The sequence below is a fragment of the Pseudoalteromonas sp. 0303 genome (assembly GCF_013349995.1).
Lineage (GTDB): Bacteria > Pseudomonadota > Gammaproteobacteria > Enterobacterales > Alteromonadaceae > Pseudoalteromonas.
Genome location: NZ_JABVXF010000003.1, coordinates 71,787 through 129,457, shown reverse-complemented (window position 1 = coordinate 129,457; position 57,671 = coordinate 71,787). Strand labels below are relative to the sequence as shown.

Annotated in this window: 50 protein-coding genes and 4 tRNA genes (1 of these 54 only partly in view); 23 read left to right on the top strand and 31 right to left on the bottom strand. The window is 41.8% G+C overall.

Translation table 11 applies throughout. From position 1 onward, the window contains the following. Positions 1-1,915: the 5' portion of a phytase gene (locus tag HUS62_RS03770; protein WP_175078579.1), read on the bottom strand. The gene continues 14 nt to the left of window position 1, outside the view; only the first 1,915 of its 1,929 coding nucleotides appear in the window; it begins with the start codon at positions 1,913-1,915; the stop codon falls past the left edge of the window. A gap of 57 nt (positions 1,916-1,972) precedes the next feature. Continuing rightward, on the bottom strand, positions 1,973-4,273 hold the full coding sequence (locus tag HUS62_RS03765) for a TonB-dependent siderophore receptor (protein WP_175078578.1): 2,301 nt from the start codon (positions 4,271-4,273) through the stop codon (positions 1,973-1,975). Positions 4,274-4,557: 284 nt separating this feature from the next. Between HUS62_RS03765 and HUS62_RS03760 the strand changes: the two genes are divergently transcribed. Both HUS62_RS03760 and HUS62_RS03755 read left to right on the top strand, forming a co-directional pair. Beyond that, positions 4,558-5,475 (top strand): sensor domain-containing diguanylate cyclase, encoded by a 918-nt coding sequence (locus tag HUS62_RS03760; protein WP_175078577.1) that lies wholly within the window; start codon positions 4,558-4,560, stop codon positions 5,473-5,475. Then, positions 5,459-6,457 (top strand): AraC family transcriptional regulator ligand-binding domain-containing protein, encoded by a 999-nt coding sequence (locus HUS62_RS03755; RefSeq protein WP_175078576.1) that lies wholly within the window; start codon positions 5,459-5,461, stop codon positions 6,455-6,457. Before HUS62_RS03760 ends, HUS62_RS03755 begins: the two co-directional genes overlap by 17 nt. 36 nt (positions 6,458-6,493) lie before the next feature. On the opposite strand, the gene HUS62_RS03750 is transcribed toward HUS62_RS03755, so the two are convergent. Then, a complete protein-coding gene (locus tag HUS62_RS03750) occupies positions 6,494-6,856 on the bottom strand; it encodes a hypothetical protein (RefSeq protein WP_175078575.1) in 363 nt (120 codons plus the stop codon). A gap of 425 nt (positions 6,857-7,281) precedes the next feature. Here HUS62_RS03750 and HUS62_RS03745 point away from each other — a divergent pair, with 425 nt between their 5' ends. Then, complete coding sequence (locus HUS62_RS03745; protein WP_054560666.1) at positions 7,282-8,634, top strand: magnesium transporter; 1,353 nt, start codon at positions 7,282-7,284, stop codon at positions 8,632-8,634. Here the strand turns inward: HUS62_RS03745 and HUS62_RS03740 are convergent. After that, positions 8,631-9,530 (bottom strand): LysR family transcriptional regulator, encoded by a 900-nt coding sequence (locus tag HUS62_RS03740; RefSeq protein WP_175078574.1) that lies wholly within the window; start codon positions 9,528-9,530, stop codon positions 8,631-8,633. The genes HUS62_RS03745 and HUS62_RS03740 overlap by 4 nt on opposite strands. A gap of 107 nt (positions 9,531-9,637) precedes the next feature. On the opposite strand from HUS62_RS03740, the gene HUS62_RS03735 reads away from it, so the two are divergent. The 3 genes from HUS62_RS03735 (at position 9,638) to HUS62_RS03725 (ending at position 13,086) form a co-directional block, all read left to right on the top strand. After that, positions 9,638-11,281: an amidohydrolase family protein gene (locus HUS62_RS03735; RefSeq protein ID WP_175078573.1), complete on the top strand. Its 1,644-nt coding sequence runs from the start codon at positions 9,638-9,640 to the stop codon at positions 11,279-11,281. Positions 11,282-11,375: 94 nt separating this feature from the next. Continuing rightward, complete coding sequence (locus tag HUS62_RS03730; protein ID WP_175078572.1) at positions 11,376-12,113, top strand: hypothetical protein; 738 nt, start codon at positions 11,376-11,378, stop codon at positions 12,111-12,113. Between the two features lie 67 nt (positions 12,114-12,180). Next, a complete protein-coding gene (locus HUS62_RS03725; protein ID WP_175078571.1) occupies positions 12,181-13,086 on the top strand; it encodes a lipopolysaccharide assembly protein LapB in 906 nt (301 codons plus the stop codon). On the opposite strand, the gene HUS62_RS03720 is transcribed toward HUS62_RS03725, so the two are convergent. From HUS62_RS03720 to HUS62_RS03700, 5 genes are all read right to left on the bottom strand, one after another. After that, on the bottom strand, positions 13,083-13,631 hold the full coding sequence (locus HUS62_RS03720) for a hypothetical protein (protein WP_175078570.1): 549 nt from the start codon (positions 13,629-13,631) through the stop codon (positions 13,083-13,085). The genes HUS62_RS03725 and HUS62_RS03720 overlap by 4 nt on opposite strands. A gap of 136 nt (positions 13,632-13,767) precedes the next feature. Continuing rightward, a complete protein-coding gene (locus tag HUS62_RS03715; protein WP_175078569.1) occupies positions 13,768-16,287 on the bottom strand; it encodes a TonB-dependent siderophore receptor in 2,520 nt (839 codons plus the stop codon). 137 nt (positions 16,288-16,424) lie between these two features. After that, the gene (locus HUS62_RS03710; RefSeq protein ID WP_282658440.1) at positions 16,425-17,405 is read right to left on the bottom strand and encodes a GGDEF domain-containing protein; all 981 of its coding nucleotides are present in this window, start codon (positions 17,403-17,405) and stop codon (positions 16,425-16,427) included. Between the two features lie 158 nt (positions 17,406-17,563). Further along, positions 17,564-17,941: a DP-EP family protein gene (locus tag HUS62_RS03705; protein ID WP_175078568.1), complete on the bottom strand. Its 378-nt coding sequence runs from the start codon at positions 17,939-17,941 to the stop codon at positions 17,564-17,566. Positions 17,942-17,956: 15 nt separating this feature from the next. Continuing rightward, entirely contained in the window at positions 17,957-21,199 is a 3,243-nt protein-coding gene (locus tag HUS62_RS03700; protein WP_175078567.1) for a winged helix-turn-helix domain-containing protein, read from the bottom strand. 402 nt (positions 21,200-21,601) lie between these two features. Between HUS62_RS03700 and HUS62_RS03695 the strand changes: the two genes are divergently transcribed. Both HUS62_RS03695 and HUS62_RS03690 read left to right on the top strand, forming a co-directional pair. Beyond that, complete coding sequence (locus tag HUS62_RS03695) at positions 21,602-22,030, top strand: hypothetical protein (RefSeq protein ID WP_175078566.1); 429 nt, start codon at positions 21,602-21,604, stop codon at positions 22,028-22,030. Continuing rightward, positions 22,027-22,218, top strand: coding sequence for a helix-turn-helix transcriptional regulator (locus HUS62_RS03690; RefSeq protein WP_175078565.1), 192 nt, complete (start codon positions 22,027-22,029; stop codon positions 22,216-22,218). The genes HUS62_RS03695 and HUS62_RS03690 overlap by 4 nt, the downstream gene beginning before the upstream one ends. A 60-nt stretch (positions 22,219-22,278) precedes the next feature. Here the strand turns inward: HUS62_RS03690 and HUS62_RS03685 are convergent, their stop codons facing one another. Next, a complete protein-coding gene (locus HUS62_RS03685) occupies positions 22,279-23,469 on the bottom strand; it encodes an MFS transporter (RefSeq protein WP_175078564.1) in 1,191 nt (396 codons plus the stop codon). A 267-nt stretch (positions 23,470-23,736) separates the two neighbouring features. On the opposite strand from HUS62_RS03685, the gene HUS62_RS03680 reads away from it, so the two are divergent. Together HUS62_RS03680 and HUS62_RS03675 are read left to right on the top strand one after the other, a co-directional pair. Then, entirely contained in the window at positions 23,737-24,588 is an 852-nt protein-coding gene (locus HUS62_RS03680; protein ID WP_175078563.1) for a universal stress protein, read from the top strand. 104 nt (positions 24,589-24,692) lie between these two features. After that, entirely contained in the window at positions 24,693-26,825 is a 2,133-nt protein-coding gene (locus HUS62_RS03675) for a TonB-dependent receptor (protein WP_175078562.1), read from the top strand. Between the two features lie 365 nt (positions 26,826-27,190). Here HUS62_RS03675 and HUS62_RS03670 read toward each other — a convergent pair whose 3' ends face one another. After that, positions 27,191-27,337 carry a DUF2986 domain-containing protein gene (locus tag HUS62_RS03670; protein WP_064971746.1) on the bottom strand — a complete coding sequence of 49 codons (147 nt, stop codon included), beginning with the start codon at positions 27,335-27,337 and terminating at the stop codon, positions 27,191-27,193. A gap of 155 nt (positions 27,338-27,492) precedes the next feature. Between HUS62_RS03670 and HUS62_RS03665 the strand changes: the two genes are divergently transcribed. Continuing rightward, entirely contained in the window at positions 27,493-28,983 is a 1,491-nt protein-coding gene (locus HUS62_RS03665) for a dipeptidase (protein WP_175078561.1), read from the top strand. Between the two features lie 65 nt (positions 28,984-29,048). Here the strand turns inward: HUS62_RS03665 and HUS62_RS03660 are convergent, their stop codons facing one another. From HUS62_RS03660 to HUS62_RS03640, 5 genes are all read right to left on the bottom strand, one after another. Then, entirely contained in the window at positions 29,049-29,840 is a 792-nt protein-coding gene (locus HUS62_RS03660; protein WP_175078560.1) for a putative porin, read from the bottom strand. 126 nt (positions 29,841-29,966) lie between these two features. Next, positions 29,967-30,395, bottom strand: a complete 429-nt coding sequence (locus tag HUS62_RS03655; RefSeq protein WP_062565084.1) for an OsmC family protein — start codon at positions 30,393-30,395, stop codon at positions 29,967-29,969. Between the two features lie 89 nt (positions 30,396-30,484). After that, complete coding sequence (locus tag HUS62_RS03650) at positions 30,485-30,637, bottom strand: DUF2256 domain-containing protein (protein WP_082389187.1); 153 nt, start codon at positions 30,635-30,637, stop codon at positions 30,485-30,487. Beyond that, positions 30,627-32,123, bottom strand: coding sequence for a cryptochrome/deoxyribodipyrimidine photo-lyase family protein (locus HUS62_RS03645; protein WP_175078559.1), 1,497 nt, complete (start codon positions 32,121-32,123; stop codon positions 30,627-30,629). The genes HUS62_RS03650 and HUS62_RS03645 overlap by 11 nt, the downstream gene beginning before the upstream one ends. A 281-nt stretch (positions 32,124-32,404) precedes the next feature. Further along, complete coding sequence (locus HUS62_RS03640) at positions 32,405-33,004, bottom strand: FMN-dependent NADH-azoreductase (RefSeq protein ID WP_175078558.1); 600 nt, start codon at positions 33,002-33,004, stop codon at positions 32,405-32,407. Positions 33,005-33,191: 187 nt separating this feature from the next. On the opposite strand from HUS62_RS03640, the gene HUS62_RS03635 reads away from it, so the two are divergent. Then, the gene (locus HUS62_RS03635) at positions 33,192-35,114 is read left to right on the top strand and encodes a S9 family peptidase (RefSeq protein WP_175078557.1); all 1,923 of its coding nucleotides are present in this window, start codon (positions 33,192-33,194) and stop codon (positions 35,112-35,114) included. A 33-nt stretch (positions 35,115-35,147) separates the two neighbouring features. On the opposite strand, the gene HUS62_RS03630 is transcribed toward HUS62_RS03635, so the two are convergent. Both HUS62_RS03630 and yghU read right to left on the bottom strand, forming a co-directional pair. Then, a complete protein-coding gene (locus HUS62_RS03630) occupies positions 35,148-36,446 on the bottom strand; it encodes an MFS transporter (protein WP_175078556.1) in 1,299 nt (432 codons plus the stop codon). Positions 36,447-36,481: 35 nt separating this feature from the next. Further along, on the bottom strand, positions 36,482-37,321 hold the full coding sequence (gene yghU, locus HUS62_RS03625; RefSeq protein WP_175078555.1) for a glutathione-dependent disulfide-bond oxidoreductase: 840 nt from the start codon (positions 37,319-37,321) through the stop codon (positions 36,482-36,484). A gap of 111 nt (positions 37,322-37,432) precedes the next feature. Between yghU and HUS62_RS03620 the strand changes: the two genes are divergently transcribed. Further along, entirely contained in the window at positions 37,433-37,807 is a 375-nt protein-coding gene (locus HUS62_RS03620; protein ID WP_175078554.1) for an STAS/SEC14 domain-containing protein, read from the top strand. An 8-nt stretch (positions 37,808-37,815) separates the two neighbouring features. Next, the gene (locus HUS62_RS03615; RefSeq protein WP_282658441.1) at positions 37,816-38,835 is read left to right on the top strand and encodes an endonuclease/exonuclease/phosphatase family protein; all 1,020 of its coding nucleotides are present in this window, start codon (positions 37,816-37,818) and stop codon (positions 38,833-38,835) included. A 25-nt stretch (positions 38,836-38,860) separates the two neighbouring features. Here HUS62_RS03615 and HUS62_RS03610 read toward each other — a convergent pair whose 3' ends face one another. After that, complete coding sequence (locus HUS62_RS03610; protein ID WP_175078553.1) at positions 38,861-39,451, bottom strand: rhomboid family intramembrane serine protease; 591 nt, start codon at positions 39,449-39,451, stop codon at positions 38,861-38,863. 112 nt (positions 39,452-39,563) lie between these two features. Further along, positions 39,564-40,250 (bottom strand): type 1 glutamine amidotransferase domain-containing protein, encoded by a 687-nt coding sequence (locus tag HUS62_RS03605; protein WP_062565094.1) that lies wholly within the window; start codon positions 40,248-40,250, stop codon positions 39,564-39,566. Positions 40,251-40,384: 134 nt separating this feature from the next. On the opposite strand from HUS62_RS03605, the gene HUS62_RS03600 reads away from it, so the two are divergent. Further along, positions 40,385-41,296 (top strand): LysR family transcriptional regulator, encoded by a 912-nt coding sequence (locus HUS62_RS03600; protein ID WP_175078552.1) that lies wholly within the window; start codon positions 40,385-40,387, stop codon positions 41,294-41,296. Here the strand turns inward: HUS62_RS03600 and HUS62_RS03595 are convergent. From HUS62_RS03595 to HUS62_RS03570, 6 genes are all read right to left on the bottom strand, one after another. Next, the gene (locus tag HUS62_RS03595; RefSeq protein WP_175078551.1) at positions 41,293-42,030 is read right to left on the bottom strand and encodes a dienelactone hydrolase family protein; all 738 of its coding nucleotides are present in this window, start codon (positions 42,028-42,030) and stop codon (positions 41,293-41,295) included. The two genes, HUS62_RS03600 and HUS62_RS03595, sit on opposite strands and share 4 nt — an antisense overlap. Positions 42,031-42,118: 88 nt before the next feature. Beyond that, positions 42,119-43,348, bottom strand: a complete 1,230-nt coding sequence (locus HUS62_RS03590; RefSeq protein WP_175078550.1) for a glycerophosphodiester phosphodiesterase family protein — start codon at positions 43,346-43,348, stop codon at positions 42,119-42,121. Positions 43,349-43,383: 35 nt separating this feature from the next. Next, complete coding sequence (locus HUS62_RS03585) at positions 43,384-44,241, bottom strand: carboxylate/amino acid/amine transporter (protein WP_054561959.1); 858 nt, start codon at positions 44,239-44,241, stop codon at positions 43,384-43,386. 98 nt (positions 44,242-44,339) lie between these two features. Next, positions 44,340-45,767, bottom strand: coding sequence for an amidohydrolase family protein (locus HUS62_RS03580; protein WP_175078549.1), 1,428 nt, complete (start codon positions 45,765-45,767; stop codon positions 44,340-44,342). Between the two features lie 146 nt (positions 45,768-45,913). Then, on the bottom strand, positions 45,914-48,052 hold the full coding sequence (locus HUS62_RS03575) for a M3 family metallopeptidase (protein WP_175078548.1): 2,139 nt from the start codon (positions 48,050-48,052) through the stop codon (positions 45,914-45,916). Positions 48,053-48,268: 216 nt separating this feature from the next. Continuing rightward, positions 48,269-48,478, bottom strand: coding sequence for a hypothetical protein (locus HUS62_RS03570; RefSeq protein WP_054561957.1), 210 nt, complete (start codon positions 48,476-48,478; stop codon positions 48,269-48,271). A 197-nt stretch (positions 48,479-48,675) separates the two neighbouring features. On the opposite strand from HUS62_RS03570, the gene HUS62_RS03565 reads away from it, so the two are divergent. Then, on the top strand, positions 48,676-49,548 hold the full coding sequence (locus tag HUS62_RS03565; protein WP_058585510.1) for a mechanosensitive ion channel family protein: 873 nt from the start codon (positions 48,676-48,678) through the stop codon (positions 49,546-49,548). A 53-nt stretch (positions 49,549-49,601) separates the two neighbouring features. Here the strand turns inward: HUS62_RS03565 and HUS62_RS03560 are convergent, their stop codons facing one another. Beyond that, a complete protein-coding gene (locus HUS62_RS03560) occupies positions 49,602-50,201 on the bottom strand; it encodes a Yip1 family protein (RefSeq protein ID WP_058586311.1) in 600 nt (199 codons plus the stop codon). Between the two features lie 230 nt (positions 50,202-50,431). Between HUS62_RS03560 and miaE the strand changes: the two genes are divergently transcribed. Beyond that, positions 50,432-51,190 carry a tRNA isopentenyl-2-thiomethyl-A-37 hydroxylase MiaE gene (gene miaE, locus HUS62_RS03555; protein ID WP_058586359.1) on the top strand — a complete coding sequence of 253 codons (759 nt, stop codon included), beginning with the start codon at positions 50,432-50,434 and terminating at the stop codon, positions 51,188-51,190. Positions 51,191-51,323: 133 nt separating this feature from the next. Here the strand turns inward: miaE and HUS62_RS03550 are convergent, their stop codons facing one another. From HUS62_RS03550 to HUS62_RS03540, 3 genes are read right to left on the bottom strand one after another with little or no spacing between them, the layout of a single operon-like run. After that, on the bottom strand, positions 51,324-52,121 hold the full coding sequence (locus tag HUS62_RS03550) for a transporter substrate-binding domain-containing protein (RefSeq protein WP_175078547.1): 798 nt from the start codon (positions 52,119-52,121) through the stop codon (positions 51,324-51,326). A gap of 50 nt (positions 52,122-52,171) precedes the next feature. Continuing rightward, the gene (locus tag HUS62_RS03545; protein ID WP_175078546.1) at positions 52,172-52,906 is read right to left on the bottom strand and encodes a UDP-2,3-diacylglucosamine diphosphatase; all 735 of its coding nucleotides are present in this window, start codon (positions 52,904-52,906) and stop codon (positions 52,172-52,174) included. A gap of 54 nt (positions 52,907-52,960) precedes the next feature. Next, positions 52,961-53,452: a peptidylprolyl isomerase gene (locus tag HUS62_RS03540; protein WP_175078545.1), complete on the bottom strand. Its 492-nt coding sequence runs from the start codon at positions 53,450-53,452 to the stop codon at positions 52,961-52,963. 177 nt (positions 53,453-53,629) lie between these two features. On the opposite strand from HUS62_RS03540, the gene cysS reads away from it, so the two are divergent. Next, the gene (gene cysS, locus HUS62_RS03535) at positions 53,630-55,009 is read left to right on the top strand and encodes a cysteine--tRNA ligase (RefSeq protein WP_175078544.1); all 1,380 of its coding nucleotides are present in this window, start codon (positions 53,630-53,632) and stop codon (positions 55,007-55,009) included. A gap of 136 nt (positions 55,010-55,145) precedes the next feature. Continuing rightward, positions 55,146-56,030: a DMT family transporter gene (locus HUS62_RS03530; protein ID WP_175078543.1), complete on the top strand. Its 885-nt coding sequence runs from the start codon at positions 55,146-55,148 to the stop codon at positions 56,028-56,030. A gap of 51 nt (positions 56,031-56,081) precedes the next feature. Here HUS62_RS03530 and folD read toward each other — a convergent pair whose 3' ends face one another. After that, complete coding sequence (gene folD / locus HUS62_RS03525; RefSeq protein ID WP_054553151.1) at positions 56,082-56,936, bottom strand: bifunctional methylenetetrahydrofolate dehydrogenase/methenyltetrahydrofolate cyclohydrolase FolD; 855 nt, start codon at positions 56,934-56,936, stop codon at positions 56,082-56,084. Between the two features lie 341 nt (positions 56,937-57,277). Between folD and HUS62_RS03520 the strand changes: the two genes are divergently transcribed. The 4 genes from HUS62_RS03520 to HUS62_RS03505 all read left to right on the top strand — a co-directional run bounded on the left by HUS62_RS03520 (position 57,278) and on the right by HUS62_RS03505 (position 57,670). Beyond that, positions 57,278-57,354: transfer RNA gene (locus tag HUS62_RS03520), tRNA-Pro, on the top strand. 50 nt (positions 57,355-57,404) lie between these two features. Continuing rightward, positions 57,405-57,481: transfer RNA gene (locus HUS62_RS03515), tRNA-Arg, on the top strand. Between the two features lie 23 nt (positions 57,482-57,504). Continuing rightward, positions 57,505-57,580 (top strand) — tRNA-His (locus HUS62_RS03510). A gap of 16 nt (positions 57,581-57,596) precedes the next feature. Next, positions 57,597-57,670, top strand: a tRNA-Pro gene (locus HUS62_RS03505). Position 57,671: the final 1 nt, after the last annotated feature.

Genomic DNA, 57,671 nt, shown 5'->3' with positions numbered 1-57,671 from the left:
TTTTTACTTCGCGCCAGTCAATAATCTTAAAGTTTTGCGGTGCCTGTGGCATACGGTTGTAACCATCTTGCACAATTAGCACCCCTTCAGGGTAGCCCGGTAACGCAGCCGGTGTTACCGTTAGGCCATCAGTTTCTGATACGCCATCTATTGCTAACTCTAGGTTATTGCTGATTGCAAATTTACCCGCAAACTCTAGGCTAGGGGTATTGCCATCAATAATTTTATAAAGCACATAGCTGTAATCACCTTGGCTAGAAACCACTAAATAGCGGGCATCTTTTGCGTGGTAAATTTCCATGCCTTCTACATCATCAACCAACATATCGTTCACGGTTTGCAGCATTACAGGTTTATTTCCTGCTGTTGGCTCAGCGCCAATAAACCAAATACCTTCGTCTTCTTCACCTAAAAATAGCTGTGCGGTTTTATCATCTGCACTGCAACCTTCAGGTTGGCTTGGAACACTAAATTCGCGCACTAGTTGTGCTGATACGCTCTCATTATTACCAGTTAGTTTGTATTGCTGAAATAGGCCTGATTTGTCATTCATAAACACATAGTTGCCTGTGTTTGATGAGTACATACACATACCGTAAATTTCTTTTAGAGTCGTTGGCAGCTCAGCAAGATGTTGCACCTGATTGTGAGTATCGACGCTATAAACACTGATGCTGTTGTGAGTACGGTTACTACCTGCAATCCAGGTATTTGTTGCGTTGCTGATACTGGCATGTTGGCGCACATCAACATTATTTAAACGGCCTGTTTCTAGCGCTTGTAGCTCTTTGCCTGCAAGGTCATACACCATTAAACCACGGCGTTTATCGGTACCTAAGATCAGGCTTTTTGCTGCATTTTTAGGGTTTACCCAAATAGCAGGGTCATCGGCGGCATCACCAAAAGCACGTACTGCATCGGTTTGCGCTTGTGCATTGATGTAAGTAACAGCGGCTGTTTTAGCGCTATTATGTTGTTTAGCCTGCCCATCTATTTGACCTTTTACATAATGACCTGATTCATCATCGTATAACACGATATCAGCTTGCTTATTGTTAAAGCGCACTGCGGCAGATTCAATCGCCAGTTCACCAGCAAATTGCCAGCTGCTAAAACGTTTAGTACTCTTTTCGTAGCGATGTAATTGGTTATCTTCAGAGGTGGTGAACCATAAGCTACCATCATCTGTTGTGCTTAAACCGCCAACTTCAGGCGCTAAGCTGCCAAATGGCGACATCAAAGCCACGGGTTTTTTATCGGCGCGCGATTCAGCATCTGCGTTAATTTGCCAAATGCCTAGCTCGCCTTCACTTAAATAAAGAGTTTTACTGTTATCATCAACCGCACAGCCTGATGTTTCACTTACGCCAGCAAACTCACGTAATTCAAGGTTTAATGCGCGTTTGTTTGCCATATCAAACACCAGTGTTTCGCGGATAAGACCACGAGCGTCTGCCACAAATGCCGAAACTGCTTGAGTTGTCGGGTTAGCAAATAAACACACCGCCTCAGGTTTTGCTTTTGGTGGGCTGATACGGCTAATTTCAGTTAGCTGCCATTTAGCTGCTTTTTGTAAGCTAAAAATCACCGCTTGGTCAGCTTCGTTGTCGATGCTAGCAACAAGATAGCTGTTTTTGTTGATCGCCTTAACAGATAACGCTTCGAAATTACCTTTTTGTAATCCGTGCTGTTTACCTGTGGCATCAATAAGTTGCAGGCCTTGGCTTTGTGAGCTCAATAGCCAAGCGTCATCAGCAAGGGCTGCCGCTTGTGAGCCTTGCATATTTTCAGTTGTGCCAAAAGCTGTTAATTTGTTTTTACTTGGTGCCTCGGTTGCCGTTGTTTGGCTACACGCAGCTAGGGTGCTTAGCATTACTGCACTGGCAACAAGATTAAGTGGTTTTTTAAAATTCATGGGATCCCCAAATATACTACAAGGCAGCAATGCGCTGCCTTAATAACTTTTTGTGTATTAAAATGCGTAGCGCAGCATTAACTGAATAACAGGGCCTGCTTCTTCAGACTCCAGTTCATACTCGTCAAAGTCGCGGTTGATTTGGTCATCAACCGTGTCGAACTTGTTAAAGGTTTCGTCTTTACTTGCATCTAATAGGTTTGAGCCCACTAAACGAAGCGTGACGTCTTGCCAGCGTTTTTCTACGAATAGTTCAAGGTCTGCGCCGTAGTGTGTGGTTACTTCTTCACCCACGATACGGCCATAAGCATCACCTTGTTTACGGTAAGTTGCACCGAACGAAGCGCCTAAATCAGGTAGGTCTTGAATAAAACCAACGTTAAACACGTAGTCAGATTGGTCGTTGAATTTACGGCTACCGAAAGTGTCATCTACTTCTGAATCAAGCCATGAGTAGTTAAAGAATACCCCTGTGTTTGGCATGCTAATAGCGCTTAGCGGCGTTGATAAATCAAGCTCGATACCTTTTACGTTGCCATCACCGGTGTTACGCGGTTGCAAAATGTAAGTACCATCACCTTCTGAACCTTGTTGGCCTGTATTGGCTATTTCGATAAGGTCAGTGACATCGCGATAGAACACATTGATACCTACGACGCCGCTTTTACCTAAGCGATACTCATAACCTAAGTCCATACCCCACGATGATTCTGGTTGTAGGTCTGGGTTTCCTAAAAAGTCGTTATCGCCTAACTCTTTTTCAAGTAGAGCTGGGGTGATGTAATCAAAATCAGGACGACGTAAGCTGCGAGCAACCGATGCACTGACACGGCCGTTTTCAGAGACGTTGTAGCGTAAATGTGCCGATGGTAAGAAGAAGTCATAATCGTTTTTAGCGCTTACACCTTCTGCTTTGTCAGTAATGGTTGAGTCGGTTGTTTCGTAGCGCACACCTAACTCCCACGAGAAGTCTTGGTCTTCGTGCTTAACTAATGCAAATACATCTAGGCGGTCTTCTTCGAGTTTATTGACGCCACCAGCGGCTGCTTCAAACTCGTTGTTAAAGCCTGCCAGTGACAGTGGTGTTTTGCTGAACTGATCCCAGCTGGTAAAGCTTTGTTCGCTTTCACCTTCGGCTTGATAAACCGCAGTATCGCGTTCTTTACCTTGGACAAAGGCACCGAATTGAATCGTTTTGCTCTCGCCTGCAAATAAGCTATGTTGCCATTGTAATGACCATTCTTTGTCATCAAGGTCTACGGTTTCTTCTTCTTCCTCAAAAACCATAGGTAGCTCAGAGGTATCGATTTCTACTTCTTGCTCGTAAACAGACTCTTCAAAGCTTGCAAAACCAAGTTTGAATTTACTGGTGCCACCAAAAATGGGTAACTCATAACCCGAGTTGATGTTGTAGTTGGTTTGATCGATGAAAGACACATTGGCGTTGTCGGTCTCAAGGTTACCGCCTTCAACAATTGAGTTATTGATTGCTGTTGGATCGTCATATTCAAATGAACGCTCATCTTCAGTACGGTCGGTATCAACCCAAATTGCGCTGATATCGAACTTGCTGCCGTCATCAAAAGCTATTTCGTAGCTGGCGTTTAGCGAGGTGTCGTCACCGTCGCGAATATCTGATTGATCTTCGCGGTTATCGAATTCTTCGGTTTTGTAATTAGCGTTATTCTCTGGGCTGTCGCCATAGCGTAGGCTTGATTTTTGTTTTGGGTTATAACGACCTTGTAAGTTCGCACCAAGTAGTAAACGGCCGCCAGCAAACTCAGTGCCGTAAACACCTGCAAAGCTTTCTTTTAATTCGCCATCGTCATAACGCAGGCCACCCGCACGAAGGTAACCACCATCTAGGCTGTAACCGTCACGCAATACAATGTTTAGCGTACCGGCAATGGCATCGGCAGAGCGGTTTGCACTTGAAGCACGAATAATTTCTACACGCTCAATTAGCTCGGCAGGAATACGGTCAACAAAGAATGAGCGGTCAGCACCTGCACCAGGTACTTCTTCACCGTTGATAAGCACCTTTGTGTAAGCTGGGCTTAAGCCACGCATACGGGCGCCATCAGACTCTAAAACATCTGATAAAAACGTCACACTCGGTACACGTTTTAATGCATCACCGGCAGTCAGCGGTTCAAAACGTTGAAAGTACTCTTGTGAGTATTCAAGCGTCGGTGCCAGCTCTTGTGAGCGGTTGCGATAACCAATTTCGCCATATACAACAAGCTCTTCAGAGACTTTTACTTTTTTCTCTTCGCTGTTTTGTTCGTCTTGTGCGTAAGCGGCAAATTGGCATAAGGCGAGGGCGCTTACTAACGCCTTCGTTTTAAATTGTTTCATGGGTTTGCTCCTGGTTGTCCTTGGTTTGATGAGCAAAGTACGCAGCTTAAATGACGCAAATGTGACAGAAAATCGCTAACAGCCAGTAAAAACAAGTGATTAGATGGTTTTAAAAGTACTTTTGAGCTGCAATAACCCCATCTCGTTAAGGTAAATACAGTGCTTAAGGGGTTTAACAAGGTTTGACTGTCGTTTTGCTGTCACATCATTGAGCTAATATGACCCTGCTGCTTTAAACGCTAACGAGTTAGCATGGCAGCGTGAATTATTGTTAGGTACTGAGAATGCGATATAACCCTTTTACTCATCATCGACTTTTAACCAATGCAGTTATTGCTCTGTTTGTAATTGCGTTTTTGCTAAGCGCACAAGCAGGAGAATTAAAGCCTCTTGCTGATATCGCGTGGTTAGATATTTTAGGTGAGGGTGGCATTGTGCTAATGACCCTTACTTGGATAGCTGCGCTGCTTATTTCGAGGCCGCCCGGCAAAGTCACCAGCTTTTTAGTGCTTGGGCTTGGGCTTTTTATGTTTTCAGCTTCCCTTGATTTATTTGATGAGTGGTTACATCAACCAACCAACACGTGGCTTACTTGGATTGAATCATTGCCTGCGCCGATTGGCATGATTTTCACAAGCCTTGGGCTGTATCAATGGCACCAAGAGCAATACGTACTGAATAGGCAGTTAAAGCGCCGTGAAGCACAGCATCGTGAGCATGAGTTAGTGTGCTCAATAACAGGGCTGTATAAGGCTGATTATTTACAAGCAGTGCTAAAAGAGCAGTTAAGTGAGCCACAGCCTCTTCAACTAGCCGCCATTGATATTCGCGGTTTTGCTGATTTTAACGCTGAATTTGGTTTTATCGAAGGCGACCGCTTACTGGGTGAAGTTAGCGAGCTTTTATTGATGAATTGCCGCCTTAGCGATGTGGTGTGTCGCTATGCAGGAGACTGCTTTATGGTGCTAATGCCAAATACCAGCGCAGTACAAGCAAAAGAGCTGGTGGCGCAAATTACCTCGGCGCTGAGCCATTGTGCATTTAAGGTCGAAGGTGCAAAACACGCAAAGTTTCAAGATGTAACAGCGGCCTTAGTAGGCAGTATACAAGGCGATACACCACAAAGTTTAAGCTCGCGTTTACACGCTAAGTTACAACAACAAAAACAACAAAGAGTCAGCCATTGTGAAGCCGTATCTTAATCAAGATGACAAATACCTCACCGCACAGGGCCTGATCACCACGCTGGTGGAGCTGGCCTTAAGTCGCGGCATTGCATTGCATAAGTTACTCAGAGGCACTGGGGTGTTTGAGCAAGACTTAATGAGTGTGCAGCATCAGTTTAGTATTTCACAGCAAGTGCGTTTATTGACGCAGTTTAAGCAGTTGATGAAGTCCGCCGACAGCGGTTTTTTATTAGGCAGTCAACTGGCAAACGATACCTCTGTTGCCGCCCAAGGCGTGTTACATGCAGCGCACATTGGCCAAGCTTTAAAGCAGTTACACAATTTGCGCATGCAGCTAGCCCCTTTGTTATTTAGTTATAGTTATGTGCACAACGAGCAGTATTACATTGTGCTGCAAAATGCTGTGGGCTTGGATGATGAAATAAGCCAGTACGTAATGGAAATTTACAGCGCCGCGTTTTACCAAGTTCTAAAAAAGGTGGCGGGTGAGCGAGTCCCTTGTCAGTTTGAGTTTGCCTATAAACGCGCCAGACATAGCCAAGAATACGAGCAGTATTTGGGCCTTAAAGTCGCTTTTGAAAAGCCTATAACCCGTTGGGTATTGAATAAAAACGCGCTTAGGCTCACTAACCCCGCGTTTAGTAGTTTTAGGTTCTCACAAATTAACTCGCAACTAGCGGCATTAAATTCTGCAAATAGCACCTTTGTTGAAGCCGTGAGCCGATTAATTTATCAAACTCCGGCGTTAAATTTAGATCAAGTAGCCAGCCAATTTGCCATGAGCCCTGCAACCTTCAAGCGTAAATTAAAAGCTCATGGCGTACGTTTTTCTACCTTGTATGATGAGCAAAGTAAGCGCAAAGCGATTTACCTACTTGCCATACGGGAACAATGCAATGAGCAAGTCGCCATGCGCTTATCATTTTATGATATTGCTAATTTCAGACGAGCATTTAAACGCTGGACCGGGCTTACGCCAAGTCAATTGAAGGGGTAAGAAAGCCCGCTCTTATCGCTAAGAGCGAGCGTGCAGTTAAAGGGTTTCTAAAAATGCGATGAGTGCATTTTTTTCATCCTTACTGAGCTCTAACTTATGCAGTAACTCAGTTGTCTGTGGGTAGTTTGGATCATCTTTAAATTTTTTTCTCGGTTTTGGCCTTGCTCCACCTGCGTTGTAGAAGTTGACTATCCCTAGCAAACTTTGAAAGCCACCATGGTGCATCCAAGGCATACTTTGTTGTAACGCTAAAAGAGAAGGGGCTCTAAACTTGCCAATATCAGCGGAGTCTTGGGTGGCATCAAAACGGCCTAAATCTTGAAGTTTTCTACCATAAAAATGTAGCCCCGTAACATGGGATTCATTGTCGCTGAGTAAAGCACCTTCATGACAAGTCATACACCTCGCCTTGGTTCTAAATAAATGTAAGCCTTCAAGTTGTTGATCGTCTAAAAGTGCAACAGCTTCACTAGGACGCGTTTGCGCTTTATCGATAAAACGCGTGAAAAGTGATTCAAGAACATCAAACGTACGTTCAAAAGCAACAAGCGATAGAGCTAATAGCTCTTTATTAAGCGCTTCTTTGCCAAAGGCATTGAGTATTGGTTTTTATCATTGTAATACGAATGGTAATAGATCTTAATTGCGTTTAAGTGTGCTTTTTTATGCAATTGTGATTCTCTAGCTTGAAACAGTGATTTAAAAACGATGTTTTACAGCTGGGGGATAATTGTTTGGTTTCAAAAAATATACCTTTTCAGAGCAGTTATTTTTCCTGAGCTGCGTTAGACTATTGTTATTGATGTAATTAACCGAGGTCTCAAATGATTGAGTATCCTGTTGACCAACTTCCCCAGTTAATTGATGACTTGCTTCAGTGTGACACCACAACACGCAAAAATAAGTTACTTGCTGATGCTAAAGAAAAGCTTTCTACAGAACATCTATCGTTATTGTTTGAAGCATTACCTAAAGAACAGCGTTTAGAGATTTGGCAATTACTCGATGAAGATACGCAACATGAAATCTTCATTAACTTAGGTGGCGATAGCTGTCGTTGGTTATTGCAAAGTCTAGAAGAAGCCGAAGGCTTTAAGCTACTTGACGAAGTAAGCGTAGAAGAGTTACTTGAACTTGAAGAAATTATTCCTGAGCGCTTTGTTGATTATGCACGCAGACAACTCGATGAAGTTCAAACAAAACAGTATGACCTTGCACAGCAATATAATCCAGAGCAGTTAGGTCACTGGCTCGATTTTGATGCGCTAAAAGTGTCAGAAAAACTCACCGTGGCAGGCGCGCGTAAAATTTTTCAAAAAGGTTTACCGCAATATACCGAGGTGATTTATTTAGTCAGTCGTAAGGGCACTCTCATTGGTGAAGTGGCTATCAACGCTTTATTTAAAGCTAATGATAACGACAGCCTGCTGGATTACGCGAACCTTGATGTATCGGCTTTACATGCTGATGACGACTTATACGAAGCAGCTGAAGTGGTTATTCACAGTGAGCAAATGGCGATGCCAGTTGTTAATGCCGACAACAAACTATTAGGCCGGTTATCAGTGTCATCAGCTTATGAATTACGCCAAGAAGTCACCGACGAAGCCGCTGCAAAAGCCGGTGGTCTACGTGAAGACGAGGATCTGTTCTCAAGCGTCACTAAATCGGCAAAAAACCGCGGTATTTGGCTTGGTATTAACCTAGCAACGGCGTTTTTGGCCTCTTGGTTTATCGGTTTGTTTGGTGCAACTATCGAGCAAGTGGTTGCGCTGGCGGTATTAATGCCGGTTGTCGCTTCTATGGGCGGTATTGCAGGTAGTCAGACGTTAACGGTAATTGTGCGCGGTTTAGCGCTTGGTCAGGTTACCGACTCCAACCGTAGAGCACTGCTGAAAAAAGAGCTAAGAGTAGGGGCGTTAAATGGTTGTGTTTGGGCCTTTGTGATTGGTGTACTCACTTATTTTTGGTTCAACGATGGCATGTTAAGTTTAACCATCACTATCGCTATTTTACTTAACTTGGTTGCTGCTTCGTTATCAGGGGTAGTGATCCCATCGATTTTAGATAAGCTTAAAATCGATCCAGCCCTTTCAGGGTCTGTGATCCTGACCACAGTCACCGACATCGTTGGTTTTGTTACCTTCCTAGGTTTAGGTAGTTTACTCCTTCTTTAAGGGATCGGATGCTGGCTAAAGTAGAGTTTAGCCAGCTCAACAAATGATTTCACCCGATTTGACAGCGCATACCTATGCGGATAAACCGCAGCAATCGTTAATGGATTTAGGGTGTGCTGTGCTAACACCTCGACTAATTCGCCTGATTTTATAAACGGGGCTACTGAATAACGAGGGGCTTGAATGATCCCATCACCCGCTGCCGCTGCTTCATTTAAAAATCGGCCATTATTAGAAGTCATTGCCCAGTTAAACTTGCGGCAAACATGCTGACCATCTAGCAAAAAAATCCATTGGTCATGACGAATATGATGACTGAAAAACAGTAATCTATGTTCAGATAAAGCCGCAATATCTGTTGGCGTACCATGTATTTTTAAGTAGGCAGGACTGGCCCATAAAGATAATGATGAATGGCAAACCGTCTGCGCTATGTGGCTGGCATCAGGTAATGAAGGAGCAACTCTAAATGCCAGATCAATTTGGCTATCAAATAAATCAACGGGCGTATTAGACAATACAATATCTAATTTAACATCGGGAAAAGCATGCTGATATTGGCTGATCAAAGGTGTTAAATATTGGCAACCAAATTCAATACTGGCGGAAATAGCCAGCTTGCCGCTAGGCGCTTGACTAAGCCCGCTTATCTCTTCATCAACTTCATTAAATTTATTCAGTAAAGGCTTCATTTGCAGAACATAGTTTTGTCCTGCATCAGTTAAGCAAACTTTACGGGTGTTTCGCTTTAGCAGCAAGCAGCCTAAGTTTTGCTCTAACTGTTTAACATGGCGGCTTACCATGGTGGTAGACAGCTGCATCTGCTTAGCAGCCCGCGTAAAGCTTTTATATTCAGCGACTAAGCATAAGGCTCTAACGGCTTCTAGTTTGTTCATTGTTATTATTTTTAAACTATAAGTTCATACACTATAAACTTTTGTGAGATATAAAACCAAGTCATTCAGGTGTAAGTTGGGAGTTAAAACAAGAATAAGAGGTGATTATGAAATCGGGCATTAACACATTACTTGCCAGCATTGCATTGGGTTTATCGTCGTCGGTGATGGCTCAAACCATTGCATTACAAAATGTGAACCTAATCGACGTGGAAACCTTGTCGGTTAATAAAGCACAAACCATCATCATAGAAGATGACAAAATCAAACATATTGTTCCTTCAAGATCTCGTCGCTTTGCCGATGGTGTCATTAAAATCGATTTAGCAGGTAAGTATGTAATACCCGGTTTAATAGATACTCATGTGCACCATGCTACTTCGCCTGATGATTCAGATAATGATGAAATCACGCGCACTCGCTTGCGTCAGCTTTTACAGGGAGGTGTGACAAGTGTACGTGATATGGGTGGTGATACCCGTGCTTTGAGTTCACTTAAAAGACGAGCCGATAACGATATTATTCAATCACCGGATATTTATTATTCTGTGATTATTGGTGGTAAAGCGTTCTTTTCGGACCCCCGTACAGTCGCCTCTGCAAAAGGTGAAATCCCCGGTGCTGTGGACTGGATGCGTGCCGTTGATGAACACAGTGACTTTGATGCCATTATGCTACGTAGCAAAGGGTTGGGGGCAACCGGCATCAAAATTTATGCAAATGTGCCAGGAACAGTGGTAGCAAAGCTATCTCAAGCTGCTAAAAAACATGACCTCAAGGTGTGGTCGCATGCTTTTATTGGCCCAGCAACACCGCTTGAAGCGGTTAATGGTGGGGTTGAAACAATTTCACATGCTGCCGATTTTGCCGCGCAAGTAATTGAAAATTTCTATGATATGCGCCGTAAAAATGTTGCCTTAACAGAGCAGCAAAAAAGCGATGCAAAGCAACTAGAAGCTTATCAATCACTTATAAAACAGATGAAAAATAAGGGCACAATTCTAGACTCAACCTTAACGGTATTTGATAAAACCAAAGCCTCTCGTGGTGAAAAAGGGTTATTGCTCAATGAGTGGGGCGGGCTGTTTACGCAATTGGCTCATCAAGCCGGTGTAACTATTGCTGCAGGTACCGATGTGACCAGTGATAGGTTTAATACAGTGATGCCTATGGTACACCATGAAATGCAATTATTAGTTGAACGGGCAGGTTTAACACCTTTAGAAGCTTTACAGGCTGCAACCATTAATGGTGCAAAAGTGATTGGCATTGAGAAGCAAACTGGTTCAATAAAGGCAGGTAAAACGGCGAATCTTGTGGTACTTAACAGTGACCCAAGTATTGAAATCACCAACAGCCAAAATATTGTTCATGTAATTAAAAATGGTCAGTTTATCCATTTGGGTGATAATGAAAAATTACCGTTTGTGATGGCGCGTGAAGCGGCTGGGTTATTATTTTTATCGGGGCAATTAGGCAACTTGCCAACCACCATGGCGTTGGCTGGCAATGACATCAGCACCCAAATGACGCAGGCAATGAGAAACATTGGCTTTGTTTTGCAAGATCACAATTTAGATTTTAACGATATTGTTAAATGCACTCTTATGTTGGCAGATATAAAAGACTGGCCTTTAGCCAATAAAGCCTACACGCCATTTTTTACTAAGTTACCCGCCAGAAGTGCTTTTGCAGCCAGTGGCTTGGCACTTGGCGCAAAGGTTGAAGTGGAGTGTATCGCTGCGTTGTAGCTAAAATTTTAAGCGAACATAAAATAAACACTTTTATTTACCTAATACACAGTTATTATGAATTGTGACTCAGTCAAACTAAAAGGACATTAATATGGTATTAGGTAAAAAAGCAGCACTCGCAGCTTTATCGGTAGTTTCAGTGTTTAGCGCATCAGCAGCACAAACCGCTTCGGGTGAACAAACTAAACTGAGTGAAGATCCCACCAAGGTCGTTACTCAGTTTGGTGCAAGTTATTCAGATGAATTAAGGATCACCGGTTCGCTGAGTTTGGGAGCAGTTAAAAAGCTTAATGCCAGTGTGAGTGCCAATGGCGATGAATGGCGTGTTGGTGGCTCGTGGCTATTTGATATTGGCATTGTTAATTTTAACTTTGGTAAGCAAAGTTATGATCAAGGAGCTGAGCGTACAACCTATAGTGTTGGCACCTTTATGCCACTGAGTTACTTTGATATTGCGCCCTATGGTTGGCAAATTTTCGCTATGGGTGGTTATAGCCATGTTGATGGTGAAATTGCGTGTTTAGCAGGGCAAGGTGCGTGTTTAACAACAGAAATACCTGGCCCTGAAGGTTGGGTGCTTATTCCAAACAGTAGTGATGGTGGTTACTTAGGCGCATTTGCGTTAAAGCCATTATCCGAAAAATGGACATTAATGACTGCAGCAGCGTATTCAGTAGGTTCTAACGATTATTCAGGGTATTTCGCAGCCATTGGTGCAAGTTATCAATTTGATAAACAACAAAGTTTCAAGCTTTTTGCTGCAACAGAAGACAGTGATTATGGCTCAGATCAAAACTTAGTGCTGGGTTACACTTATCAATTTAATTAAAAATTACTGTTATAAGCTGTTAAATTTTGTTAGTTTTCTGAGGGAGTTATCGCTGAGAAAATAGAGCATGAAGAAAAAGTTAGCCTTGTTATTGTTAGGATTATCGAGCCTTAATGCCAATGCCTCTGAAAACTTTAGTGATCATGAGATGTTTTGTGAGCAACAATCACAAATTAGTTGCTTAGATTACATTAATCAACAGCTAGCAAGCAGTGAGCTTGGCTCTGCGCGTTGGTATGAGATTAAATCTTATCAGTTTGATTATTTCTACGACAAAATGGAATATCAAATCTTGAAAGATAGCACTGAGCCTTTCATTACCAGTGAAGAGTTACCTGTTGTATTTCAGGTGCAAGTTTACTTTTATTACGCCAAATCAATGCATTATTTAGGCGACTTTGAAACTGGTCGTAAATATGCCACAAAAGCATTTGAAAAACTGCAAGCAATCTTCGACTCCTTTGGTAACCCTATGCGTATGGTTGAATTGGCTAATCTACAATACGTGTTTGGCAACAAAGAAACGGCATTGCAAATTCTTGATAGGGCTGAGCGACGCTTTGGCAAAAGCAAAGATCCCATTTTCCACTTTGAACTGGCTTCGAATAAAGCAAATGTTTATCACTCATTAGGTGATATAGACGGTGCACTTGCAAGCCGAAAAAGCGCCGCTGATTGGATTTTAAAAACCAACCATAACCGCAAAATCTCTGTTGCTTTAGGTAATTTAGCGCGTACCCACCAACTTCTGGCAAATTATGAGCAAGCCGATGGAGTTTATGTACAGTCTCTTAAGTACATGGATACAGATTCAGATCGACATGTGATTGCTATTTATAAGTTACGTCTTGCTGAAATCAATTGGCAAGCAGGAAAGCAAGATCAAGCATTAAAATGGTTTAAGCAAGTGCATAAAGAAGACATTCGTCAATCACATGCGAAACTTTATGCACATCTTGGTAACGTACTTTAGATAGCGTAAAAACACCCTGGTTTTTCGTCTTCACCCGGCGCTAAAATTTGTAAATGGGTTGACTCACCTTGTTCCATCAAAGGCTTCATAGTTTTATCAAACTGCTTAGCGGCATGTTCAATTAACTTTGCTTGCTGTTCCAGTGCTTTAAAATCGGCATCATGAGCAGCCATAAGTTTATTAAGCTCTTTAGCAAGTTTATCTTGTTCTTTTAACAAGCTTTTATTAATTCGCAAGTGGTTCTCGTCTTCAATAACTGCTTCTTCGGTGATTGCTTCTATTTGCTCAGAGTACTCAGAAACTTGTAGCTCTATGTCATTAATTGGTTGCTCAAGTGCTTCTAGTTTTACTTGCTCACGCTCAAGCTCTAGGTATGCTGCAATTTGCTCGTTATTGAGGGGACTTTCGCTTACTTTTTTACAGTCTTTAAAAGTGATAACACGATAATCACCTTGGTTGTTTGTTGTACTGGCATTTGAGAGGCCAATACAGGCTGTAGTGGCTGTGATTAAGAGTGCACTTACGCTAATACGTACTAAATTCATAATGATGTCCTAATGGGTTATGTTATTTAGTTAGTCGTCGCAAGTGTGAAAAAGGTTGTTTAAAGCGAATTATTTTAATCGAGGGTTTTGGCTATAAAAGAGGTTGCGGTGCTAGCCTAAGCCAGCACCGACTTTTTTAGAAGCTATAAGTGATGTTACCGTAAATAAAACGGCCATCTAAGCTGTATGGCGCAAAGCCACTATAAGGGAAAATTTGGTTGAAATCGCTGTAACCAATATTACTTACAGTATCTTGAGGGTACTGATCGAATAGGTTATTGGCGCCTAATGCAAACTTCCACTGCTCATCAGGGCGGTAAGCCACTTCTAAGTCAGCAATCCATTTAGCATCAAGTACTTCATCACCATCTTCACTGCTTGCAGTATCAACTACTTCACCATAACGAGTTGCTCGTAATGTTGTTTGGAAGTTTTCATAATCCCATGTTGCAGATAGGTTCCATTTATCGGCTGGAGTACCTTTTTCAAAGCGTGTGATTTCGCGACGAGAGAAATACTCGTAGCTATCGCCAAGCGCCTCTAATTCAGGTGGATTTTCTTTAACGTGTGTTACTTCAGTGTCGTTAAAGTTAACCGCTGCACTTAAGCGTAAATCACCATAGTTTTCTAAGCCTAGTGAGTAGGTCGCAACAATATCAACACCTTGCGTACGTGAATCAATGGCATTAGTAAAGTAACGTACGCGCTGCGTATTTACTTCGCCCGCTTCGGCTAAAATCGCTTCAACTTCTGAGCCACTTAAGTTTTCAGACAAAACGATACGGTCGTCAATTTCAATGCGATACGCATCTAGGGTTAAGCTAAAACCGCCTTGCGTAAAGATGAAACCCGCTGTCATATTTACTGATTCTTCAGCTTCAAGTTCACGTGCACCTAAAGCTTGCGCTGCTGGCTCATCAACTGGGAATAAGCCCACTTCATTTGGCACACCATTTTCAAAGACAGTGCTTACTGATTTATATGAAGTTTGGGCAAGTGATGGCGCTCTAAAACCTGTGCTAATTGCACCACGTAGCGACAGCGACTCGTTAATGCTGTAGCGTGAAGCAAGTTTAGAGGTAAAAGTACTACCAAAATCACTGTAATCTTCAAAACGACCTGCTAATACAAGGTTCCAATCTGTCGTTAGATAAGTATCAAACTCTGCAAACACCGCAATGTTATGACGGCTTTTATCTGTTGCACTTTCTGGTGAGAAACCAGGTAGCACTTGCGCGCCACCGGCAGCAACAGGGTTACCATCGTCATCTAATACAGTGAGGTAAGAGGCTGTTTCACCTGCTTTTATTTGGTAGTTTTCGTGACGATACTCAGCACCAATCGTAACAAACACATCATCAGGTAAACCTAAATCTAGTGTATTGCTGGCATCCATATTCACTAGGTATTGTTCATAGACAAGCGAGCCATCATCAAATTCTGTTGGGCTGCTAACACCCATCGAGGTATTTAAGCTGTTGCTTACGCCAATACCAAAGTCATTGCGACCATAATTGGTGCTTACATCCCAAGCCCAATCATTAGTTTCGCCATTTAAGCCAATCGCAAATGAGTAGTCATCTACATCGGTATCAATTTGCGGTAAGAAACCGTCAGGATACACTTCAGTTAAGTTACGTGAATCGTTGGCACGACGATAAAAACCACCTGAGTTACCTTTACGGTTTGAGTAACTTGCAAATGAGTAAAGCGACAGCGAGTTATCAAACTCATAACCTAGGTTATAAAAAAGCGCGAAGTCTTCGATATCGGCTTTACCAAAGCGGTGGTTATAGCGGTCAAAGTCAAATTCACGTGAATCTAAATCGCCATTCTCATCACGGCTATATTGCTCACGTGCATCAAAGCCAGAGCGGTTTGTTGGCTCGTTATTACGTGACTCAATCGACACATTAATAAAGCCATTATCGCCTAGTGCAAAGCCCGCATTAGCACTTGCTGTGCGCGTAATGCCGTCGTTTACTTCACGGTCGCTGCCAGTTTCAAAGCTTAAGTTGCCTTCGCTATCCGTTGTGGTGTTTAGTAGCTGAGGAGAGCCTGCCATTTGTGTGTCGTATTCACCGTATGTGTAGCTCACGCTACCGCCTTCATCGGCATCTTTTAATACAATATTGATCACACCGGCAATCGCGTCAGAACCGTATTGAGCTGCAGCGCCATCACGTAGAATTTCAACACGCTTAATCGCAGAAGTCGGAATATTATTTAAATCTACTGCCGTTGAACCACGGCCAACAGTACCATTTAAGTTTAATAATGCACCGGCATGGCGGCGTTTACCATTAATCAGAACTAATGTGTGATCAGGAGCAAGGCCACGTAAAACAGCTGGTTTTGCGTGGTCAGTACCATCAGCAATGGTGGCACTTGGATAGTTAAAGCTTGGTAACTGTGATGCTAATACTTGGCTCATATCAAGCTGACCTGTGCTTGATAAATCGCGGCTTGTTAATAAATCGACAGGCACGGTACTTTCAGAAATACTACGAAGGCTTCGGCGAGTACCAGTAACAGAAATAACTTCAACATCTTGAGCGGTGTTGTCAGTTGTTTGCTCAGCAGCGATTGCAGTCACTGATGTAGCGAGTGTACTTGCAATTGCGAGTTGCAAAGGTACTTTTTTAAAAATTGTCATTGTTGGATCCCATCTAACGTTGATTTCGCTTCGCAGTTTATCAATAAAAAAGGAACAAACAAATAACATAAAAGTATACTATATGATTATCTAAACAAGCTATTTAGCTCACCGCATTTACATTATATTAACTTTTATTATGCGCTAATACTGATTTTATTTCTGCCCTCTGTTTTTGCTCGGTATAATGCAGTATCTGCTGCGCAAATTAATGCCTCTGAAGTACGATATTGATTATTAAACTCGCAAGCAATTCCTTGGCTTACACTTATTCTAAAATCACTCGGTAGACCTATATCAGTAAATGGCATGTTATTTACTTTTATTTGAATATGTTTAGCAATGGCGGCGGCCGTGTCTTTTTGGCAGCGAGGTAATATAATGGCAAACTCTTCACCGCCATAACGGGCTGCTAAACAATCGCGAGAAGGGAGTGAATCTGCGATTATACTTGCTACTTTTTGTAAGCATTTATCGCCTTTTACATGACCAAATCGGTCGTTGAATAATTTAAAGTAATCAATGTCGATTAATATAGTGCTAATGGCTTGGTTGGTTTGTACGCTTTCTTGCCAATGCTCTTTTAATGACTCTTCAAGGGTTAATCTATTTGCAAGGCCGGTTAAATGGTCAGTGGTAGCCTGTTTAATTAAACGATTGTATTGCTCTTTGTGTGATGATAAATCGTGTAATACACAAATAAATAAATTTTCTGCAACGGCAATGTTTTTTGGCAGGCTCGATATACATAAATCTGCCTCAAGGGTTTTACTGTCGGCACGGTTTATTTTAACTTCGTTTGGCCCAAGACTTATCGGCGAGTCTTTATGGTCTAACCAACTTAGTAGGGTATACATGTATTTATCACGGTCGGTGTCGTGTAGGTAATGTAAAATGTTTTGCCCGATTAACTCTTCTTGGTTGTCACCTAAAAGCTGAGCCGCCATCGGGTTTGCAAATTCGAACGTGCCTTGACCATTAATGATAAACACTCCCTCAGGAATGTTCTGAAACATTTGGGCAATCAGCGCAAGTTGCTCTGAATTGATAGACTGCGCAAGTGCGCTTTTCGCTTCTGATTTAGCAGTGCTTGGTTGTTCATTTTTATTAGTAGACACGTTCGTTTCCTTTTTGCCGATGCAAACGATTTTGGTGTCTATAAAGTTACTTAAAAAAGTGCAAATTAACCTTCTGGTAATCTTCTGATTTTAAGTTGTTGTTTTTGAACTTAAAAAGACTCCTTGGTGGAGCCTTGTGTTGGTGTTATTTCTAGATTTTATACTTCTTCTTTATTTTCAAACTGTGGATCTTCGCTTTGATATTCCTCACCATTGCAGCTAACCGTGAAGATCATACATGCTGTACCGCTGTTTTCATCGGTATCTGAAATATTGATTACCATACCAGCGTTTGTAACCTCGTAACTGAAATCTTTAGCACAGTCACCCTCATGATTACTAAAAGTAGCGGCAGAAAATAAGAACCCTCTTTTTTGAGTTTCTTCATTTAGGGTGTAAATCCCAAGACTATTTCTTTCTGTAACAACCCCACCTCCAGATACTTGTTGACCATCTTGGAAGTATGTAAATACGGCTTTTTTGTTGCTATCTAATTCAATATTCACTGTGAAATTGTATACTTTACCTTCACTCATGTTTTTTCCTTTACTTTATAGTTGAAAATTAATTATTCCCAGTTCTCTTACCGGAACAATGGTCGCTTCTATTTCGTGTGATTTATTTAGGCAGGTATATGCCTGAATTAATGGGTAAGTAAATTTTATACTTTTAGTTTTTTTACTTATTTTATTTAGAGTGGTTGCTGCGTCTTCACATAAAGAATTTTTTTCTTGTTGTGATTTAGCTAAACGAGCTTTAATTAACAAGATTCTTGTATGAAGTCGTGCATTGTCTATATCCAGTGCGCTGGATAACATGTTATTTTCATCCAGGCTTTTTAAAAGATCTAAAGCCCTTTTAATATTATTTCTATTAATGAAATATTCTATCAAGCTAATTTTTGTACCAATAACTTGTCTATTCGATGACTTGTTGGTACCTAAAAACTCTATTATTTCACTAACTCTATTATCTATATTTGGGTTATCAGAGAGAGAGAGTTGATAAGCTAGAAACTGATAGTATGTTCTTTCAATAGTTTTATTTTGAACATCTTGCAATCTCGCTTTGTTAATTGTTTCTGTTGCTTGCTTTGCTTTTTCGTAAGATTTTGATTTATCAGGGAAGTAACTTAATAAGTAGCTTTGCTGGATATGTTTATATGCTAACGATGTTAATACACTAGCATCGGCCGGATACTTAGTTAACATTTTATTTGTTTCATTTTCTGCATGTTCAAAAATCTTGAGAGCTTCATTGAAATGCCCTAAGTTTTCTTCAGTACTTGCAATCCAACTGATGGTATCTGTCTTATCGCGTAATAGATTTTTGTTATTAGGTTTTAGCTTAAGGGCTTGGTTTTTAAGTTTTAAAGATTCAGTAAAGTTCTTTTTTGCGAGCGCGTAATTAAACTGCTTTAAGTACAATGAACCTAACGAGTTATAAGAATAAGATAACTCCATAATTGAGTTAAAATCGTTGGGTGCTAATTTGTACATTTGTTTGCTGTGCTCTTGGTAGCGTTTTATCCAAGGTTCGGCACCTGTATAGTCACTGTTATCAAAGTTTAATTGCCCAAGCCAAAATGCATTGGCCCCTGCAAGCATTAAAACATCAAGGTTGTTGGGTTGAATTTTTAGTAAAGATTCTAGGCGCGTTCGCGCATTTTCAAAGGCGGTGAAGGCTTCGTCGGTTTTGCCGCGAGAGTATGCGACTTCGCCCATGGCCTCTAAGGTTTGAGCGTATTGAAAACGGTTATTAAACTGGGCTTGTTTATCGCTAAAGTCAAACAACGAGGCTGCTTCTTCGTCTTGATTGGTAAAATACTCAAGGGCTTTGTTGCTAATACCATCCAGTAAATCCATGCGCTTAACGCTTCTGAGTTTATCGGCAAACTCACCGACCATAAAACCCAATAAACTCTCGGCCTCTTGGCGTTTTTGTTTTGCTATTTGTTCGGCGTGATAGCTGCGCACGCTCATAAATGTGGCAATAAAGGTTAAGCACACAAGTGTTGCAGCCGTTATTTGTAACATGCGTTTTTTACGTTTCGCTTTATTGTTAGAAGCTTTAATTAACGCTTGGTCGTCGCTCGATAAGCTAAACATAGGGTTTTTAACTAGGCTTTGTGCTTCTTGTAGCGGTTTACCTTGGGCTAATAAAAAGTCGCTGTGTTTATGTTCAAGCAGCCAGCGCTCGGTGGCTAGTTGCACACGGCTTTGAATTGCTAAGCTTTGTTGGTGTTCTTGCACCCAATCTATGGCGCGTTGCCAATGGCGCAGCAGCGCTTCGTGGGCAAGGCTAAAGCAGGCTTGCTCATTTTTAAGGTGCGACACAAACAAACGGCTGTCGACCATAGCCTGAACAAGCTTGGTCGCAGCAGGGCTGGTTAATTCGCTCCAATGTGCTGCACGGCTGGTGAGCGTTTCGCCATCTGGGTTTAAGGTGATCAGTTTAGAAAGGACTGCGGCAAGTTCAGTTTGTTGGTCTTTGGGTAATTGGCAAAATACCTGTTCGGCTTTTTGGCCGATGGCTCCTTCGATGGTGCCAAGCGCTTGGTATTCAGAAAACAATAATATGTTGTCTGGGCTGCGCTGCAAGTAAAGCTGCTGCAAGGTGTATTGCAGCATCGGCAATGCATCTGGGTTATTGGCAGTATCGTTACAAAGTTGTTCATCAAGCGGTGTGTGATGCTCTGGGTGATGTTGCCAACTTAAGCCTGCTGCAAGTGCTGGCAAACGGATCATTTGCTTAAGCTCAGAGCGAGTTGGCGCTAATAAGTCAAAATGTGCGCCATTGGCTTTGCCCGACATTAAACTTGGTTGACTCACTACTTGCGGGTAAAAGTCATTACGACAGGCACTAAAAATGATCATGCAGCCACTTGTTGCTAAGCGCTCAATAAGTGCTAAAAGCTGGTTGCGCTCGTCATCGCTAAATAGCGGCGATGACAATAGCACTTCGAGCCTGTCGATAAATAAAAATAAATAGGGCGTATTGCGCTCTGCATTTAGCGCTGCAAGTGCTGCTTTACAGCGGGAAATAACCTGTTCTGGGTCTTTTAATAACAATTCAGCCAACGCATCGGCGCTTATATCGCTAAGTACAGGTGCGTCGTTTATTTCTAAATCGAGCAAGGTTGAGGCTAAATCAAGCAGTAAGCGCTCTTTGCTGACATCGGCAAAGTCGAGTTGGCAGTAACTGTGTACTCTAATGCCATCGTAGCCATTACTCGACATTAAAGCGGGCAATACACCTGCGTTAACTAACGACGATTTACCTGAACCACTGGCGCCTAAAATTAAGCAAAATGCGCGACCAAACTCTATTTGAGCCGATACCCGCTGTAGCAAAGTGGCAATTTGTTTGTTACGACCAAAAAATACATCGGCTTGCTCTGGTGCAAACGCACTTAAGCCAACAAAGGGCGAATCACCTTGCCAACTGGTTTGGCTGGCTTTTTGTTCTTCGTTGAGTGGAAAGTTGATTTCGGCAATAACCCGATAACCACGTTTACGAATGGTTTCTATGTAATGCGGATCACTTGCTTTATCGTCAAAGGCTTTACGTAATTGGGTGATCACTTTATGTAGAGGGTTGTCACCCAGCGCTACATTTGGCCAGCAATGGCTGATAATTTCTTGACTTGTTAGTAGCTCACCTTGTTTTTCGCAAAGCAGCAGTAATACATCCATCGCTTTAGGTTCAAGATGCTTTGTTTGTTCACCGCGCCTGATTGAATTAGTGGCCGGGGTAACTTGCCATTCGCCAACGAAAAACAGTTCCGTATTCATAGTGTTATCTTCATTGTTATTGTTAGAAACGCAGTCCGATTGGACCGATTTTTTATAAGATCATACCAACTTGCAATAATACTTAATCATTTTGAGGGATTAAACCTGTCGCTAACTGCGTTAAAAATTTCTCATTTAGAGCAACTAAACAACAAAATTTTTGCCTTGTTATCAACGAGGTTTTATTGCCTCAAAATAGCTCACTTAATTAAGCAAATTGGTATTACGGAACACTTTGATTAATACAATATTATGAGATTAACAGCAAGCGCCTTGCCTTTTTTGAGATTAAAAAAATCATATTGATGTCGTGTATACAAAACTTTTTGTAAAGTTTGTTTGACTTTTTGTGTTGCTAGGTTAACATTTAGTCAAGTTCACTTTACTTTTAAGGTGAGAATAATGAATCAAACAGGATTAACCTTTAAACAACGTAATAAGCAGAACACGCTAAACCTCGCTAAATGGACATCTGCATGGGTTATTACTTTAGCAATTGCCTCATTTGGGCCGCATTTTTTATGGCAAGAGCAGGCTATTTTTAGTGTTGTAGCAATCTTAATTAATGTAGTCGTTGGCATCATGATGATTTTATCGAATAAACGACAACTACAAGGAATGGATGAGCTTCAGCAGCGTATGCACCTTAATGCAATGGCCATTACCTCGGGTGCAAGCTTGGTATTTGGTTTAGCTTATTCGGTGGTGCAATCAAGCGGTTTAATTAGCTTTAAAGAAGATATTTCACACCTCGTGCTCTTTATGGGCTTAACCTATTTAGTGAGTCTTTTAATGATGAATAAGCAGTTAAACGACGAGGGCGAAGAATGAAAAACCACTTGAAAGTGCTTCGTGCTGAGCATAACTACACCCAAGCGAAACTCGCAGAGCTTTTGGATGTGTCTAGGCAAACTATTAATGCGATTGAAAAAGGTAAATTTGACCCAAGTTTGCCATTAGCATTTAAAGCCGCGCGTTTATTTAACCTGAGTATCGAAGAGATATTTCAGGATGAGTAAGTCTGATAGCCTTCAGTCTTCAGCCTTCAGCGATCAGACTGAGAGCTGAGAGCTGAGAGCTTAAGGCTTACAGCTTTGTCTTTTCATCTGCATCGCACTTAACGACCACATTAAAAAACCACCTAAGAATAGTGCCGCAGAAACATAGCCTGTTTGACTAGGGAGTGCGCCTTCGGCAATAGCCATACCGCCAAGCCAAGGGCCAATCGCATTGGCTGTATTAAACGCACACTGTACTAGCGCACCAATCATGGCATGCCCTTGTGGTGATACATCCATTAATAACGATTGGATCACGGTACCTAAACCAACACTAAAACCAATAAAGAAAATCACCGCGTATAACAGCCAAATATTATGGCTTGCGCTTACATAACTGGCTGCAAAAACTACAGCACCAATTAGCGCAGCCCCTGTGGTTTTCAGTGGTGAGTGGTCGGCGGCTTTACCTAATACATAGTTACCTAAAGTACAGCCAATACCAAACATGATCATAGCAATAGAGATAGTGTAAGCAGGGGTATGGGTGACTTCTAAAATCGTGTCGGCAATGTAAGTGTAAACACAAAATACACCACCAAAACCAATAATGATGATACCTAGAATGGTCCATACGAGCTTGTTCTTTAATACACTTAACTCATCGAGAATCGATGTTGGCGCGGTATTTTTTACGTTAGGTACGTATTTCACAATCAATACCAAGGCAATTAACGCAAGTACAGCGGTACCTGCCAAACAATAACGCCAGCTAAAGTTTTGCCCCACTAGGGTGACCATGGGCACACCAACAATAGTGGCAATGGTTAAACCCATAAATACTTTTGACATAAAGCTTGCGCGTTTATCGGCAGGGGCAATGTCGGCTGCCAATAAAATAGCAGCGGCAAAGTAGGCACCGTGTGGTAAACCACTTAAAAATCGAAATAAAATAAGTTGCTCAAGCGAGTTTGCAAAAGCACTTAAGCCATTGAATAAAAACATCATAGTGACAAACATCAACAGTGCATTGCGCTTACGCATGTTGGCGGTTGTGATCATAAATAGCGGTGCACCGACGACTACGCCTATCGCGTAAGCACTAATGGCATAACCACTTTGCGCTGGCGTAGACGAAAATGTTTCGCTGATCAGGGGCAACATTGGCATCATAGAAAATTCTGATAGGCCTAAAATGAATGTGCCTAAAGCCAATACTATCAGAATGGTAAACGTGCTTGCGTTGCCTTGGGAGTTGGCTACGTTAGTCATGTAATTCCTTTAAAATAAATTTAAAAACAAAATAGATTTTTGATAATTGAAAATGCCAGTAACAAATACTTTGTTCTGGAGTAGAGATGTGTGCCCAGAGCTATTGTAATACAAATTAATGGGGTTGATACAGTACTTTTTGGAACGTTCTATATTTGTTTGCTATAAGAAAATAACCTGAACTTCTTAAGTCTTTGCTGTTCAAAATAAACACAGAGAAAAAGCCAACTATACTTGGTTAATTAAATTGGTTTGAAGGAGAGTGTAATGAAAAAGATATTTGCTTGTATCGACGGTTCATGCATGACCGATGCGGTGACAGAAGCGGCTATTTGGATTTCTAAGCGCTCCAGCCATCCAATTAATTTTCTGCATGCATTAGAGCCACCTTTGCCGCAGGGCAGTGATGATTTAACCGCAATTATTGGTTTAGGTTCGCAAACCTCATTGTTAGATCAATTGGCAAAACTTGAGCAAGAACGCAACAAAGTGGCGTCACAGCATGGTCAATTATTGCTAGATGAAGCAATGAAAAAAGCCGAGCATGCAGGCCTAACCGAGATTGAGCAACAGCAGCTTTCAATGAGTCTTGTTGATGCCTTACTTGAACATGAAGACAATGCCCGTGTGATGATTATTGGTCGCTCTGGTAAAGGCCATTACGATGATTTTAAAGTACTGGGCTCACATATTGAAACGCTGATCCGTCAGGTGCATACCCCGGTTGCGATTGTGCCGCCGCAATTTCATGAGCCTACAAATTTTATGCTGGCTTATGATGGCAGTGAAAGTACCGACAAAGCGATTACACAAATTATCAATGGCGGGATTTTATCCGGCTTAGATTGCCACTTGGTGATGGTTGATAAACAAGACGGTCACTGCCAAGACAAACTTGATACTGCCTCAGCAAGGCTGGCAGAAAATGGCTTTAATGTGAGAGCGCGCATGCTCGATGGCGATGTTTACCAAGCGCTGTGGCGATATAAAAGTGACCACGCCGTTGACTTAATGGTGATGGGCGCATTTGGTCACTCTAAATGGCGACAATTCTTTTTAGGCAGCACGACCTTAAAAATGCTTGAAGATAGCCGTATTCCTTTAGTGGTGTTGCGCTAAGTTATTTACCTGTGACAGGGTGCGACAATATGTCACGTGTTCAGACTAATTAATGAGTTTTATAATCAGCGTCATTAATTATTTGCTTTGATTTTAAAAGAGTTATGAACACGCAATCTTCTCGCCCTGGTTTTTTATTTTCTAAAATTGCTGCAGCACTTAGCTGTGTATTAAGTATTTCGGCCTTTGCTGATGATTCTATTGAAGTGATAGAAGTACAAGGTCATGCCCAAAATAACCATCAATTAGTTGGCTCTGCAGACGCGTTACTGAAAGATTTAGGTGTTGATTTTTCAGCGGCCGGAGGGGTGTCTAACTTGCCGGTGATGAACGGCATGATGGGCGATAGAGTTAAAGTTTTAGTTGATGGTGCTGATGTTACAGCAGCGTGTGCTAACCAAATGAATCCGCCACTCTCATATGTGTCGGCAAACCAAATTGCCTCTTACAGTGTCGTTGCTGGTGTATCACCGGTAAGCAGTGGCGGTGATAATATTGCCGGCGTTATTAGGGTAAATACGATTGCCCCTGAATTTAGTGATTCAGACTCAGTGAACTGGCACGCAGGCTATGTGACAGCAGCATACAAAAGCGTTAACGACAGCCAAGCATACGCGCTAGGTGCTAGCCTTGCGAGCAAACAGTTTAGCTTGTCTTACCAAGGCAGCTTTGAAGATGCGAACAGCTATGATGATGGGCATGGTGAGCGTGTACTTGATACCTTATATCGAGTGCAAAATCATGCGTTAACGGGCGCTGTTCGTGATGAGAAACAACAGCTTGTAGTTAAACTGACGCATCAAAAAATTCCTTACCAAGGCTTTCCTAATCAATACATGGATATGACCGATAACACCAGCTATGGTTTCGTTGCTCAGTATCAACGTGAGCTTGAAAATGGTGATTTGCAGGTGCAAGTGAATGCGCATGATGTAAAACACGAAATGGGTTTTTTCAGTAATGAGAAAACCGGCATGATGCCAATGAATACCGATGCACAAGATTACAGTTACCAAGTTCATTGGCGCACTGATTTATCAAAACAGTCATCATTAATGCTAGGGCAAGAATATTACGGTTATCGAATTGATGATTGGTGGCCGGCGGTTGCAGGGTCAATGATGATGGGCCCAAATGAATACGTAAACATTAACGATGGCAAACGTGACCGCCTTGCGGCATTTGCTGAGTACCAAAACCAAGTAAACCAAGCATGGTGGGTGTCGGCAGGTGTTCGAGTTGAGCAAGTCACCACAGATGCTGGCGAAGTGCAGGCTTATAACGAAGGTGGCATGAGCGGCATGGCTAATATGGGCTCAATGATGGATATGTCAAAAACCGACGCCCAAGCTGCGATGGAATTTAACCAATTAGACCGTAAACGTGACGACACTTTAGTTGATATCAGCTTGCTTGCTCGCTATCAATTATCGAATAACGATGAGCTGCAATTTGGTTTAGCTCGTAAAAACCGCGCACCTAATTTATATGAGCGTTACAGCTGGGGTGTAGGTACGATGGCAACCACCATGATTGGTTGGTTTGGTGATGGTAATGGTTATATTGGTAACCCAGATTTAGAAGCCGAAACAGCTCACACATTGAGCTCTAGCTACACCAAATTAGCCAAAGACGACAGCTGGCAAGTAACGGCAAATGTTTGGTACACGCAAGTAAATGATTATATTGATGCTGAAGTGACTAAGAGCTTTAATCGCACCGACATGGCGCATACCAAGCGTAATATCCTTACCTTTACGAATTTAGATGCCACTCTTTACGGTGCAAAACTGGCGGGCTTGGTAGAGCTTTACAACACAAAGCAAGCAGGAAAGTGGCAGTTAAAAGGCTCACTAACCAGTACACATGGCGAACGTGATGATAACAATGAAGACTTATATCAAATTATGCCACTGCATACTGAGCTGAGCCTAGAGCACGAATACAAAGGCTGGCAAAACGCACTGAGCTGGCAATGGGTTGATAGTAAAACCCATGTTGATGAGCGCCGTTTAGAAAACCAAACCGACAGCTATCAGCTATTGGCTATCTCAAGTCAGAAAACGTGGCAAAATTTAACCTTTAAGTTGGCAATTACTAACTTACTTGATGAATACTACCAACAGCCACTTGGCGGTGTAAGCATTGCTAATTACAAGCAAGATATGAGCAATGGATTTGAGCAACTTGCCGGACAAGGCCGCTCGTATAATGCCAGTGTGAGTTATAGGTTTTAGAGAAAGCTATCAGCTTTCAGATTAAAAACCAGAGTTTCTAGTTACGAGAGTAAAGTTAGCGAGTCAGGTCACGTGCTTGATACAAATGTGAAATAAGCTGTCGTAGGCGTGAAATTTATTTCGCGCGTAAATATCATCACAAAGAGCACTGAATGAGAAGAAAATGAGGAGGTAATAATACTCTTTTGTTTTCCTCTAGAGCGCAGCGCCTCTTAATCCTCTTTGTGTAAATATATGTCTTTTCGTGTTGCGCGATGTAAAATCGCGCCTACAATCTGACTGACCGCTGACCGCTGACCGCTGACCGCTGACCGCTGACCGCTGACCGCTGACCGCTGACCGCTGACCGCTGACCGCTAGGTATTTTAACTTTCCTGCTCAGCTTCTTGCTGTGCTAATTTTTCGCGTTCTGCTTTTGAGATGTAGGCCGGTTTATTGCTTTTATGCAATTTTGCATTGGCGCGCTTATCTTTTTGCTTAAGTTTAGTGAAGATCTTTTTTCTGCGGTTCATGAGTCTAACAAACGAATTAATAGGGTGAGTGGCTATTGTACCTTGTTGGTATTTTTAAGCGATCTATTTTGCTTGAATTAGAGATGTTATGTCGGCGTTATAAGCGTTACAATCAAGGCGACTTTCTAAAACCTTCTTAAACTCTGGAGCTTATCTTGAAACATTCATTACTTGCTGCATTTTTATTAAGTGCTTTCTCTAGTCAGGCTGCTGTGTCTGAGCAAAGTGAAAAGCTGGCTAACTACGCGGTAGAGCAATATCAACAAGCGCAAATTCATACCTTAGAGAATTTAGTTTCGTATCCAACGGTAAATAAAGAAGGTCTAGCGACTCCTGATAACCCAGATTTCATTGGCTTTAAGTCGTTCTTAAAAATGAAAGCGGCGCAGTTTGGTTTTGATTATCAAGATTTAGGCTACACAGTGTTAATTGGCATGGGTAACCAAGCTGACAAAGTAACCATAGTAACCCATGGTGATGTGCAACCAGCCGATGCCAGTAAATGGCAGCAAAGTCCATTTGAAATGGATAAAACCTCTGAGCCAGGAAAGCTAATTGCACGTGGTACAGAAGATGATAAAGGTGCAATTGCGACTGCACTGCATGCAATGAAGGCGATTAAAGACAAGGGTATTACTTTAAATAACCGAATTGAATTAATGGTTTACCTTGCTGAAGAGTCTGACTGGGCACCACTCGAAGAGTTCATGAAAACCTATCAGCAACCAAAATACGCAGTCACTATTGATGCTTCATACCCTGTGGTTGTTGCAGAAAAAGGCTGGAGCTTAATTGCCCCGACTTTCTCAGCGACCTCTGCACAAACAGGCTTATATGTTAGTGACTTAAAAGGCGGCGTCTTTGTTAGCCAAATCCCTGAAGATGCCAGCGTGTTAGTGCATAACGCTGATGCGGCGACAGTGGCTAAATTACACGACAATGTTGCTCAGCTTAAAAACGTCAAAGTGGCGATGACAGAGCAAGACAATGGCTTGTTAGTCCAAGTGAAGGGGATTTCAGCGCATTCATCTGAGCCAGAAGCGGGTGAAAATGCCATTGCGCACCTTGCAGAAATCTTTAAAGGTATTGATCTTGAGAACAATAGTGATGGTCAAGCAATTGAGTTTATCAATCAGCTAATTGGTCTTGATTTATACGGCGCGCAATTCGGTGAAATTGGTTACAAGCATGACTTTATGGGCCCGATGACGGTTTCGCCAACCTTATTAAGCCGCGATGGTAACGAGATTAAATTGTCAATTAATATGCGTCGTCCGGTAGGTAAACAAGAAGCGGTGCTTAAGCAGCAAATTAATGAAGCGCTTAGCGCTTGGCAAACCACTAATGGTGTTACGTTAAAAGACACTAAAGTGATTATTGGTACGCCAATGCTGTTAGATGGTGCGCCTCATGCAGAGGCGTTACTCGATATCTTTAAGCACTTTACTGGCGATAAAGACGCGGGCTTTGTGTCAATTGGTGGTGGCACAAATGCTAAGCTATTTGATAATGCGGTGTCATTCGGTCCATCAATGCCAGGTAAAAAGTACACAGGCCACTCAGAGCATGAGTTTATTACTGAAGAGCAGTTAGCACTGAACTTAAAAATGTACACTGCAATGATGATGAAGTTGGGTAATATGTAATTCTATAAACTGAAAACGCCGCTTTATAGCGGCGTTTTTGTTTAAAGCTGTTGGCTCATATCAGTTTAAAACTGGGCAACAAACTTAAGGTTATAAAGTTCAGCAGAGCCGCTTTCAGTGTAATTAGCGGTTAAATAGTATTTATCATTAATAAAGTACTTGCCTTGTAAAACGAGTTCAGAATCATCCAACCCTGCACCTATGGCATAGTGATCGCCGAAGTAGTAGCTGATCATGGCATTGCTTGCTGAATCATAAAGGCTGTCTTGGTGGCCAACATCGACAGTAATGTAATGGCTACCACTTAAATGATTAAAGTATCTGGCAGAGACATTCCAAACGTCGAGTTCATCATCTGTTTCTGCACTAAAACCAAGGTAATCCTTATCGTTGATTTGGAGGTTATACTGCGCTTTTAAGCGGAAATAATCATCACCATATTCACGCGCATCCCTATTTACAGAGACCTTTAAGGTATCGGCAAATAAATAGCCTATTCCTAAGGTATAGTCATCAGTATCATCAACATCGTAAATTTCACCTGTAACAAACCAGTTTTTATAAAATCCTTCACCAAACATACCGAGATAATCAGTGTAATCGCTATTAAAGTAATTCACTCGAATGTTGGAATCTGTATCTAGGTAGCCATAATCATCAAGTACCCCAGAGCTCTGCTGCTCCTCAAAGTAGTAATGACTCACTAATTGGTAACCATTAAAACTATATCTGTGATTCTCTATATGCGTATAGTCGATACTATTGAACCATTGTTTACTCATCTGTTGTTCTGTTGCGATAGAGCTGCTTGAATAAGCAAGTGCTGCCAGAGCAATAGGGGCAAGTTGTTTAAACATACATATCCTTGTTGTATTTGGTTTTATTTCATAAAGATAATACAACAAGCAGCTACTTACATTGTAATAAAGTGTTGTGGGTCTGTTAGTTTGTGAAAAGGCCAAGCAGTGCTTGGCCTACAGAGATTAATTAAGTGTTGTGGTGAGTGATATTTCGGCATTCATCAGTTTAGAAATAGGGCAGCCTTGCTTGGTTTGCTCACAAAGTTGCTCAAACTTTTCGCTCGAAATTTCTTTTATCTTTGCACTAACATCAAGTGCAATGTGGCTCACTTCGAAGCCGTCATCAACCTCATCAAGGCTCACTGTTGCTTTGGTCGTTATGTCGTCAGCGACAAAGCCAGCTTCAGTTAGTGCAAGCGATAGCGCCATGCTAAAACAGCTACTGTGTGCCGCTGCAACAAGTTCTTCAGGGTTAGTACCTGGCTTATCTTCAAAGCGAGTGTTAAAGCCAAATGGCTGTTTCTCAAGCGCGCCACTTTGACTAGAAATATAGCCTTTGCCAGATTTAATATCACCAGACCAACTCGTATGTGCAGATTTTTTAATCGTCATCGTCATCTCCTTTGTAAATTTTTTCGACAACCGTGAAAGGCTTTCAGGGTTTTGTGCCGAAAACTGTGAGTTAACGATATAAGTGCAACTTAAACGCCAATATTTCTTTTTGCTTCACGCTTGCAACGTTCAGAGCAGTACTTTACATGCTGCCAGTCGCGTTGCCATTTTTTACGCCACATAAATGGCCTGTCGCAAACGGGGCAGGTTTTACTAGGTAGATTAAGCTTTTTATGAGCCATGTCGTTGTCTTTTATGGCTTATCACATGCTTATTCAGTACGGCTTTTGTGCCACGCTTTACATCATCACGTTCTCGAAATGACCATAATCGCTCACGTGCTTGTTTGGCTGCATGTTCAATATCTACCATAGGCTCAGGGTAGTCTTCGCCGAGTTTAAAGTTATTAAATAAGGCCTCCATTGGCGGCTGTTGCCATGGCTGGTGGAGATCTTCTATGGGTAAGTTTTTAAGCTCAGGGCACCATGTTTTAATAAATATGCCATCTGGGTCTTTGTCTTCAGATTGCTTTATTGGGTTATACAAACGAATCGTGTTGGTTCCTGTGACAGATGCTTGCATTTGGATTTGTGGGTAGTGAATACCAGGCTCAAAATCTAAAAAATAACGCGATAAAATAAAGCTGACTGATTGCCAATGAATGTTCATATGATGAGTCATAAAGCTGACTAACATAGCGCGCATTCGAAAATTAATGTAACCCGTTGCTGCTAGGCAGCGCATGCACGCATCAATAATGGGAATACCTGTTTGACCTTGCTCAAAGCGCTTTAGGTGCTCAGCAACATGTTCATCATCGCGATAAGGGTAGTGCTTGTAGCCCGCATTTTGCGGTGCAAACTCCATGCTGCATTGATTTTCGAATTTTTGCATAAAATGGCAATGCCAGTGAAGCCTAGATTCAAAAGCATGTAATGAGCGACGCCAGCTTAAAGGCTGCTTCGCTAAATAGTATTTTAGAGTTTGATAAACTTGTCTGAGGCTCAGGTTGCCAAAGGCTAAGTAAGGCGAAAGCCTAGAGCATGAATCTCTACTTTTGGAAGGGCTCGAGATGCCACTTTGGTAGTTCTTTGCACGTTCTTCTACAAAGCTCTGTAGGCAAGCTCTGGCTGCATGAGGGCCACCATATTGAAACTGCGGGTCGTGCTTTAGAAAATCATCAGCACAGGTTGCTGCTTGGTAATTATTAGGCAGAACTGCATTAAATGCTTGCCAATTTGGCGTTACAAGACGTTGGTTCATCACACCATGCCAATGTTTTTGCCAATCAAACTGTTTTGGCCGCGCTCGTTTTACACCTCCAAGTGGTGTTTCATACCAAGGAATTAGTTTGCTGTTTAGCCAGCGTTTGACCTGTTTATCTCGCTCAAAGGTATTGTAAAGACCTATTTCTTCATGACTATAAACCCCTGCGATATCAAAATTTTCACTAAGGGTTTCTAACAAGGTAATCATTTCTTGATTATAAATGGCGATTTCAGCGTTATATTTTTCGAGCTGTTGGTTGATGTCTTTAAGTGACTGAGCAACAAAACGCCAGTGCCTAAAGCTGTAATGAGGGTCTTCGAGTAATAGGGGCTCAAAGTTGTAAATAAGTAAGCAAGGCAGCTCTGATGCAATTGCACTGGCAAGTGGCTGATGATCAGATAGTCGTAGGTCACGTTTAAACCAAACAAGATTTACTTTTTGTTTTTTTGAGCCTGCCATAAACGTGGAGTTGAAAATTGCTTTGGTGGTTATACGTAGCAAGTCACAACTTAGATTAATTACTAAAGCAATCCACAAAGTTTCCACATTTGTAGCATATTGCCCACACACTTTTGGATGGTATTCAGATCAACTGGGAGAAGAAGATAAAGAAGCGACTCTAGCCTCTGTGCAAGAAAAGTTTGGTTTATCTGAAGGTGATTCGCTGTTATCGGTCACAGCGTAAATCACAAAGCGGTCATGATGACCGCTTTTTTATATCTAGCTTTATTAATCACATATTAAAGTGACGCGGTGAAAGCCTTTATTTCGTTTTGTGCTGCTTCTAAGCTTTGCTCTGCACCTGGCATTGCAAGGCCTTCAGCGTAAATAAAGTTAACATCTGTCATACCCACAAAACCAAGTACATCTTTTAAGTATTTAGTTTGTGTATCCATGTCGGTGCCTTGATATACACCACCACGCGCAGCAAGTACAACTACTTTTTTGTCTTTAATTAAACCTACAGCGCCTTGCTCTGTGTATTTAAATGTAATACCAGCACGAGCAATACGATCAATCCAAGCTTTGAATGTTGATGGAATACCAAAGTTATACATTGGCATACCAATAACAATCAGTTCGTTATCGTTAAGTTCAGCAATTAAATCGTCAGAAATTGCAGCAAGTAGCTTTTGCTCATCGCTACGTTCGTTTGCATCAGTCATCCAAGCAGCCATTTCTGTCTGCGTTAAGTGAGCAATCGCATTGTCGCTTAAATCGCGAGTTGTTACTGAAATTTGTTGGTTGTTAGCAAGCTGCTCAACAAATAGTTGGCTAAGCTTGGTTGAATTACCTTGTTCACCATTTAAAGATGAATTTAACACAAGTACTTTTTTCATCATGTCACCTAAGAAAACTGAAGTTGTGCAGCTATTATAATTAGCAAAAAATAAATTAATAATGCTATTAATCGAGTGTTATGTTCGCTTTAAACGAATATGATAGGTACCTAGATTTGCCTGCTGGTCTTCCTTTTTAATTTAATGTTATTATTGTAGGAACAATAAAAATGAAATGGACTTTATTATGAAGTACTTACTGCTTACTCTTTTTGCAATGCTGAGCTTAATGCCCCGTGCTGCTGAAAACACGAAACTCCCTATTGAATCATTTGCCTCTTTACGCGCTTTTAGCCAAGTAAAATTTTCGCCTAGTGGTGAACATATATCGTTTATTCGAAATGTGAATGGTGAGTTGGTTTTAATGGTTTATAACCGTAAAACTAAAGAAGCTGATTCTATTATTCGTTCAGATAATCACACTATTTTCTTCGATTGGTATGAATGGGCAAATGATGAGGTACTACTTTTAGGTGCCCGCTATATTCAACGCCAATTTGGCGGCCCTAAATATTCATCAACTCGCATGTATGCCTATAATATTAAAGATAAAGGCAAGGCAAAATTAGCCAATGAGCCAAACTATAATCGTGATGAACGCCAACCGCAATTTGGTGATCAGGTCATCAGCTTTTTACCCGATAAAAAAGACAAGATCTTAGTGCAAGGTGATTTTGATGTTGCCAATGCCCCTGGCGTGTATGAACTTGATTTAAATACACTTCGTAAGAAAAAAATTCAGCGCTCACGCAGTAAAGTTATTGATTGGACAGCAGACCGCCAAGGTAATGTGCGTATTGCCCTTAAAATGGATGAAGACGAATTTGAATATATTCTTTATGACGAAGATCGAGATAACCGTAAAACGTTATTCAAATATAAAGCATTTAGCCCTGATGTAGTGACTGTTTTGGGCTTCGATAAAGACCCTAATATTCTTTATTTCAAAGCACTTAAAGATGGCTATGATGCACTTTATAAAATGAACCTAACGACCATGAATAAAGAGTTAGTGTTTAGCGATGATAACTATGACTTCGACGGTCATATTTTTTATTCTTCACTTACTGGTGAAGTAGCAGGGTTTACACACTCTCAATTAGATGAAGGTATACGTTACTGGAATGAAGATTTAAATAAGCTCTACACAGGTTTGCGCGCTGTTTTACCAAAAGATAAATTTGATATTGATATAATTGATACCAGTAAAGACCAACGCCAATATGTGCTTTATTTAACAAGCGACGATAGCCCTGGAACTTACATGTTAGGGAACCGTGATACAAGTGAGCTAACTGTATTTGCAACCGCATTCCCAGATGTGAATGAAACTGTTTACAGCGGTAAAAAGAAAATTAGTTATAAAGCTCGTGATGGGTTAACTATTGAAGGGTATTTAACTTTACCTGTGGGCTACAAAGAAGGTGATAAGTTACCAACTATTGTGTTCCCTCATGGCGGGCCAATGGCTCGTGATTACGCTGGTTTTGACTATTGGACTGCGTTACTTGCTTATAATGGTTATGCAGTACTACAACCAAACTTTCGTGGTTCAAGTGGCTATGGCCATGAATTTGAGATGGCTGCAGTTCAAGGTTTTGGTAAAGAAATGCAAGATGACTTGCAAGATGCGGCGAATTGGCTTGTTGAAGAAGGTATCGCTAATAAAGATAAAATCTGTATAGGCGGGGCAAGTTATGGTGGCTATGCTGCATTAATGGCAGTGGTTAAACACCCTGAAACATTCAAATGTGCAGCAAGCTTTGCTGGCGTTACTGATCTTGAGCGTATTGTTAGTAAAGCGCGTTATTTCACTAATAAAGAAATTGTGCGTAAGCAATTTGGAACTGATGGCGATAAACTAGAAAAAGTGTCGCCTGTTAATTTTGCAAAGCAAATTAATCGTCCGGTGCTATTGGTTCATGGCTCTGATGATAATGTAGTGCCTGTTTATCATAGTCGTGAAATGGATGATGAACTTAAAGACGAAGGTAAAGATGTTACTTACATTGAGCTAGAAGATGGCGACCATTACTTATCGCACCAGCCGTATAGAATTAAAACGCTGAAAGCGTTTTTAGAGTTTTTCGATAAGAACTTGAAAAATTAGCAAAGAAAAAGGCGACCTAGGTCGCCTTTTTAATTAAGCTTCTTTTAAAAACCACGCACTAATTGCACCAAGTAAGCCTAAGATACTGTAGAAAAAAATTAACTCAGCAGTCGTTAAGTAGGTATTTAGTAAGCCGACGCTACCTAGCAGTAATAATATAACTCCGATCACCGTATTACTAACAGAGACATAGTCAGTGCGCTTGTTTCCTTCAGCCATATCAACAAGGTAGGTTTTACGACCAAGGCGAACCCCTTGATGAGCTACGGTGAGTAAAAAATAACAGAGCGGTAATAGCCAAAACTCATTGAGCGTTTGTGGGCTCAGATAAGCAACTAAATAAACGGCGAAACCGTTGAGGGTGACGAGCAGTGCAGCAAACACTAATACCTTGCGGCTCGATAAGTCACTTAGTCGACCCCAGATAGGCGCAGATACTAAGCTGGCAAGCCCCGAAAGCGCCATAAATGTAGCAAGCAGAGAAAAGTCGAAAGCCTGTTCACTGGCAAGAACGATATAAAACGGGGCGCTCAAAGCAGAACATAGCAACAACGCACGAGTGATAATAAAGTGAGCAAATTGCTTATCTTGGTAAAGCAGTTTTAATTTTGACAAAGCATGCAAAAAGCCGTTTTCAGCGCCCTCGGTTGCGCCCTTGTATTCTTGAATGCGGCTATAACTGAGCGCTGCAAACAGCCACATTAAAGCAGCCAGCATTAAAGCAACATACACCCCATTTTCATAGCCAAGGCTTTGTAGATACCATAAACCAAGACCAAAGGTGAGCGTTGCAAATCCGGCAAAACTCGCAGCAAGACCGCTAATGCTGCCTCGTTGTTGTTTAGGTATGACCTTGCCTAATACATCTTTTGCAGCAATGGAATTAAAGCCACGGGCAAGGCTAAAGACAATCAAAATAGCGATGATAGCAAAACCTGCCGTTGTACCTTGGAGTGTTAAAGCACAAATAAGCATGCCAACAATACACAATGCTTGCACTATGGCGCCAATCACCCAAACCCACTTTCTAACTGGGAGCCTACGAATAGCACTGGCGATGGCCAGTTGTGGCAACATTGAGCCTGACTCACGAATAGGCACAAGCCAAGCAATAAAACTACTTGGTACATTAATGCTCTGTAAAAGCCACGGTAGGGTCACTTTAGGGTTTAACAGGGCATCTGCAAACTTACTAAATAGTTGGCTTACTAATAAGGTAAGAAAATTGCCGGGCACCACTTTACAAGCGGCTTCATCAATCGCTTTGCAGGCACGGGCATCCTCGGTGTTACTGAGGCGTTGGTAGACATCTTCTTTGCTGAGCTTTTGCATACTTTTTATTTTTATGAAAAAGGGCATTTAAGCCCTTAAAAATCGTCCTTAGAGTGGCGCTCTGCTAGCTGCTCAGCTTCATCACCCCATGTTTTGTTAACTCTGCGACCTCGTTTTACAGCAGGGCGGCGTTCAATTTGTTTTGCCCAGCGCATCACATGGCTATATGACTCAACATCTAAAAACTCTGCCGCATCGTATAAATTGCCAAGTACCAAGCTGCCATACCAAGGCCAAATAGCGATATCGGCAATTGAATATTCGCTACCAGCCATGTAGTCATGGTCGCTTAAATGGCGGTTTAATACGTCTAACTGGCGTTTTACTTCCATGGTGAAGCGATCAATTGGGTACTGCATCTTGAAAGGGGCATAACTATAAAAATGACCGAAGCCTCCACCTAAGTATGGGGCAGAGCCCATTTGCCAAAATAGCCAATTTCGACATTCTGTTTTACTGGCGTGATCGCTTGGGATCAGCGCATCAAACTTTTCTGCCAGGTATTGTAAAATTGCACCTGACTCAAACACGCGAGTAACGGGCGTTGTACTGTGATCCATTAAGGCTGGGATTTTTGAATTAGGATTAACGCTTACAAACCCTGAAGAGAACTGGTCACCATCGCCAATTTTAATTAAAAATGCATCGTAGTCGGCTTCATCAATACCAAGCTCTAATAACTCTTCGAGCATGATAGTGACTTTTTGGCCGTTTGGTGTCGCAAGCGAGTAGAGTTGAAGGTCATGTTTACCAACGGGCAAGTCTTTCTCGTGGGTTGCACCTGAGACCGGACGATTCGTCTTCGCCCATTCACCACCGTTTTCTGCATCCCATTGCCACACTTTAGGTGGCGTATAACTGTCGGTATTACTCATTGAAACTCCTAAATTGTGCTTTAATGAATGTCATTACGAGACTACCATCCTAGTTGATCAGATAGAGCAAGGGAAGTACAGTTATTAATTATGAATAACAAGGAGGATGACATGAAAAAGCATGGTTTAGCCATTGGCCTTGAGCGAACTGGCACGACTTTTTATCTCACAATTAAAATCGTGGGGAAGCTCACCCACGAGGATTACAAAACTCTCACCCCTCTTATCGATAATGCTGTAGCGGCAGTTCCGAGTGCAAAAATAAGAGCCTATGTTGATATTACTGAGTTAGAAGGCTGGGAGTTACAAGCGGCGTGGGATGATTTTAAGTTAGGCCTTAAACATAACAAAGAGTTTTGCCGTATAGCTGTGCTTGGTAACAAAAACTGGCAACAAGTGGCAAGCAAAGTGGGTAACTGGTTTATCAGTGGCGAAGTGAAATACTTTGAAGACCCGATCATTGCCACTGAGTGGTTACACGAATAAGGAGTTAAGTGATAAAAAACAGTCAATTAATGGTGGCGACATTTAATTTATATAATTATTTAGCGCCACCTGACGCATTTTATGATTTTCAGCGCATTTACAGCGCTGAGCAGTGGGCCAAAAAGCAGCGCTGGTTGGCCGATTACCTTAAAAATCATCAGCCAGATATTATTGGCTTTCAAGAAGTGTTCAGTATCAATGAACTAAAACAACAAGTTAACGCAGAGGGTTACCCTTATTTTGCAGTGGTTGATGAGCCAACGGTGATTGATGACTTTATTTATCGCGATCCGGTTGTGGCCATTGCCTCACGCTATAAAGTTGTTGCTGTCAGTCAGATTGAGGCAGAGCAAGATGATATTTTAGCGATGGGCTTGAGCGATAATTTTAACTTTAGCCGCAGTATTATTCGCGCGACACTTGAAGTACCTCACTTAGGACACGTCGATTGCTATGTAGTGCACTTTAAATCAAAGCGCAGCATGCTCCATCACCAAGATGATGAAAGCCACAGCGAACAGCAAAACTTAGTTATGCAGTTAAAATCGCAAGCCCTTGGGCGCTGGGCATCAAGTATGCAGCGTGGCAGTGAAGCAGCGCTGTTACTGGTTGAAATCATTAAGCGCAGAGCGGATTCCAATAACCCTGTGATTGTGATGGGGGACTTTAATAATGAGTTACACGATGGCGTGCTTAACCATTTTATCGCTGACCACCTTCGTTTTAGCGGTCATAGGCAAAATAGCCCATCTCGTTCAGAGTTCAAACTACAAGATAGTTGGCAACTCTATCAGCGCCATGTTGTCACCGAGAACGACAGAGAAGCCACCCACTATTTTGGTAGTAGCAGCTCAGTATTTGATTATATTTTGTTATCCCGTGAGTTTGATGCCGGGTTTCAGGGTAGCTTTTTTGAGGTGGTTGATTATCACACCTATGATCAGCACTTGATCAACCCCCAGTTTGCCTATGATGATCAAAGTACCGACCATGGCGTTGTGATGGTGACAATGAAGTTAAGAGACTAGAAGCTAATAGCTTTCAGCTGTCAGTTTAAAGCTTAGGGCTCTTTTGCTTATCACGCTTTGCCATAATATAGCCGATGAATGCGCCGCTAATTGCGCCGAATAAATGGCTTTCGAATGAAATATGAATGCGCTGCGGGAAGACACCCCAAATCAGGCCGCTGTATAGCACAACAACCGCAATACTGATTAAAATGGCTTTGAATGAGCGGTGCATAATGCCGTAGCTAATTAAGTAGCCCCATAAACCGTAGATAACACCACTTAGTCCTACATGAATATTGCTGCGGCCAAATAGCCATACTAGTAATCCACCAATGAGCGCTGTACCTGCAAACACCAGCCAAAAGCGTTTTACGCTAAATTGGCAAACTAGCCAGCCGAGAATAGCAAATGGCACTAGGTTACTAAAAAGGTGTGCCCAGCCACCATGTAAAAATGGCGCAAAAAACACCCCTGATAAACCAGATATCTGTCTTGGCAAAATACCTAAGCCGTTTAAGTTTATGCCGGGTAGAGTATTAATTATTTGCAGTACCAAGCACACCAGCATAATGCCTAAAATTGCGAATCGCTTACTACTGATAGGAGGAATTTTGACAGCTTTTTTTTCAGTCATGATGAGAAGCTCTTAAATCAATGTGACCGAATGAGTATAACTTATTAAAAGTGAAGGTAAACACCTTGATATGCAAGGTGTTTACTAAAGGTCTAGAGCATATTGACCTAGTTTAACCTAATTTGGTTAATAGTTTTTTCGCAGCAAGCTCAGAACTTGCAGGGTTTTGCCCTGTGATTAGTAGGCCATCTTCAATCGCAAGCTCGCCCCAATCATCGGTTTTTTGATACTGACCACCTTGTTTGATTAGCTCATCTTCAACAAGTAATGGCACAACATTGGTAAGCTGTACGGCATCTTCTTCTGAATTACTAAAGCCGGTCACTTTTTTATCAAATACCACAGATTTACCAGCTGCATTTTTCGCATTCAGTAATACGGCACTGGCGTGACATACTGCACCCACTGGTTTCTCTGAGTTAAGAAATTGCTCTATCAAGCTAATTGAATCTTGGTTATCAACTAAGTCCCATAACGGACCATGGCCACCTGGGTAAAATACCGCATCAAAATCATCGGCTTTAACTTCAGCCAGAGGTTTAGTATTAGCCATTAAAGTTTTTGCCGCACTGTCTTGCTCAAAACGTTTTGTGGCATCAGTTGCAGCATCAGGTGCTGCACTATTTGGATCAACCGGAGGTTGGCCACCTTTAACAGAAGCTAAAGTTACCTCTGCACCGGCATCAATAAAGGCGTAGTAGGGTGCGGCAAATTCTTCGACCCAAAAGCCCGTTTTATGGCCGGTATCGCCAAGTTCATCGTGCGAAGTGAGTACCATTAAAATTTTCTTAGCTGACATAGTGAATCCCTTTTTGTGTATTAAACATCGTTAATAACACTATAGGGGTGAAAATCGAGTTAAACAACGCAGATAAATTTGACTTCATTGGTTTAATAATTGATACAATTATTCAGGTTAGATTAGGAGTTTGTATGAAAGTATCGTTTGAGCAATTAAAAAGCATGGTGGTGTTTGCCCACATTGTGCAGCAAGGCAGCTTAACTAAAGCGGCTCAACAACTTGGTTTATCAAGGGCTGTAGTTAGTTATCACTTAAAGAAATTAGAACAGCAATTAAAGCTGACGTTACTTAACCGCTCAACGCGTACCATGACTCTCACCGAAGCAGGTATGGCTTATTACGAACGTTGTCAGGCTATCACTGAGCACGCTGAGGCTGCTAACTTATACCTTGAGAACTTAAAGAGTGAACCGGTTGGGGTTATCAAATTGAGTTGTCCGGTGAATGTTGGTTTGCAACTTGTGGTACCGGCACTGGCTCAGTTTAGGCGTTTGTATCCGAAAATAGATATTGATTTACAGCTTAGCGATGATGTGGTTGATATCATCAAAGAGGGCTATGACTTAGCGATTAGAGGTGTTGCCCTTGAAAGCTCAAACTTACAAGCGACTAAACTTGCAAGTATGGCGACCTGCTTATGCGGTTCAGTCGATTACTTTACAAAATACCCTATACCAAAGAGCATTGCCGATTTAGCAGAGCATACATGGGTGGTGTATCAACCAAGTAGTGCTGTTGTTACGCTCGAAAAAGATAAACGCCGCTTTGAGGTGGCTGTTAGTGGTGGCATAAGTACCAATAATGCCGCTGCTCGAACTGCCTTTGTTGAAGCTGGGCATGGTTTAGCGAAAATCCCAGTTTATGATGCACTACCCAGGATCAAAGCGGGATTGTTACGCACAATATTAGATGATTACAAAACTGCCGATATTGAACTTTATGGCGTATTCCCGCCAGGGGCGGCGGGAAGTAAAAAGCTGCGGGTTTTACTTGATTACTTGAAGGATTATTTTACTAATCAAGTAGCCACTATGACTACTTAAACAAGCGTGCGATTAAATAAAGCAACGGCTTGTTGATACATGCTGATGGCAAGAGCTGGGTCGTATCGGTCGCCTTCGTCGCGCATAAACGCATGTTGGGCGTTCACTTCTTGCCACTGGTAATTAATGCCTGTTGCCACCGCTTGTTGGTAAATTTTAAGGCGGCCTTCTTTTGGTACATGTGGGTCTTGTTTACCCCAAACAAAGTGGATCTCACCTTTAATATCTGCCATGCGCTCAAATGAGTTATTACCTGCTTGTGCTGGTAAAGTATCGCTGTGTATATCTGTCGCGTATAAACAAAAAGCGGCTTTGATACTTGTGTTTAATGCAGCTCGGTATGCAAGGTGACCACCAATACATACGCCCATGGCACCGACATTTCCTGTGCAGTAATCTTGCTGACGTGCAAATGCAATTAAAGCGTCAGTATCTGAGTCATGGCTCTCAAGCGGTTTTGCCCATTTGTCGGCATTGCCTTTGTCTTTACCAGCATCATCATAAGCAAGTACCGTCCCAATAGGATTTAACTCATGAAAAACTTCTGGCACTAACACGACAAAACCATGACCAGCAAGTATTGCCGCAGAGCGTGCAATAGGGGCTGTTTCTTGGAAAATTTCAGAATAGAAAATAACACACGGGTATTTACCTTCTTCTACAGGGCGATAAATACTGGTGCGCATTGTGCCTGTGTTGGTCGCTATGTCGTGGCTATGGTGCTGAATAATCATGTTAATCCTTGTAAAATCGGTTTAGCTAATAATACCTCAGCCCCACCTTTTGGACGAGTAAAAGCCCTTGAAATTTATTGATGCTCAGTTAACTCTCTGAGGCAGGATACTTCATACAGCTTGCGTAATAGGTAAGAGTAGCAGGCCAGTCAGAGAAAATAGCCATCACACCCACTTGCTTAGCAAGGACGTCTACCACTTTCATCATTTGCCCATCTTGTTTAATTACACGGGCAATCGACTGGTAATAATAACCACCGCCATTATTTAATGGACCAGAGCGCTCTAAACTCCAAGTAATGATGTTCAGTCCGGCTTGTTTAGCTTTAATAGCATAAAGGGAAGGCACGATTGCACCTGACTCATCAAGGCTTAAAAGCATCCACATTGGCGGTGCGATAATGCGTACTCCATCGTTATATAGAGCCTGCATTGATGGCTGCCAAGTTGTTTCATCCATAGCATCAAAGTCTGCTTGCTCATCTCGGCCATCAAGATAAATACTGTTGTTTGCAAATTCAGGGTGATTGTTTAGCCAATACTTCACATCTTCAAGATTAAATGATTGCGGATAAACATCTTGGCTATTCACACCTAAATCCCGATACTCATCAAGCATTTTTTGTGCATAATCTTGCTGGCTAAAACCGTTAAATGGCATGCTAACTTCTGGGCTTTTTAGCTCGGGTGTCATTTTTACACCCAGTGATTTGAATAACTTAATGCTTTGCTGGTGGGTCATAACAGTGCCACTGTTTGCGTATAAATCAGTGCGCCAGCTTGGTGTTCCTTGCATATATTCAGCGACCGTTTTGGCGTTAGGGTTGGCACCATCCATTTTAGCTTTTAAGGTTAAAAACTCAGCTTGGGTGATATCGCTGGTGCAGCATTTAGCCTGAGCTGGTTGGCCGTCTTTGGTCGGAGTAAAAGGTTGGCTGCATTTTGCAGCGAGCTCAGGAATCGCTAAAATGTTGGTAGTGGTGTGTAAATCACACTGTGAATGGCGACACACGAGTTGTTTGTCTTTAGTAAAGGCGACGTCACATTCAAGTACGCCAGCGCCCATTCTTGCAGCGGCTAAATATGACTCTTTGCTGTGCTCAGGAAACTGCATGGGGGCACCGCGATGACCAATTACAAAATCAGTTTTATAGAAAGGGCTATTACCGCATTCAGCAAGTTGCTGCTTTAAAGGTCCATCTGTCATCTTGTCGATTAAATAGTAAGGCCTAGCACCCACTTGCACTGCCTGTTCGACAGGCAGATTCTTACAGCCTTGAATAACGAAAACTAAACAACATATAACCAGTGCGCGCATAACAGCATCCCTCTAATCGAATAGAGTTTAGCCTATCATGACTCCGTGGCAGTTTTATTAAGTTTCTGATTTATAATAAGTGCTAATAAGATAATCGCAGCGCCGATGGCAAGCTTGATGATATCGGCATCACGATTCCAAATCACAATGTTAACGATGATCCCTGCTGGGATCAGTAGGTTATTCATTACGGCCAAGGCACCTACATTGACAATAGTTGCGCCCTTATTCCACGCGAAATAACCAAGCCCTGAAGCAATCGTGCCTAAGTAAATTAACACGCCCCATTGTGTCGTTGTGGTGGGTAGCTTACTGGTATCACCAAATAAGCCGTAACAAATTAGTGCGACAATTAAAGCGCCAATGAAGAACCAAGCAAACACCCGAGAGTGGGGGAGTTGCTCATCTTGCATTAAACGTTTGTAAGTTACTTGACCGGTAGCAAAGCAAATATTAGCAGCCTGAACCATTAGCATACCAATGAGATAGTTTTCATCGACGCCTTCATAGCGAATAGCAACGGCACCTAAAATAGCTAGCATTGCGGCGAATAAAAACTTGGCATTAAAACGCTTTTCAAGCAAATCGTTTAACAAAGTGATGTAAAGTGGCGTCATTACCGTAAATAGCAGTACCTCGGGCACGCTAAGGTACAAAAACGAATGGTAATAGAAGCTGTACATCACACCAAGCTGTACTGCGCCTATTGCCATGAGCTTTAGTGCTAAGGCTTTAGGAGTTTTACGCCAGTGTAAAAAGGGCAAAAACACGCAGGTTGCTAAGCCAATGCGCATTAACACACTAAACCATGCATCCACTTGGCCTGCTAAATAGACACCAATAAGACTAAACGAAAAGGCCCAAAGCAGGGTTACAGCAAATAAGTAGGTCATGTTATTCGAGTTATGTGCAAAAAGGGCAGTGTATATGAGATGGCTGAAAATTAAAATTGCCCATGACGGATAATACGCGGTCATGGGCAATGGGGGGGTTAGGGTTGGCTGTCAACAAAGGCTTTTGCTTGTTGCTTTAATAGCTCAAGTGCGTTGCTATCGTAAAACGTGCTGTGCGAGACAACACCCTTTAGCGTTTGTGTATTACGAATATCAACAAGCGGGTTTTCTGAAAGCAAAATGAGATCGGCTACTTTGCCTTCACTAAGGGCACCATATTGCTGTTGTTTATTTAAAAATTTAGGCCCCGCGAGTGTTGCAGCTTGCAGTGTTTGCAGTGGTGTTAGGCCATATTCATTAAAAATACTCAGTTCTTGGTGTAAAGAAAGCCCCGGATAAATATACGAATTTAAAAAGCCCGCGTCTGTGCCTGCAATAATGCTCACACCTGCCTGTTGGGCGATAGGGAGTAACTGGGCGGTTTTAATAAAACGCTCTTTGCGCTGTTTGATTTGTGCAGGGGTGTCTTTGTTAGCTCTATCAACTCGCCACTGATAAGTTGCTTTTAAACCTTTACCTAAATAATCTAAATAGGCATCGTCTTGATGATTGTCTTCATCAATGTAAGCCGTTATTTTGCCACCAATCAAGGTTGGCACCACGGCGGTGTCGTTGTTAGCAAGAACCGTAAACTTCTCAATAGCTGTCGGTTCATCAAACTGCGCGGTGATAATAGGCAGCGCAGTGCGATAACTCAGCTCTTTTGAAGCAACCTTTGCAGAAATATCTGCTTCGTTTTTAGCCGCAGCTTTAAGCATATAGGTCATATGCTCAATCGCATCAAGACCCGCCTTGGAGACATCAGTCACAGACAATGAAAATGGAATATGCCCCGAAATTTGATAACCACGCTTTTTAACCTCATGCACGGCTTTTATGTAGAGCTCAGGCGTTAAAGCGCTGTCGGTAATTTTGATAAAATCAACGTCCATGCTGTCTAATAGATCCATTGCAGCATGCATTTCTTCAGTCGTTTCTACTTCTAAATCACCGGGCCAAATAGACCCTTTACCTTCTAATTTCGGGCCTGAGGTGAAAATAGTTGGGCCCACTAACTGACCTTGTTTTACTTGTTCACGCCAGCTAAGTACAGATTCACTCAAATCAGCCGCAGCATCACGAACAGTTGTTACGCCGTAGGCTAAATACAGTGGCAATAGCTGTTTATTTTCTTCAATAAGTTCATCACCACCACCAAAGTGGACATGCATATCCCATAGACCAGGCATGACATACTGACCTTTGGCATCAATCAATGTTGAGCTTTGATAGTGGCTACTTAAAGGTTTATCGCTACGTTTGATGATAATTCCATCGCGAATGGCAAGAGATTGCTTTGCTGAGATAGCCCCAGTTTGCATATCAATAATTTGGGCGTTTTCTATCACGATGTCAGCGCGCTCATCTGGGGTTGATGAACATGCAGCTAAAGCTGAGCAAAGTCCTAAAAGTAAAGTATTTTTCATGTGTGAACTCGTGTTTTTTTTTGAGATTAGCAAAAACGAGTTAACTGACAATGGCTTTGAGGTGAATAGGAATAAAAGTGGGGTGAAAGTTTAATTGGTACTAAAAAGTATGAGGGTTTCCCCTCATACTTTAAACATCATGGTGATTATTCAACTAAACCACGACGCTTTAATAGTGCGTCTGTTGTTGGTTTTTGACCACGGAACTCAATGTAGCTTTGCATTAAGTCGCGGCTGTTACCTTTTGATAAAATCTCTTTACGGAAATTATCACCGTTTTCACGTGTTAAACCACCTTCTTCAGTCATGTGTGCAAACGCATCTGCTGCGAATACTTCAGTCCAAAGGTAAGCGTAATAACCTGCTGAGTAACCACCGGCAAAGGTGTGGCTGAAGTAGCAAGACTTATAACGTGGTGGTACTGGGTAATATGCAATACCGTGCTTGTCTAATGCATCATATTCAAATTTCTGCACGTCTGTAATGTCAGCATCAACACCAAATGAGTGCCATTCCATATCAAGTAGTGCCGCAGCTAAATACTCAGTTGTATCAAAGCCTTGGTTGAATTTTTGTGATTCAAGTACTTTGTTTAAAAGCGCTTTTGGAATTGGTTCACCTGTTTTGTAGTGCTTGGCATAGTTTGCCAGTACTGTTGGTTCAATATTCCAGTCTTCGTGTGCTTGCGAAGGGAACTCAACAAAGTCACGAGCAGTGGCTGTACCCGCTAAGCTTGGGTATTTAACGTCAGAGAATAAACCGTGCGCAGCATGACCAAACTCATGGAACATCGTTGTTACTTCAGAGAAAGTCATGAGTGTAGGTTGACCTTCAGCTGGCTTAGGAATGTTCTGCGCGTTGTAGATCACAGGCATAGTGTCTTTAAGACCGCTTTGGCTAACATAGGCACTCATCCAGGCACCACCACGTTTACCTTCACGTGCGTAAGGGTCCATGTAGAATAGGCCGATAGCGCTACCGTCTTCGTTAAATACTTCAAACACCATGACGTCTTCGTGATAAACCGGTAGGTCTTTACGTTCTTTAAACGTAATGCCGTAAAGTTTATTCATCGCAAAGAATAGACCGTCGTGGATCACTGACTGCATTTCAAAGTAAGGCTTAACTAAAGCAGGGTCTAAGTCGTACTTCTCTTGGCGAACTTTTTCAGCGTAAAACGCCCAGTCCCAAGGTTGAAGCGCAAATGTTTCACCTGACTTTTTGATTACTTGTTGGATTTGCTCTGCTTCTGCTTCTGCTTTAGCAACCGCTTTCGGCGCTAAGTCATCAAGGATGCCGTAAACATTTTCAGTTGTTTGCGCCATACGGTTAGTCATTACATACGAAGCCCAATCTTTAAAGCCAAGTAATGCCGCTTTTTCAGCACGTAGCTTAGTTTCTTTGATGATGATAGGGCTGTTTGTTGCTTGTGCACGCGTTGAAGAAGTTGTCCAAATCTTTTCACGAAGCTTGCGGTTTTCAAGGCTTTGTAAGATAGGTTGGCGAGTCGTGTTCACCAATGTGATCATGTAACCTTCTTTACCTGCTTTTTTGGCAGCAGCTGCAAGGTTTGCAATTTCACCTTCAGATAAACCCGCTAATTCGCTTTTATCTTTAACTAAAATCACATCTTCTTTAAATGATTTTAAGATATTTTGTGAAAACTCAGTTGAAACCTTGGCAAGCTCTGCGTTGATTTCACGCATTTTTGCCTTTTCAGTTTCAGTCAGTTTTGCACCCGCGTTAACGAACTTTTTGTAGTAGTAATCAACAAGGCGTTGATCTTCAGCATTTAAAGACGCTTTGTTGTCGTAAATGCTTTGTACGCGAGCAAATAAAGCTTTGTTTAAGTAAATGTCATCAGTGTGAGCTGACATAATCGGCGCCATTTTAGCGGCGATACGTTGGTACTCACTGTCAGAGATTAAACCTGATAAATTAAAAAATGCCGCAGACGTGCGGTCTAATAGCTCACCAGAGTACTCCATTGCAACAAGGGTATTTTCAAATGTTGCTGGTGCAGGGTTGTTTGCAATCTTTGCAATTTCAGCTTTTTGCTGTGCGATGCCTGCTTCAAACGCTGGCTCGTAGTCTTTAGTCGAAATTTTATCAAACTCAGGGGCCATGTATTGTAAAGGGCTTGGCTTGAAAAGAACGTTTTCAACATTAGCTGTTTTTGTTTCAGCGGCAGTTTCAACTTGAGTTTGAGTGTCGGCTTGTTGTGAACTACAAGCAGATAATAAAAGCACACTAGCAATCGTAGTTGCTACTAAGGTCTTACGCATGAGAGCTCCAAAAATGTGGATAAATCTTTTCTAACTTATCAAATTTTTGGTTAGAAACAATCAAGTTTGTCGTCTGAATGGGGAATTTGAACGCAAATAAAGCTGTTGAGGGATAAAAATGTGTAAAAAGCCATCAATTGTGTATTAATGGCTCACTTAAGTAAAAAGTGGCACTAGCTGCCAGTTTAAATCTTGTTGGTAATAAATCACCATAGGTTAGTTGTAACCCAACACAAACTTTTTCTCTGAGCCAAAGCTTTCTGGCATAGCGTTGCCAAACTCTTTGTTAATTAAATTCAGTGAGTGCTCTTGCTCAGCAAGTAAGTTTAAGATGCGGTTACGGTACTCTAAACTTGATTCAAATAAGTTTAGATCAACCAAGGGTTGTAAAGTGGCAAGTTTTTGTGTGAGTGTCATTTGTGACATTGTGTTCTCCTCGTGCTATTCAAAGCCTGTGAAACCTCAAGCTCTCTCTATGTATATAGCAGCTGTAGTCTAAAATAGTTAATAATTAGCGCATATTGCGCATAAAGAGCTTAGTATTTACCAAGTTTTCACCTATTATGCCGTGCTAAACTTAGTCACAACTGAACCAAACTGATTTTTACTAGGAATGTTAATTTATGACCCTTGCTGATCTGCAATCTGCATTATCGTTTGTATTGTTCACCTACAATGACGTGCAAATTACTGTACTAAAAGTAATTCAAGTGCCTTTGGTGCTGTTTTTAATGTGGTTTGTGGTTACCTGGATTGGTCGATTAATCAAAAAAGCATTACTGGCAAAAAACCTAGGCCCTGACGCGGTTCACTTATTTACCCGTATTTACCTTGTCGTTACTATTGCTGTGCTTGTGTTTACCTCACTAGAGGTACTCAATATTCCTCTAACGGCGTTTGCATTTGTTTCTGGTGCCATTGCAATTGGTGTTGGTTTTGGTGCGCAAAACATTATCAATAACTTTATTAGTGGTTGGATTTTAATGTGGGAGCGACCAATTCGTATTGGCGACTTTTTAGAAGTGGGCACAGCTAAAGGAGTCGTTGAGACAATTAATACCCGTTCTACTCGTATCCGTCGTAACGATGGGGTGCATATGCTAGTACCAAATAGCCAGTTATTAGAAAACACGGTAACTAACTGGACCTTAATTGACCGTAATGCCCGTTCATTTGTGAATGTTGGCGTTGCTTATGGTTCAGACGTGGTGCTTGTAGAGAAGCTGATGAAGCAAATTCTTGATGATCACCCAGCCATTTTAAAAACACCTGCATCATCTGTGTTATTTGATGACTTTGCTGATAGCTCTTTAACTTTTAGTGCCATTTTCTGGGTATGTGCTGAATCAGAAGCACCGCTTCGCCAAGTGCGCAGTGAGCTGCGTTTTAGCATTTATAAAGTATTTGCTGAAAACAACATTACCATTGCATTCCCGCAGCGCGATATTCATATCGATGGTGAGATTGCTTTAACAAGGCGTAATAACCAAAAATAAAAAAAGCGGCTTAGCCGCTTTTTTGCTTTACGAAAGAATGAATAATAATGAAACTAGGTAAACATAGGGTGGACAATTCCATTAGTCCATAAAATAGCTGTGGCAGCTAAAATAATTACCAGTAAGATCAGTCCACATGTGACTACTGAACTGGCATAGATAAAACCTCGCTCTTCAGGAATGTGCATTAAAATTGGCACCCCTGTGTAGAGTAAGTAAACAGAGTAGGCCAGCGCTACAAGGCCTACACACACCACAAACCAAAGCTCAGGTAAAAATGCCGCAAATGAAGACATAAATACTGGCGTTGCTGTATAAGCTGCAAGCTCTAGGGTTTGTGTAAAGGTGGGTTTTGCACCAAAGGTCACTGCCATCCAATGAGCTAAATATGCCAGTGCAAACACGCCCGCAATTAGTGCAAAGTACATCGCAACCGCGATAAGTAATGCACTATCATGGGTTAAATATACGGCCTCACCTGCGCCAATACTCCAGCCCAAATAAACAGATGAATAGTAGCCCATTATTGAAGGAATACAGGCTATTAATAAAATGTGCGATAAGCTATAGCGCAAGCTTTCGTGACGGTTATCAATTGTCTGCCATTCTTCGAGTGGGTGAGCGTATAAGCCCCATAAGTGGTTTAGAATCATAATCATTGCCCCTGTAAAAAAGGAATATGAGCTGTTTTATTTTTGTACAGCTTTGATTAAGTTATGGTTCAGTAATTAAATCTTGTCAAGAAGCTGAAATAATCGAAATAGCCGATTAAATGTAACTCTTTAGTGCATATAGAAAATTACTTTGCACTGATGTGGGTCATGGAATGCGGGCTAATTTATGTGATAAAATCGAATTAAGATTTTTGATGAGAAGTTATTCAGTGCCTTATTCTGATTTGTTAGCACCCATTCATTCTTTTTTAAAGTGCGAAACGCCTGATGAGTGGATTGCTGCGGCAACCAAAAAAGAAAACTTAGATGTGGTTTTAATCGACCATCTTATCTGTGAATTAAAAGCAGCTCAGTCTGCTATGTTTTTAATTCGTAAGTACGCGGTTGATAAAGAAAGTAGTGATGCGTTGCTTGAGTGGTTAAAACCATTTGAAACACTTATTTATAAGCGTGAAGGGGATTGGCGTGAGCTTGCAGATAAAAACAAGCTGACTAAATCAATGATCCCAAAATCTAACTCACCTTATGGGCAAGATCTCATTGATAAAATGGTGATGCTCATCAAAGAAGAGTTACATCACTTTTATCAAGTTCTTGAGATCATGGATGAATACGGTATTGAATATAAAAGCATTACCCCATGCCGTTATGCCAAAGGGATGCTGCGCCATGTAAAAACTTACGAGCCAGATGCCTTGGTAGATAAGTTAATTATAGGTGCTTACATCGAAGCTCGTTCATGTGAGCGCTTTGCTAAATTAGCCCCACATGTTGATAAACGCTTAGGTGATTTTTATATCTCACTACTGCGCTCTGAAGCGCGTCATTACCAAGATTATTTAACTCTTGCGCAAGAAATCAGTGAGTTTGATATTACTGAGCGTGTTGAATTTTTTGGTCAGCTTGAAGCTGAGTTAATTTCTACCCCAGATGAAGACTTTAAATTTCACAGCGGTGTGCCTGCATAATATATTAAATCAGAGCGCCTGTTTGGCGCTCTACTGCTTAACGGAAAAATCCAGCTAGTTGCAAAGGAAGACCTACCTGAAGGCATCGCAACCCAGTTTAAGATTACCTTGCCAGGCTTGAAAAAGAACAAAATTAGTTAGCATAGGTTTTTTCATATAGTTGCGTAATGTGACTAATTTCTTTTTCATTCAGTTCATAATGCTTCAGTATCTCTAAAAGCTTGCCTGACGCCGTAATTGCTTTAAGACCTAAAGATAAACTTTGCTGAAAAAGCTCAGCCTGAGGGTGATTTTTATCAGTAATCACATGTAAGTGTTGAGTAGCAAGATAGGGGGTAACTATTTCTAATTCTGTTTGCTTTGCTTGCTGTAAGCGCTCGCTATTATCGAGCCAATACAAGGCAACCTCTTTTGTGCCTGCAACTAAATCAACACGACCATGCTTTAATAGCAACAAGCTCTCAATCAAGCTACCTGTGGTTGTCACGCTAAGGTTTGGGTGGTGCTCAAATTGCTCACTTACCACATAGTCTTCACCTTTACTGATTGTATATGGCTTTAATGAATACAAAGAGCCAGTGTAAGTTATATTGCTATCAACACGCTTGAATAACACGGTATGCGCGGTTGCTAATGAAGGTGAATATGTAAAATATCTCGCTCTTTGCTTTGTATAAAAAGCACCTAGCACTGCGACACGTTTATGGCGCTTGGCAAGCTTTAGCGCGCGAGCCCAATGTGTGTATTCAATAGTGGCTTGATGTTTTTGTGTTTTCAGTGCTGCGATGATGACTTCGTGCAGCCAGCCTGGCTTATTTGGCTCATCAATAAAATAAGGAGGAAACGGCTCTGTGACCAATTGCCAAGTTTGGCAATTGATTGAAAAGCTAATTAGTAAACAACAACATAAAAGGCTTAACCGACTCATCATAGATAATGCATTTTTTGACAATACTGGTTAAAGCATAGTTAAAAAATTGGTTATTTAAAGGGCGTGTGGACTAGTTTTTGCTGCTCTGGAGTAGCTCTTAAGTATGAACCTTGCTCATACCAGTCACCCAGTACAGTGCGGGTTAGTGTTTTTCCATTTTGCTTATAGTGATGCACATTAGGGCGGTGAGTATGACCGTGGATCATATTAGTAACCTGATGCTTTTCAAACATGGCTAAAACTGCATCTTCGGTCACATCTAAAATCTCTAATGCTTTGCCAGCTTGGCTTTGTTTTGATTTTTCGCGGGCGTTGCGGGCAATTTTTTTACGATACCAAAGCGGCATAGCAAGCATTAATTTTGGCCACCACCAACCACGACTTTTTTTACGAAACTTTTGATATTCAATATCTTGAGTGCACATTTCATCACCGTGCAAGATAACTGTTGGAGTACCGTATAAATCAATAACAACTTGTTCAGGTAGTAAAGTCATACTTGCGCTTTTTGCATAGTCTTCTCGCATAATGAAATCGCGATTACCATGAATAAAAAACACCTCAGTACCACTTTCACTGACTTGGCTTAAACGTGCGGCAACACTCTTTGAAAGGTCAGTTTGATAGTCATCACCGACCCATACTTCAAAAAAGTCACCCAAAATATACAGTGCATCAACGTCATCATTAATAATCTTGCTATCAAGAAAATCAAAAAATGCCGCAGTGATGTCTGGGCGGTTTTCTGTTAAATGGAGGTCGGCAATAAAATAACTTTGTTTCATGGTTACTCGCAAAAAAGCGGGCAAAGGCCCGCTTAAAAAGACTAAACGATTAAATTAGCTAACCGTTACTTTTTCGATGATTACATCTTCAAGAGGTACGTCTTGGTGGAAGCCAGCGCTGCCAGTAGCAACACTTTTGATTTTGTTTACCACGTCCATACCTTCAACAACTTCTGCGAACACGCAGTAGCCCCAGCCTTGTGATGTTTCACTGCTGAAGTTTAAAAAGTCATTGTCGTTAACGTTAATGAAGAACTGCGCAGTCGCTGAATGTGGATCCGGCGTACGTGCCATTGCTAATGTGCCCACTTTATTTGCAAGGCCATTGTTTGCTTCGTTTTCGATAGGGTTGTTTACTTCTTTTTGAACCATACCCGGCTCAAAACCACCGCCTTGTACCATAAAACCATCAATTACACGGTGAAAAATAGTGCCGTTGTAAAAGCCAGCGTTTGCATACTCTAAGAAGTTTTTAACAGTGTTTGGTGCATCGCTTTCGTGCATCTTGATAGTGATGTCACCAAAGTTTGTGTGTAGTACAACCATGAGGTTTCCTATATCAGGTTTAATAATGGGGCTATTTTATAGTAGTTGTCTTTGATTAACAAAGAGCTTGTTTAAAACGATAAACAAAGTGCTTATTCAATTGATAAAGCGCTAGAGCAGCGGCTTTGCAAGTGTTACCATAGAGAATCTCGAAACACCGTTAAGGACATTTTATAAATGGTACAAATTTACAACACACTTACGCGACAAAAAGAGCAGTTTAAACCCCTTGTTGATGGCAAAATCGACATGTACGTGTGTGGTATCACCATTTATGATTACTGTCACATCGGTCACGCTCGTACTTTTGTTGGTTTTGACGTGATTGTTCGTTACCTACGCCACATCGGTTACGATTTAAAATACGTTCGTAACATCACAGATGTAGACGACAAAATCATTAAACGTGCTAACGAAAATGGTGAGTCAATTAATGATCTAACGACTCGTATGACCAAAGCTATGCATGAAGATTTCGACAGCTTAAATATGCTGCGTCCGGATGTTGAGCCAACAGTAACAAACCACATGGATGAAATAATCGCTATGGTTGAGCGTTTAATTGCCAAAGGCCATGCGTATGTTGCTGCAGACGGTGATGTATTGTTTGACGTATCAACCTTTGAGCAATACGGTGCTTTATCGCAACAAGACCTAACCATGCTACAAGCAGGTTCACGTGTTGAAGTTGCACAAGATAAGCAAGATCCACTTGATTTCGTACTATGGAAAAAAGCCAAGCCAGAAGAGCCGTCATGGTCTTCACCATGGGGTGAGGGCCGCCCTGGTTGGCATATTGAATGTTCAGCAATGAGTTCTAAGCACTTAGGAGAACATTTTGATATTCACGGTGGTGGTTCAGATTTACAGTTCCCGCACCATGAAAACGAAATTGCTCAGTCATGCTGTGCAAATAACGGCAAGTACGTTAATACGTGGATCCACACAGGTATGGTTCAGGTTAATAAAGAGAAGATGTCTAAGTCTTTAAACAACTTCTTTACCGTACGTGACGTATTAAAAGAGTACGATGCTGAATCAGTTCGTTATTTCTTAATTTCAGGTCACTACCGTAGCCAGCTTAACTATTCGCAAGAAAACCTTGAGCAAGCACGTTCGTCACTTGAACGTATTTACACTGCATTGCGTGGCGTAACGCCAATCGAGTGCGATTTAGCTAGCAATGAATATGTGGCTAAATTCAGAAAAGCGATGGATGATGACTTTAACACCCCTGAAGCACTACCAGTATTATTTGAATTAGCAAAAGAGCTAAACCGTGTTAAAGATAGCGATACAGAGCAAGCAGGTAAGCTAGCTTATGTACTACGCAGTGTTGCTGAGGTACTAGGCGTTGCACAACAAGACCCAGAAGCCTTTTTGCAAGGTGGCCAAGCTGACGACGAAGTAGCACATATCGAAGCGTTAATAGCAAAACGTAACGAAGCCCGCGCAAGTAAAGATTGGGCGGCAGCTGATGAAGCGCGCGATGCATTGAATGCGCTTGGTGTGGTACTTGAAGATTCAGCTGGTAAAACAACATGGCGTAAAGCCTAACTATTCATCGAATCATGATTCATTAAAAAAGGTTGCCAACGAGGCAACCTTTTTTGTTATTAATCAATATAGCTATTGACCTCAACTGTACTTGAGCTTTTACCTTGCCATCTCTTCGTATTAACAAGGACAGACATTGAATATTTTACTTGCCATGATCCCCGCCTTTTTATGGGGCACCACCTATGCAGTGACCAAATATGCCACACCTGATTGGCCGCCACTTTTATTAGGCGCATTGCGTGCATTACCTGCAGGGTTATTACTTTTATTGCTTAAACCTAGTTTGCCAACCCGTTCGCAGTGGCCAAGTTTGTTAACGCTAGGTGCTGTGAATATCGCACTGTTTTTTGCCTTTATTTTTATCATGGCGGTAAACCTTCCTGCAGCTATAGCAGGGGTAGGGATGGTGTCTGTGCCGGTTGTGGCTTTGTTATATGCTTGGCTTACTAAAGGGCAGCGCCCCGCAAAAATTCAAGCATTCTGTGCTATGGCGCTGGTTGTACTGGCGTGGTTGTTGTTTGACCCAGCACACGTGTCATTAAATGTATTGGGAGTGACTGCTTTATTTGGGGCCTTACTGACTATTGTGATTGGTAGCACCTTAGTACAAAGCTTGTCGGTGCACATACATTGGTGGGTGGTGCTTACCTGGCAGTTAATCATTGGCGGCACTATTTTATTATTGGCTGCGTTTATTGATGGCAGTTTACTTCACCCAGAGCAATACCAAGTGATATTTAAGCCTATATCAGCACTGCAATATTCTGCGCTATTTTGGTTAATCGTGCCTAATACCGCTATCGCCTATATTCTGTATGTTTGGTTATTAGGACGCATGACTGTGGCTGAGTTTTCATTCGGCACTATTGCTAACCCAATCGCGGGAATCGTATGCGCTGTTTTACTCATAAACGAACAATATCAAGACTGGCAATACCTATTAATGTTTATGATGATTGTGTTTTCAGTGCTCCCCCAGATGCTAAAGCTTAGGCAGTTCAAACTACAGCGCTCTTAATACCAAAAAAAGGCTGCCCATTGGCAGCCTTTTGCAATAATTTAGCTCTTCTTAGCTGTGGTACTTTTCACAAGCTTCAAGGGTGTTTTCGATTAAACTTGCCACAGTCATTGGGCCAACACCACCTGGTACTGGTGTAATGAAATGTGCTTTTTGTTCAGCGATATCGTATTCAACATCACCAACAAGCTTGCCAGATTCAAGGCGGTTAATGCCTACATCAATTACGATAGCACCTTCTTTAACCCAATCACCCGGAATGAACTCAGGTTTACCAACCGCAACAACTAATAAATCAGCGCGGCGAACATGCGTTTCTAAATCTTGAGTAAACTTATGACAAACCGTTGTTGTACAGCCTGCAAGTAAAAGCTCAAGTGACATAGGACGACCAACAATGTTTGATGCACCAACAACAACTGCGTGCATACCTTTATAGCGAACACCGGTAGAGTCGAGTAGGGTGATAATACCCTTCGGTGTACAAGGACGAAGTGCCGGCATACGCTGAGCTAAACGACCAATGTTATAAGGGTGGAAACCATCAACATCTTTATGTGGTGTGATGCGTTCAAGAATTTTTTCAGCATCAAGACCCTGAGGTAAAGGTAACTGTACTAGAATACCGTCTACTTCTTTGTCTTCGTTTAGTTGATCTATTAATGCAAGTAAATCTTGCTCAGTTGTGTCGCCAGGTAAATCGTAAGACTTAGATACAAAGCCGACTTCTTCACATGCTTTACGTTTAGAACCAACATACACTTGGCTAGCTGGATCTTGACCAACTAACACAACTGCTAGTCCTGGAGCGCGTAATCCATTCGCTACACGCTCTGCAACTCGCTCTGCTACATTGCTGCGTACTTGTTTAGCTATTGCCTTACCATCGATGATGTTTGCCGTCATGGGTGACCTTTAATTGGGGTTAGTTAACTTGATACTGATACATCTAAATATGATTATCCAATAAAGGGGGCGTGGATACACAAAACATGTTTGTTTGATCATATTTATTTATGTTGCGTATTTTCGCAGAAAAGCATCATAGCGCCAAGATGCAATCTTATATAAAGCGCTACTTTATAAAAAAGAGTTCAAATTTTAGCTTATATTTGCAATATTTAACCATTATGAACTAAAAGTGACCGATTGATTTATTTTCTTAAAAAAATGTTTGACCTGACTCGGTCAAATCACTATTATGCACCCCGTTGTTAACGAGGTCACTCGCAAACAACGGTAAGCATCGGCGATTAGCGCAGTTTGGTAGCGCACTTGGTTTGGGTCCAAGGGGTCGCAGGTTCAAATCCTGCATCGCCGACCACTTCTTCTTTAAGAAGCGGTGCTTACAGGCAAACTTATGAAGTTTTCGATGCGCCCGTAGCTCAGCTGGATAGAGCAACGCCCTTCTAAGGCGTTGGTCGAAGGTTCGAATCCTTCCGGGTGCGCCATTTGAAAATATGTAAATGCCGTGGTGATTGTAGCTCAGTTGGTAGAGCCCCGGATTGTGATTCCGGTTGTCGTGGGTTCGAGCCCCATCAGTCACCCCAATTTACTCTAAGATATCGGCGATTAGCGCAGTTTGGTAGCGCACTTGGTTTGGGTCCAAGGGGTCGCAGGTTCAAATCCTGCATCGCCGAC

What these genes read in the sequence shown, in the direction of transcription:
- HUS62_RS03645 (WP_175078559.1), bottom strand. Translation starts at nt 32,123, where the DNA reads ATGGCAGGCTCAAAAAAACAAAAAGTAAATCTTGTTTGGTTTAAACGT.
- HUS62_RS03590 (WP_175078550.1), bottom strand. Translation starts at nt 43,348, where the DNA reads ATGCGCGCACTGGTTATATGTTGTTTAGTTTTCGTTATTCAAGGCTGT.
- HUS62_RS03725 (WP_175078571.1), top strand. Translation starts at nt 12,181, where the DNA reads ATGAAGAAAAAGTTAGCCTTGTTATTGTTAGGATTATCGAGCCTTAAT.
- HUS62_RS03545 (WP_175078546.1), bottom strand. Translation starts at nt 52,906, where the DNA reads ATGAAACAAAGTTATTTTATTGCCGACCTCCATTTAACAGAAAACCGC.
- HUS62_RS03650 (WP_082389187.1), bottom strand. Translation starts at nt 30,637, where the DNA reads ATGGCTCATAAAAAGCTTAATCTACCTAGTAAAACCTGCCCCGTTTGC.
- HUS62_RS03580 (WP_175078549.1), bottom strand. Translation starts at nt 45,767, where the DNA reads ATGAAAAATACTTTACTTTTAGGACTTTGCTCAGCTTTAGCTGCATGT.
- HUS62_RS03595 (WP_175078551.1), bottom strand. Translation starts at nt 42,030, where the DNA reads ATGATTATTCAGCACCATAGCCACGACATAGCGACCAACACAGGCACA.
- HUS62_RS03565 (WP_058585510.1), top strand. Translation starts at nt 48,676, where the DNA reads ATGACCCTTGCTGATCTGCAATCTGCATTATCGTTTGTATTGTTCACC.
- HUS62_RS03675 (WP_175078562.1), top strand. Translation starts at nt 24,693, where the DNA reads ATGAACACGCAATCTTCTCGCCCTGGTTTTTTATTTTCTAAAATTGCT.
- HUS62_RS03695 (WP_175078566.1), top strand. Translation starts at nt 21,602, where the DNA reads ATGAATCAAACAGGATTAACCTTTAAACAACGTAATAAGCAGAACACG.
- HUS62_RS03550 (WP_175078547.1), bottom strand. Translation starts at nt 52,121, where the DNA reads ATGATGAGTCGGTTAAGCCTTTTATGTTGTTGTTTACTAATTAGCTTT.
- HUS62_RS03730 (WP_175078572.1), top strand. Translation starts at nt 11,376, where the DNA reads ATGGTATTAGGTAAAAAAGCAGCACTCGCAGCTTTATCGGTAGTTTCA.
- HUS62_RS03760 (WP_175078577.1), top strand. Translation starts at nt 4,558, where the DNA reads ATGCGATATAACCCTTTTACTCATCATCGACTTTTAACCAATGCAGTT.
- HUS62_RS03690 (WP_175078565.1), top strand. Translation starts at nt 22,027, where the DNA reads ATGAAAAACCACTTGAAAGTGCTTCGTGCTGAGCATAACTACACCCAA.
- HUS62_RS03600 (WP_175078552.1), top strand. Translation starts at nt 40,385, where the DNA reads ATGAAAGTATCGTTTGAGCAATTAAAAAGCATGGTGGTGTTTGCCCAC.
- yghU (WP_175078555.1), bottom strand. Translation starts at nt 37,321, where the DNA reads ATGAGTAATACCGACAGTTATACGCCACCTAAAGTGTGGCAATGGGAT.
- HUS62_RS03750 (WP_175078575.1), bottom strand. Translation starts at nt 6,856, where the DNA reads ATGACTTGTCATGAAGGTGCTTTACTCAGCGACAATGAATCCCATGTT.
- HUS62_RS03670 (WP_064971746.1), bottom strand. Translation starts at nt 27,337, where the DNA reads ATGAACCGCAGAAAAAAGATCTTCACTAAACTTAAGCAAAAAGATAAG.
- HUS62_RS03640 (WP_175078558.1), bottom strand. Translation starts at nt 33,004, where the DNA reads ATGAAAAAAGTACTTGTGTTAAATTCATCTTTAAATGGTGAACAAGGT.
- HUS62_RS03560 (WP_058586311.1), bottom strand. Translation starts at nt 50,201, where the DNA reads ATGATTCTAAACCACTTATGGGGCTTATACGCTCACCCACTCGAAGAA.
- HUS62_RS03700 (WP_175078567.1), bottom strand. Translation starts at nt 21,199, where the DNA reads ATGAATACGGAACTGTTTTTCGTTGGCGAATGGCAAGTTACCCCGGCC.
- HUS62_RS03620 (WP_175078554.1), top strand. Translation starts at nt 37,433, where the DNA reads ATGAAAAAGCATGGTTTAGCCATTGGCCTTGAGCGAACTGGCACGACT.
- HUS62_RS03735 (WP_175078573.1), top strand. Translation starts at nt 9,638, where the DNA reads ATGAAATCGGGCATTAACACATTACTTGCCAGCATTGCATTGGGTTTA.
- HUS62_RS03660 (WP_175078560.1), bottom strand. Translation starts at nt 29,840, where the DNA reads ATGTTTAAACAACTTGCCCCTATTGCTCTGGCAGCACTTGCTTATTCA.
- HUS62_RS03610 (WP_175078553.1), bottom strand. Translation starts at nt 39,451, where the DNA reads ATGACTGAAAAAAAAGCTGTCAAAATTCCTCCTATCAGTAGTAAGCGA.
- HUS62_RS03605 (WP_062565094.1), bottom strand. Translation starts at nt 40,250, where the DNA reads ATGTCAGCTAAGAAAATTTTAATGGTACTCACTTCGCACGATGAACTT.
- HUS62_RS03540 (WP_175078545.1), bottom strand. Translation starts at nt 53,452, where the DNA reads ATGGTTGTACTACACACAAACTTTGGTGACATCACTATCAAGATGCAC.
- HUS62_RS03765 (WP_175078578.1), bottom strand. Translation starts at nt 4,273, where the DNA reads ATGAAACAATTTAAAACGAAGGCGTTAGTAAGCGCCCTCGCCTTATGC.
- HUS62_RS03575 (WP_175078548.1), bottom strand. Translation starts at nt 48,052, where the DNA reads ATGCGTAAGACCTTAGTAGCAACTACGATTGCTAGTGTGCTTTTATTA.
- HUS62_RS03630 (WP_175078556.1), bottom strand. Translation starts at nt 36,446, where the DNA reads ATGCAAAAGCTCAGCAAAGAAGATGTCTACCAACGCCTCAGTAACACC.
- HUS62_RS03570 (WP_054561957.1), bottom strand. Translation starts at nt 48,478, where the DNA reads ATGTCACAAATGACACTCACACAAAAACTTGCCACTTTACAACCCTTG.
- HUS62_RS03655 (WP_062565084.1), bottom strand. Translation starts at nt 30,395, where the DNA reads ATGACGATTAAAAAATCTGCACATACGAGTTGGTCTGGTGATATTAAA.
- HUS62_RS03705 (WP_175078568.1), bottom strand. Translation starts at nt 17,941, where the DNA reads ATGAGTGAAGGTAAAGTATACAATTTCACAGTGAATATTGAATTAGAT.
- HUS62_RS03635 (WP_175078557.1), top strand. Translation starts at nt 33,192, where the DNA reads ATGAAGTACTTACTGCTTACTCTTTTTGCAATGCTGAGCTTAATGCCC.
- HUS62_RS03585 (WP_054561959.1), bottom strand. Translation starts at nt 44,241, where the DNA reads ATGACCTACTTATTTGCTGTAACCCTGCTTTGGGCCTTTTCGTTTAGT.
- HUS62_RS03745 (WP_054560666.1), top strand. Translation starts at nt 7,282, where the DNA reads ATGATTGAGTATCCTGTTGACCAACTTCCCCAGTTAATTGATGACTTG.
- cysS (WP_175078544.1), top strand. Translation starts at nt 53,630, where the DNA reads ATGGTACAAATTTACAACACACTTACGCGACAAAAAGAGCAGTTTAAA.
- HUS62_RS03720 (WP_175078570.1), bottom strand. Translation starts at nt 13,631, where the DNA reads ATGAATTTAGTACGTATTAGCGTAAGTGCACTCTTAATCACAGCCACT.
- HUS62_RS03685 (WP_175078564.1), bottom strand. Translation starts at nt 23,469, where the DNA reads ATGACTAACGTAGCCAACTCCCAAGGCAACGCAAGCACGTTTACCATT.
- folD (WP_054553151.1), bottom strand. Translation starts at nt 56,936, where the DNA reads ATGACGGCAAACATCATCGATGGTAAGGCAATAGCTAAACAAGTACGC.
- HUS62_RS03740 (WP_175078574.1), bottom strand. Translation starts at nt 9,530, where the DNA reads ATGAACAAACTAGAAGCCGTTAGAGCCTTATGCTTAGTCGCTGAATAT.
- HUS62_RS03715 (WP_175078569.1), bottom strand. Translation starts at nt 16,287, where the DNA reads ATGACAATTTTTAAAAAAGTACCTTTGCAACTCGCAATTGCAAGTACA.
- HUS62_RS03680 (WP_175078563.1), top strand. Translation starts at nt 23,737, where the DNA reads ATGAAAAAGATATTTGCTTGTATCGACGGTTCATGCATGACCGATGCG.